Here is a 55448-nt window from a genome sequence, read left to right on the forward strand (position 1 = left end):
TTCGCCTTCACCACCAAGGGTTCGCGGCCGTTTCACGATGCCGCGTTCGTCCCCGGCGATGCGTTCATCTTCGGCCCGGAAAGCCGTGGCCTGCCGCCGGAAGTGCTCGACGCCCTGCCCGGCGAACAGCGCTTGCGCCTGCCGATGCGCGAAGGCTGCCGCAGCCTGAACCTGTCCAATACCGTGGCAGTGGCCGTTTATGAAGCGTGGCGGCAGAACGACTTCAAATAACACCCTTGGATTGATCGTTCCCACGCTCTGCGTGGGAATGCAGCCCGTGACGCTCCGCGTCACTGGACGCGGAGCGTCCCTTGAGGCATTCCCGCGCGGACGGTTCGACGCCTCGACGTGGGAACGATCAGCCAAGAAAAAAGCGCCTGTAACGGCGCTTTTTTCGGTGTTGCATCGACCGCTTACTGAACAGTCGGAGTTTCGCCGGATTCCTGCATGCGCTGCAGCTCTTGCGCGTACAGGGCGTCGAAGTTCACCGGGGCCAGCATCAGGGCCGGGAACGAACCGCGGGTCACCAGGCTGTCCAGGGTTTCGCGCGCGTACGGGAACAGGATGTTCGGGCAGAACGCACCCAGGGTGTGGCTCATGGAAGCCGCGTCCAGATTCTTGATCAGGAAGATACCGGCCTGTTGCACTTCAGCGATGAAGGCCACTTCTTCACCGTTTTTCACGGTGACGGACAGGGTCAGCACGACTTCGTAGAAATCACCTTCCAGGGCTTTCTGGCGGGTGTTCAGATCCAGAGAGACCGCCGGATCCCACTGCTGGCGGAAGATCGCCGGGCTTTTCGGGGCTTCGAAGGACAGGTCGCGTACGTAGATGCGCTGCAAGGAGAATTGCGGTGCGGTTTCTTCTTCGCTGGCTGCAGTGTTCTGTTGGTCAGTCATCTCAGATCCTTTCTGATCTTGGGTCTTTTAGGGTTCTTTACGTGTGCAGCAGGTCAGGCCTTGAGCAGCGCGTCGAGCTTGCCGGCGCGCTCCAGGGCATACAAATCATCACATCCGCCGATGTGGGTGTCGCCGATCCAGATCTGCGGCACGGACGTGCGTCCGGCCTTCTGGGCCATGGCGGCGCGCACCTGCGGCTTGCCATCGACCTTGATCTCTTCGAAGGCCACGCCTTTGTTCGCGAGCAGGTACTTGGCGCGCGAGCAGTAAGGGCAGTAATCGCTGGAGTAGACGATGACGTCGCTCATGTCACTTCACCAACGGCAGGTTGTCGCCTTTCCAGCTGGAAATCCCGCCGGACAGCTTTGCGGCGGTGAAGCCGGCCTTCATCAGCTCGCGGGCATGGGTGCCGGCGGTCTGGCCCAGGGCGTCGACCAGAATGATGGTCTTGGCCTTGTGTTTTTCCAGCTCGCCGATGCGGGCGGCCAGTTTGTCCTGGGGAATGTTCACCGCGCCAACGATGTGACCGGCGGCGTAGTCCTTGCTCGGACGGATGTCCACCACCACGCCGGCTTCCTTGTTGACCAGTGCGGTCAGCTCGCCCGTGCTCAGGCTTTTACCGCCGCCCTGCACCGTATGCGCCAGCAGCAAAGCCAGCAGTACGACGAAGATACCGACAAGAATGTAGTGGTTAGTGGCAAATTCAATCAGGTGAGCAACCATCGAAGGAGGTTCCAGGGCGTTAAAATGTCGGCCAGTATACACAGCCACTATGGTCGGCCAAACCCCGTCCGGCGGTGACGCAGCCGGAACTTCGCTTTAAACTCCAACTCCCTTTTCCATCGCCCTCTTCTTATTAGCCACGAGTGGATTCCATGACTACCACGCCTAAACCTTTGGTCCTGATGATTCTCGACGGCTTCGGTCACAGCGACAGCCCCGAATCCAACGCCGTCTATGCGGCCAAAAAGCCTGTGCTGGATCGCCTGTGGGCCACCGTGCCGAATGGCTTGATCTCGGGCAGCGGCATGGACGTCGGTCTGCCGGACGGCCAGATGGGCAACTCTGAAGTCGGCCACATGAACCTCGGCGCCGGCCGCGTGGTGTATCAGGACTTCACCCGTGTGACCAAAGCGATCCGCGACGGCGAGTTCTTCGAGAACCCGACTATCTGCGCCGCCGTGGACAAGGCCGTGGCCGCCGGCAAGGCCGTGCACTTCATGGGCCTGCTGTCGGATGGCGGCGTTCACAGCCACCAGGATCACCTGATCGCCATGGCCGAACTGGCCTTCAAGCGCGGCGCCGAAAAGATCTACCTGCACGCCTTCCTCGACGGCCGTGACACGCCGCCGAAAAGCGCCGCCTCGTCGATCGAGCTGCTCGATGCGACCTTCCAGGCCCTCGGCAAGGGCCGCATCGCCAGCCTGATCGGCCGCTACTACGCCATGGACCGCGACAACCGCTGGGATCGCGTGGCCCAGGCCTACAATCTGATCGTTGACGGCAAGGGCGAATTCAACGCCGCCACCGCCCAGGAAGGGCTGGAAGCCGCTTACGCCCGTGGCGAGAGCGACGAATTCGTCAAGGCCACCAGCATCGGTGAGCCGGTGAAAGTCGAAGACGGCGATGCCGTGGTGTTCATGAACTTCCGCGCCGACCGCGCCCGCGAGCTGAGCCGCGTGTTTGTCGAAGACGGTTTCCAGGAATTCGAGCGCGCACGCCAGCCAAAAGTGCAGTACGTGGGACTGACCCAGTACGCCGCCAGCATCCCGGCCCCCGCAGCCTTTGCCCCGGGCAGCCTGGAAAACGTGCTCGGCGACTATCTGGCGAAAAACGGCAAGACCCAACTGCGCATCGCCGAAACCGAGAAGTACGCCCACGTGACCTTCTTCTTCTCCGGCGGCCGCGAAGAACCATTCCCGGGCGAAGAGCGCATCCTGATCCCGTCGCCAAAAGTCGCCACGTATGACTTGCAGCCGGAAATGAGCGCTCCGGAAGTCACTGATCGCATCGTCGAGGCCATCGAGAACCAGCGCTACGACGTGATCGTGGTCAACTACGCCAACGGCGACATGGTCGGCCATAGCGGCGTGTTCGAAGCCGCAGTGAAAGCCGTGGAATGCCTGGACACCTGCGTCGGCCGCATCGTCGAAGCCCTGGAAAAAGTCGGCGGCGAAGCGCTGATCACTGCCGACCACGGCAACGTCGAGCAGATGGCCGACGAATCCACCGGGCAAGCGCATACCGCGCACACCACCGAACCGGTGCCGTTCATCTATGTCGGCAAGCGTGACCTGAAAGTCCGCGAAGGCGGCGTGCTGGCGGACGTGGCGCCGACCATGCTGAAACTGTTGGGCCTGGAAAAACCGGCGGAAATGACTGGCACTTCGATTCTGGTGTAATCGCCCGTCAAAAATACCGCAAAACCCTGTGGGAGCTGGCTTGCCAGCGATAGCAATCTGACAGCCAACAACCCTGTTGAATGTTCAGACGCCATCGCTGACAAGCCAGCTCCCACAGTGGTTTATGGAGATTTCGAAATGGAATTCGGCCTGTCGCTTGCCCCAGTTATCACACAGTCCCAATTGGGCGTTTTTTTTGCCGCGTCGGGCGGGCATACTAGGCCGTCCCTTACCCTGGTGCCGCCCGCCTCTATGCTTCGCGTCCTGATCGCCCTCGCTCTGACATGCCTGCTCCAACCGGCCTTCGCGGATGAGCGCGCGCAAACCCAACAGCAACTGGACGCCACGCGCCAGGACATTGCCGAGCTGAAAAAACTGCTGGGCAAGCTCCAGGAGGAAAAATCCGGGGTACAAAAGGAGCTCAAGGGCACCGAAACCGAGATGGGCAAGCTCGAGAAGCAGGTCGAAGCCCTGCAGAAAGAGCTCAAGAAGAGCGAGTCCGAGCTGCAGCGGCTCGATGCGGAGAAAAAAAAACTCCAGAGCGCGCGCACTGAACAGCAGCGACTGATCGCCATCCAGGCCCGCGCCGCCTACCAGAACGGTCGCCAGGAATACCTCAAACTGCTGCTCAACCAGCAGAATCCCGAGAAATTCGCCCGCACCCTCACCTATTACGACTACCTGAGCCAGGCTCGCCTGGAACAGCTGAAGAGCTTCAACGAAACCTTGCGCCAACTGGCCAATGTCGAAAAGGACATCGGCGTGCAGCAGGCGCAGTTGCTGGCGCAGCAAAGCGATCTCGACACTCGGCGCGAAGCGCTCGACAAGGTCCGCAAGGAGCGCCAGCAGGCCCTTGCCAAGCTCAATGACGACGTGAAAGCCCGAGACCAGAAACTGGCCGCCCGCGAGCAGGATCAGGCAGACCTGTCTAAAGTCCTTAAAACCATTGAAGAAACCCTGGCCCGCCAGGCTCGTGAGGCAGAAGAAGCGCGACAGAAAGCGCTCATCGCCCAGCAGGAAGCCGAAAAAAAGCGCTTGCGTGAGGCCGAGGCGGAAAACTCCGACGCCCCACGCAAGCCGTTCAGATCGACACCCGGCGCCCTGGTATCCAGCGGCGGCGAGACCTTCGGTGGCCCTTTTGCATCAAGTCGGGGAAAACTTCCATGGCCGGTTGATGGTCGACTGCTGGCACGCTTCGGCGAAACCCGTGGCGACGATGCCCGCACCAAGTGGGACGGCGTGATGATCAGCGCCTCCGCCGGCAGCCAGGTGCATGCCGTACACGGCGGGCGCGTGGTGTTCGCCGACTGGCTGCGCGGTGCCGGGCTGCTGGTGATCCTCGATCACGGCAACGGTTTTCTGAGTCTTTACGGTCACAACCAGACGCTACTGAAGTCGGCAGGTGACGTGGTAAAAGCCGGTGAGTCCATCTCCACTGTGGGTAACAGTGGCGGCCAGGACACACCAGCGCTGTATTTCGCAATTCGTCAGCAGGGTCACCCGAGTGATCCGGCGCAATGGTGCCGTGCGCAAGGATAAGCACGCCATCTAATTCAGGAGTTCGTTCGACATGCTGCATTTGTCCCGCCTTACCTCGCTGGCCCTGACGATCGCCCTGGTGATCGGCGCGCCTCTGGCGTTTGCCGCTCAACCGGCTCCGGCCGTCGCTCCGGCAGGTACTGCCGCGACTTCCAAGGCGCCGTTGCCGCTGGAAGAGCTGCGCACCTTTGCCGAGGTCATGGACCGGATCAAGGCCGCCTATGTCGAACCGGTGGACGACAAGACCCTGCTGGAAAACGCGATCAAGGGCATGCTCAGCAACCTTGATCCGCACTCCGCCTACCTGGGCCCTGAAGACTTCGCCGAGTTGCAGGAAAGCACCAGCGGTGAGTTCGGTGGTCTGGGCATCGAGGTCGGCGCCGAAGACGGCTTTATCAAGGTTGTGTCGCCAATCGACGACACTCCGGCGTCGAAGGCCGGCATCCAGGCCGGCGACTTCATCGTCAAGATCAACGGCGCACCGACCCGCGGCCAGACCATGACCGAAGCCGTGGACAAGATGCGTGGCAAGATCGGCCAGAAGATCACCCTGACCCTGGTGCGCGACGGCGGCACGCCGTTCGACGTGACCCTGGCCCGCGCGGTGATTCAGGTGAAGAGCGTCAAGGCACAGCTGCTCGAATCCGGCTATGGCCTGATCCGCATCACCCAATTCCAGGTCAAGACCGGCGAAGAGGTTTCCAAGGCCCTGGCCAAGCTGCGCAAGGACAACGGCAAGAAGCTCAACGGCATCATCCTCGACCTGCGCAACAACCCGGGTGGTGTGCTGCAGGCAGCGGTGGAAGTGGTCGATCACTTCATCACCAAAGGCCTGATCGTCTACACCAAGGGCCGAATCGCCAATTCCGAACTGCGCTTCTCCGCCACCGGCAAGGACGAAAGCGAAGCGGTGCCGATGGTCGTGCTGATCAACGGTGGCAGCGCTTCGGCCTCGGAAATCGTCGCCGGCGCCCTGCAGGACCAGAAACGCGCCGTGGTCATGGGCACCACCAGTTTCGGCAAGGGCTCGGTGCAGACCGTGCTGCCGCTGAACAACGACCGCGCGCTGAAGATCACCACGGCGCTGTACTTCACACCGAACGGCCGTTCGATCCAGGCCCAGGGCATCGTCCCGGACATCGAAGTGCGCCGCGCCAAGATCACCAACGAGGCGGACAGCGACTACTTCAAGGAAGCCGATCTGCAAGGTCACCTGGGCAACGGCAATGGCGGCGCGGACAAACCGACCGGCTCCGGCGGCAAGGCCAAGGCGATGCCGCAGGATGACGATTACCAGTTGGCCCAGGCCCTGAGCCTGCTCAAAGGCCTGAGCATCACGTCCGGCCGTTGAGGATGTCTTTGCGTTTCCTCTTCGTCCTGCTGTGCTGTCTGGCGGGTGCTGCTCACGCAGAACCTGCCAGACCCACACCTCAAAAAGCCTACCTGACACTGATCATCGACGACCTGGGGCAGAACCTGCCCCGGGATCGCCGGGTGCTGGCCCTGCCCGGGCCTGTCACCACCGCGATCATGCCCGACACCCCGCACGCCACCGAATTCGCCCGCGAAGCCCATCGCGCCGGCAAGGTCGTGATCCTGCACATGCCGATGGACCCGGCCACCGGCCCGTTCGCCTGGCATCCCGAGCTGCCCATCGAAGAACTCGAAAAACGCCTGAATGCCGCGTTCAAAATGGTCCCCTACACCGCCGGCATCAACAACCACATGGGCAGCCGCATGACTGCGCAGCCGGTGGCCATGGCGTGGTTGATGGGCGAGTTGCAGCGCCGCCACAAGTTCTTCGTCGACAGCCGCACCAGCGCCCGGACCGTGGCTGCGCAGCAGGCGCAGAAGATCGATCTGGCGAGTGTTTCGCGGGATGTGTTTCTCGATGACGAGCGCACAGAAGCGGCGATCCTGACTCAATTGCAGACAGCGATCAGTCTGGCGCACAAACAGGGTTCGGCGGTGATGATCGGGCACCCTTATCCACAGACGCTGGCAGTGCTGGAGCGGGAACTGCCGAAGTTGAAAGCCCAGGGCATCGAGTGGATCGACATCAAGCAGATGATCAGTGTGCGCAGCAATCGCGCCACGGCCGCGCATGGCAAAGACGGGATTTATCGGTAACAAACCGACACACGCCCATAAATAGTTACCGCCTGGCGCCTGCCCTCTTTCCGGATAGTCAGACCTGCCACAGGTCGCAACTCTTTCGAGTTGCCATTCAATTATCAGGATTGACTATGACTACCAACGACAATGCTTCATTGCGAGACAGGCCAATGGAGCCGATCAGGCTCGACAACCTGCTGATCAACTTCACCAGCGAATTCAACCGTATCTGGAACAGCAACGGCACACGGGCCAGGCCCGCCACCTTCTGGCGCCCTGCGCCGGCTCCCGATCTTCTGCCGGGATACTTTCCGCTGGGAGACATCCTCATCCCCAACAACACCTCCATCAACGGCGAAATTGTCGCCGCAGTGGTCTGCGAGGCAACGTTACAAGACCACGGTAACACCAGGGGCAAAGCACTCAGCCGACCCACCGACTTCGAACTTGTCTGGAAAGAATCCGGATCGGGAGCTGCTATGCGCACTTCGATCTGGCGTCCGATTGCGCCGCAAGGCTATGTCGCACTGGGTATGACCTGCTCCAGCGATCACGGCAAACCCTCACTCAACGCCATCCGTTGCGTCAGGGCCGATCTGGTCGTTGCTGCCGACCTCGGCGATCTGCTCTGGGATGACAAAGGCAGTGGTGCAAAGCTGAACTTCAGCGCCTGGAGCATTGATCCCCCGACCGCCGCGGCGGGCGAAATCTGCTTTGCGCCCGGTACCTTTATTGGCGCCCCGAGCCACAACAAACCGACAACCGGCCCTTTCGCGTATGCACTACGGATACCGATTCCGGTTCAAGTCAGCGCACCTGCAGAAGCTCCGGTACTGACTGCACACATCAATCCCGAAAGCGCAGTGGCGAAGGTCACGCAGACTGCCCGCCTGCCGTGGTTTGCAGTCAGCGATCACGCTCAACCCAATGATGGATTTCTCCACTCGCGTTACTACGATCTGAAAAGAACCGACCAATATGTGCTGGTCGGGTACGGCCGAAATACCACGGAGCAGGCTCAGTCGATCAAATGGAAAGCGCCAAGGGCGCAAAATGCAGCGGCCATGCGGCTATTCAATCGCCATACCGCCGTGGAATTCACCAAGGCCTGGCCGGCTGCGATGCCCAGTGATATCCGGGCAACAAAGTTCTCGGCGTGCCTGCCGCGGGATTTCACTCACACCGAAACGTCCTCCAGCGAGTGGAGCGAATCAGGCTCTCGGGTCGTCATCGCCATGGCGGCAAAACTCAAATCGGTCGCGGTGTATCAGATGGAAAGCCACTACGAGCTGGTACGGGAGGATGGCACTGAAGTCACCGTCCCGCTTGGTTACACCGATGACACCCGTCTTGTCATGAGTGAATACCCACCAGAAACCGTCGAGACAGTAACCCCGATGCCTGTCATGGCGGCAAACCCGTCGACGGAAGCCATCACGAGCGGCGCCGACGTTGTTGCGCAATCGTCGCCGGGCTCGTCGACCACTACAGATAGCGCCCCATGATTTCGTCGACCACGCCTTCCTTGCGCATCTGATCGAGCGCGGTTTGAAGCTTGCCAACGGCTTCGTCCGGTACGTCCTTGTTCAGTGCCAGATACAACTCGGCGCTGTTGAAGCGCAGTACGGTTTTCAGCCCGGTCACGCCATCCTGCCGCGCCAGATAGCGCCCGGCCGGGTCGCCGGTGGCCCACAGGTCGATCTGGCCGCTGACCAGTTTTCTGGCGTTGTCCTGATCACGCAGCACCACTGCCGGCTTCAACCCCTGCTTGGTCAGGGTCTCGGCAATCGCATCGCCCTTGTAGGCGCCGATCTTGTATTTGCGCGCGTCGTTGAGGGTTTCGAGAGTGATCTTGCTGTCGGCCTTGGCCAGCATGACCCAGTCGTCCGGGCCTATCGGGCCGACCCATTTGAAGAGTTTTTCGCGGTCCGGCAGTCGCGCCATGACGAACGCACCGTAACCGGGATTCTCCAGTGCCAGCTTGTAGACCCGCTCCCAGGGGAAGCGCAGGGTCAGGCTGTAACTGATGCCGGCACGCTTGAACATCTCGCGCACGATATCCGTGGCGATACCGTTGATGTTTTCGTCCTGGGCGAAATTCTTGCCGTTCTTCGCCATGTTGTACGGCGGGAAGTTTTCGGTGAGGAGCACCAGATCGGTGTCGGGACTTTCTTCGGCGTGGCCGGTGTTGATCAACAACACGGAGGCACTGGCGAGGGCGAGAAGCAGGCGTTTGATCATGTCGGGCTACCGAAATCCATGGCGTGCCCAAGAGTGCCTTGGGTACGCCATGCTGTCTACTGGCGTTATGACTTCATACCGATAAGATCTTCCATACCTGGAAAACCAGGCCTTGGGTAGTACATAACTAACACCGCCCCGCTCTTGATCCCTGGTTTATTGGCGTTACCAGCACCACCGTGGTGTTTTAACCGATAACTCAAGAGCGTTAACGATGTATTCAATCAAATTACTGTTGTTCGCCACATTAGGATTGTTCTGTGCCACCTGCATGGCGACCAATCACGACTACGGCGAAGGCGTTAAACGCCTGTTACCTGCAATCACCCTGGATAACCGCGATGGTTCACGCGATCACTGGCAGGGTATCGGTCGCCTGACGACCGGCTCCACTTGCACCGCTACCTTGCTTGATACACTGGAAAAAACTGGCGTCCAGCGCCCTCCGGCTTATGTTCTGACTGCTGGCCATTGCATCAACTTGTCCAACGGCCAAATCATGCAAAACCAACCCCTACAAGGAACCATGACGTTCAACTACTTTGACGATGTCGAAAAACATAAAACCTACAACCTGAAAAATGTGAAATGGCGCAGCATGCAAGGTGTCGACATCGCCATCGTCCAACTTGACGTCAGCCTGAAAACACTTATGGAAGATGGTATAAAACCTCTAAAACTGGCCACAGGCACACCAGCCCTGAATTCGGAGGTTCTGGTTGTGGGAGCGCCACAGTATCGAACGCTCGAAATGACAGCTTGTACGCTTAAATCCGCTCCGGACATCATTGAAGGAGATTGGGTGTGGCGTAATAACTTCAAGACTCGCTGCAAGAGTATTAAAGGAGGCGTCTCAGGGGCACCGCTGCTTGATCGCTACACCAATGAAGTCATTGGTGTCGTAGGTACAGGTAATGAGTATCCGCCTATATCCCCTTGCGACCTGGATGAACCCTGTATACCAACGAAAAAAGGTTACTCTGCAATCGAAGGTAATCTTTACGGAAGTTTTGTACCCCACCTGAGAAGCTGCTTCCGATCTGGCTTTCTATTTGAAAATTACTGCGAACTCTATCCGACATTCAATGTAGAAACAGACAAGCGAACCTCCGCCAAATACAAGAAAATCAAGATGTCGAAAAGCGGCGCTGCCATAGCACCGACTTGGGATTACCGGTTCTCTATCGACACAGCGTTCTATCGTCACAAGACAGTCCGCGTGGCAAAAAAATGCGAAAGCCCCTTGAACTACTCCGCCGCGATCAGTTCCGAAAACTCCATCATCAATACCAAGATAGGTTCCAGAACCGGGCGTTATTTCCTTTGCATCATTGGCACAAACTCTTCCAGGCCAGAGTTACCGCCAGGACTCTTACGAAATGCCTTGTCGCTGCCTATCGTTCTGATTGAGGACGAAATCGTTCCGCTTCCTGATCTCAACCTGAAAAAAAGACCCACTTATATTTTGGTGACTTCGGAAGGGGCAAGCAAAATGTACTCCTACAAAGTCGGTCCATCCGACAGCATTGACTGTCAAGCCCCCGATGGATTCAGCCCAAAGTCGGAGTATATGGAAGTCTATCTTCACAAAAAGGATTTGCCTGCCACTCTATGCAGTGTTGCGTATGACCGATCAGATGACAGGTCAGAGGTAAGGGTTGACCAGTTCGACACGCTTTAACTCTCCAGACCTGCATCCCCTTTGAAGCGACTACTCCAAAGGGGATGCTTGCTAGCGCATCACGATGCCGCGATGGGCCATGTAGGCCTTGGCTTCCTGCACGGTGTATTCGCCGAAGTGGAAAATACTCGCCGCCAGCACCGCGCTGGCGTGGCCTTCAAGGATGCCGTCAGCCAGATGCTGCAGGTTGCCGACGCCGCCGGAAGCGATCACCGGAATCCCCAGCGCATCGCTGATGGCGCGGGTCACGCCGAGGTCGAAGCCGTTTTTCATGCCGTCCTGATCCATGCTGGTCAGGAGGATTTCACCGGCACCCAGGCCTTCCATTTTCTTCGCCCACTCGACCGCGTCGAGGCCGGTCGGCTTGCGGCCGCCGTGGGTGAAGATCTCCCAGCGCGGGGTTTCGCCCGGGCCCGAAACCTTCTTCGCATCGATGGCGACGACAATGCATTGCGAGCCGAAATGCTGCGCCGCTTCGCCGACAAATTCCGGGTTGAACACGGCAGCGGTGTTGATCGACACCTTGTCCGCACCGGCGTTGAGCAGGTTGCGGATGTCCTGCACGGTACGTACGCCACCGCCGACGGTCAGCGGGATGAACACCTGGCTGGCCATGCGCTCGACGGTGTGCAGCGTGGTGTCACGGCCATCGACACTGGCGGTGATGTCGAGAAAGGTAATCTCGTCGGCACCCTGCTCGTCGTAGCGACGGGCGATTTCCACCGGGTCGCCAGCGTCACGGATGTTCTCGAACTTCACACCTTTGACGACCCGGCCGTTGTCCACGTCCAGGCAAGGGATGATGCGTTTGGCCAGCGCCATGGTCAGTCCTCAGCCTTGGTACGAATCGCAGAAAGCTTGCGCTTCGGCGACATCGAGAGTGCCTTCGTAGATCGCCCGGCCGGTGATGGCGCCGATGATGCCCGGAGCCTTGGCGTCGAGCAGCGACTTGATGTCACCGAGGTTGTGAATGCCGCCGGATGCGATCACCGGGATCCTGGTGGCAGCCGCCAGCGCAGCGGTGAACGGCACGTTGCAGCCCTGCATCATGCCGTCTTTGGCGATGTCGGTATAAACGATCGAGGACACGCCGTCGGCTTCGAACTGTTTGGCCAGGTCGATGACCTGCACGGTGCTGATTTCAGCCCAGCCATCGGTGGCGACAAAACCGTCTTTGGCATCCAGACCAACGATGATCTTGCCCGGGAACGCACGGCAGGCTTCAGCGACGAACGCCGGATCCTTCACCGCTTTGGTGCCGATGATCACGTAGCTGACGCCAGCCTTGACGTAGTGCTCAATGGTTTCCAGCGAACGGATGCCGCCGCCGATCTGGATCGGCAGGGTCGGGTAGCGCTTGGCGATCGCGGTCACCACTTCGCCGTTGACCGGCTGGCCTTCGAAAGCGCCGTTCAGGTCGACCAGATGCAGACGACGGCAGCCGCCCTCCACCCACTTGGCAGCCATGCTCACCGGGTCATCGGAGAACACTGTGGAATCTTCCATGCGGCCCTGGCGCAGACGTACGCAGGCACCGTCTTTGAGATCGATAGCGGGAATAATCAGCATGCTTTTTCCTTCGTCAAAAGAGCTGCAAGCTGCAAGCCATAAGCTGCAAGCGCGCACGCGTGTGTACTTCTTGCAGCTTGCAGCTTGAAGCTTGCCGCTGCCCTAATTCTTCTCGAGCGCCCACAGGTCGCTTTCGATGCTTTCAAACCGCTCCTTGAGGTGGGTCTGCACATCGAAAATCGCCCTGTTGTAATAGTGCGGAGCAATTTCGCGGGTAAACAGCTCAAGAATTTCCGCCGCCTCGAACGAACCCAGGTCCAGTTCGAAACGATCCTCCATGAACCGCTGAATCTTGCGGTTGGCCTCGTTCTCCTGCTCGGGAGTAAGGGTCAGGATCGGCGGTTTGGATTTCTTGACGGCCATTTACCAGCGACCGTCCCACGCCGCGAAGTTCTGCAGCAATTGCAGGCCATGGGTATGGCTCTTCTCCGGGTGGAACTGCACGGCGAAACGCGAACCTTCGGCCAGCGCTGCGGCGAAATCGACGCCGTAATGACCGCTGCCGACCACCTGCCGCGGGTTGCCGGCGGCGATGTAGTAGCTGTGCACGAAGTAGAAACGCGCCAGGTCCGGAATGTTGTGCCACAGCGGGTGATCCACCGCCTGCTTCACTTCGTTCCAGCCCATGTGCGGGACTTTCAGGTGCTCGCCGTCTTCATGCAGGTCCTTGCCGAAGAACTTCACCGCGCCCGGAAACAGGCCGATGCAGTCGACGCCGTCGTTTTCTTCGCTGGAGTCGAGCAAGGCTTGCATGCCGACGCAGATGCCGAGGAACGGACGATCCTGGCTGACTTCACGCACCAGCGAGTCGAAACCGAGGCGACGGATCTCCGCCATGCAATCGCGAATCGCACCGACACCGGGGAACACCACGCGGTCGGCTTCGCGGATCACTGCCGCATCGCTGGTGATCAGCACCTTGCCGGCACCGACGTGCTCAAGGGCCTTGGCCACCGAGTGCAGGTTGCCCATGCCGTAGTCGATAACTGCAACCGTCTGCATTACAGGACGCCCTTGGTCGAAGGCATCTGGCCGGCCATGCGCTCGTCCAACTCGACGGCCATGCGCAGTGCGCGGCCGAAAGCCTTGAACACGGTTTCGATCTGGTGGTGAGTGTTGGTGCCGCGCAGGTTGTCGATGTGCAGGCTGACCAGCGCGTGGTTGACGAAGCCCTGGAAGAATTCCTGGAACAGGTCGACGTCGAAGCCGCCAACGGTGGCGCGGGTGTACGGCACGTGCATCTGCAGGCCTGGGCGGCCGGAGAAGTCGATCACCACGCGCGACAGCGCTTCATCGAGCGGCACGTAGGCGTGGCCGTAGCGACGGATGCCTTTCTTGTCGCCAATGGCTTGCGCGAAGGCCTGGCCGAGGGTGATACCGACGTCTTCCACCGTATGGTGGTCGTCGATATGCAGATCGCCCTTGCATTGGATATCCAGGTCGATCAGCCCGTGACGGGCGATCTGATCCAGCATGTGCTCAAGAAAAGGAACACCGATATCGAATCGGGCCTTTCCGGTGCCATCAAGGTTGATCGAGGCTTTGATCTGGGTTTCCAGAGTGTCGCGCTCGACAGACGCCTTACGTTCGGCCATCACCAGCTCCGCAAAATCATTGGGCGAAAAAGGCAGCCATTATAGGGGCGCGGGGCCGAAACAGAAACACGATAGGTGGAATGACTGACGGATAGAACCCCGCGCTGTCGGGGATAGACATGTCCATACAAGCGTTGAATGGCACTGATCGCTCCCACGCTCTGCGTGGGAGTGCAGCCCCGGACGCTCTGCGTCCACTTCGAATGTGACGCAGAGCGTCACAGGGAGACATTCCCACGCAGAGCGTGGGAACGATCAGGTGTAAACGAACTTAGTGGAACAGAACAGCCGTCTTCTGCAGGGTCACCCACACACCCCACGCCAACGGAATCCCCACCACCAGCCACGCAGCGATCGCCAACGGCTTGCTGCCCGGCGCGGCTTTCCACTCCAGCACGGTGCTGCCGTCAGCACCCTTGTCGTGGCCCAGCGCCTGTTCGGCAGCCAGTTCGGCGTCGGTCATGAAGTACTTGTCGGCCACCGGGCGTACCAGCAGGTTGCACAGGAAACCCAGCACCAGCAGGCCGGCGAGGATGTACAGGGTGATGTCGTAAGCGGCGGCGCGTTCAACGCCGATGCTCAGCTGATACTCACGCAGGTAGTTCACCAGCACCGGACCCAGCACGCCAGCGGCAGCCCAAGCGGTCAGCAGACGACCGTGGATCGCGCCCACCATCTGCGTACCGAACAGGTCGGCCAGATACGCCGGAACGGTGGCGAAACCACCGCCGTACATCGACAGGATGATGCAGAACGCCGCCACGAACAGCGCAACGTTGCCCAGGTGACCGAGGTTCGGGATCAGCGCGTACAGCGCAAAACCCAGTGCGAAGAACACGAAGTAAGTGTTCTTGCGGCCCAGGTAGTCCGAGAACGAGGCCCAGAAGAAACGACCACCGATGTTGAACAGGCTCAGCAGACCGGTGAAACCGGCCGCAATTGCAGCGATGGAAGCCAGTTGACCGGCGTCCAGCTGACCGAACGGCAGATCGTTACCCAGCAGCTTGCCACCGAACACTTCCTGCAACAGTGGCGAAGCCATGCCGAGGATGCCGATACCGGCGGACACGTTCAGGCACAGCACCAGCCACACCAGCCGGAATTGCGGGGTTTTCCACGCCACATTCACGTGAACGTGACGGTGGGTGATCATCGCGTTCGACGCTTTCTTCGCCGGCGCGGTCCAGCCTTCAGGCTTCCAGCCGGTTGGCGGTACGCGGTAGGCCAAGGCGCCACCGATCATGAACACGAAGTAGATCGCCGCCATGGCCACGAAGCTCTGCCACACGCCGACACCGGTTGGCGAAGCGAAGTGACTCATCAGAGCGGTCGCCAGTGGCGCACCGACCATCGCGCCACCGCCAAAGCCCATGATCGCCATGCCGGTCGCCATGCCGCGCTTGTCCGGGAACCACTTGATCAGGGTCGACACTGGCGAGATGTAGCCCAGGCCCAGACCGATACCGCCGATCACGCCGGAGCCGATCCACATCAGCCAGATCTGGTGGGTATAGATACCCAGCGCAGAAATCAGCAGACCGCCGCACCAGCAAAGTGCCGATACGACACCGGCCTTGCGTGGTCCTGCGTGTTCGAGCCAGCCGCCCCAGATCGCTGCCGAGCAGCCGAGGAAGATGAAGAACAGGGTGTAGATCCAGCCGAGCATGGAGATCGGCCAGTCGCATTGCGACGAGAAGACTTGTGCGATGAAGCTCATGTCCGGTGCGCAAGCCACCGGAGCGGTGACGCCCAGCGCCTTGGACAGCGGCAACCAGAACACCGAGAAGCCGTAGGCCATGCCGATGCACAGGTGAATGGCCAGAGCGGCCGGCGGGACCAGCCAACGGTTGAAACCGGGCTTGGCGATGATGCGTTCCTTGGACAGGAACCCGGGCTGATCGGCTTTGAAGCCGTCCGCCGTAATGGTCGTGCTCATTGTGTATCCCCCAATTATTAGTATGGTTCGCCAGCCACTGCCCACCCCGGCCTTTATGCACGCAGGCATGACCGTTTTTTGCGGGTGAAGCTCCTTGAAAGCGCGACGTTAAGTCGCAGATGGGCGGACGAACGGGCGAAGGTTACCATTTGCACGTGACAGAAAAACCAAACTGATATCACCTTTTTCATGTCATCTGATCTCAGGACGCCCGGGAACCCCGATGCCGATCGTTGTCGAAGCGCTGTATATCGCGGTTCTGCAGCCTTGACGTGGCACCGCAACAGCGCGGGTTGATGCAGCGCTATACTCCCCGGCTAAATTACGAATTCGACTACTTACAAGGACTCGCCCATGAAAGCGTTCGGCAAAATCCTGGGTCTGGTACTTCTCGGGCTGTTGCTGATCATTGTGGCGGCGGGCTTCGCCCTGACCCACCTGTTTGATCCCAACGACTACAAGGACGAGATCCGCCAGATTGCCCGCGACAAGGCCCACATCGAGCTGACGCTCAATGGCGACATTGGCTGGAGCCTGTTCCCGTGGCTCGGCCTGGAACTGCACGAGGCCAGCGTCGCGACCCTGGCCAAGCCTGCAGAACCGTTCGCCGACCTGCAGATGCTCGGCCTGTCCGTGCGCGTGCTGCCGCTGCTGCGCCGCGAGGTGCAAATGAGCGACGTGCGCGTCGAAGGCCTGAACCTGCGTCTGAGCCGTGACAAGAATGGCCATGGCAACTGGGAAGACATCGGCAAGGTGCCGCCCAAGGCTGGCAGCACACCAGCGCCGACCACCACAGCCGAAACCGCACCCGAGGCCCCTGCGCAACCGGAAAAACCGGCCCAGCCGATCCGCCTCGACATCGACAGCCTGACCGTCAACAACGCCCGCGTGGAGTACAACGACGAGCTGACCGGCAAGCAATTCAGCGCTGAAAGCATCCAGCTGAGCACCGGCGCGGTTCACGATTCGACCAACATCCCGGTCAAGGCCACCGCGTTTCTCGGCACCAACCAGCCGGTGCTGCGGGTGCGCACCGAGCTCAACGGCGAGCTGCGTTTCGAGCGCGCCCTGCAACGCTACAAGTTCGAAGACCTGAAGCTGTCCGGCGAAGTCGCCGGCGATCCGCTGCAAGGCAAGACCGTGACCTTCGCCGCCCAAGGGCAATTGTTGCTGGACAAAGCCGCCAACGTCGCCGAATGGACCGGCATCAAGCTTTCGGTCAATCAGCTGCGTGCCCTCGGCGAACTGAAGGCCAACGACCTGGACAAGACGCCACAGATCACCGGCGGGATTTCCATCGCCCAGTTCGACCTGGCGAAATTCGTCGACAGCATCGGCCAGACCCCGCCAGCCATGGCCGAAGGCAGCCTGAGCAAGGTTGAACTGGTCAGCCGTGTCGCCGCGACGCCGACCAGCCTGGCGCTGGACAACATCAACCTGAAACTTGACGACAGCAGCTTCAGCGGCCGCATCGCCGTCGAGGATTTCGCCAAGCAATCGCTGCGGGCGGTCCTCAAGGCCGACACCTTCAACGTTGACCGTTATCTGCCGCCGAAATCGGAAAAAGCCAACACCGCTACCCAGGTCCGTCAGGCCGAAGTCGCCAGCACCGAGGCCGATGCCATGGCCGGGGCCGGCAGCACCCCGCTGCCGGAAAAACCGAGCAAAAGCGCCTGGAGCACCGAGCGCCTGTTCCCTGTCGAGCGCCTGAGCAAGCTCGACGTCAACGCTGACCTGACCTTCGGCCAGTTGACCCTCGACAAATTGCCGATCCAGAACGCCGCACTGAAAGCCACCGGCCAGGGCGGCCTGCTGACCCTGGAGAACCTGCGCGGCGAGCTGTACAACGGCGACTTCGAAGCCAAGGGCACGCTGGATGTGCGCCAGACAGCACCGGTGCTGAACCTGCAAACCCGGATCAACCGCGTGCCGGTGGAGAAGATCCTCGAAAGCCAGGGCAAGAATCCGCCGGTCAAGGGGCTGGTCAATCTCACCAGCACCGTTACCGGCAGCGGCAATAGCCAACAGGCGCTGATCGAAACCCTCAACGGTAACGCCAGTTTCGTGATCAACAACGGCGTGCTGCTCAACGCCAACCTTGAGCAGCAACTGTGCAAGGGCATCGCCACCCTCAACCGTAAATCCCTGAGCGGCGAGCCGCGCGGCAAGGACACACCGTTCCAGGAGCTCAAGGGCAACCTGACCTTCCGCAACGGGGTGGCCAGCAACCCGGACCTGAAAGTGCGCATCCCCGGCATGAGCGTCAACGGTGACGGCGATATCGACCTCAAGGTGCTGGGCATGGACTATCGCGTCGGCATCGTCGTCGAAGGCGATACCAGTGCCATGCCGGACCCGGCCTGTCAGGTCGGCGACAAATTCGTCGGCATCGAATGGCCGCTGCGTTGCCGTGGCCCGCTGGAGCTGGGCGCCAAGGCCTGCCGCGTGGACAACGAACGCATGGGCCAGGTCGCGAGCAAACTGGCCGGCGACAAGATCAGCGAAAAAATCGACGAAAAACTGGGTGACAAAGTCAGCCCGGAACTGAAAAACGCATTGAAGGGGCTGTTCAAGCGATGAGAGCGGAGCAGTTTTCCACGGCGGTGCTGGAGTGGTTCGACCGCCACGGCCGCCATGATTTGCCCTGGCAACAGAACATCAACCCGTACCGGGTGTGGGTGTCCGAGATCATGTTGCAGCAGACCCAGGTCAGCACTGTGCTCAATTACTTCGACCGCTTCATGGCCGCCCTGCCGACGGTCGAAGCCCTGGCCGAAGCGCCGGAAGACGAAGTACTGCACCTGTGGACCGGGCTCGGTTACTACACCCGCGCGCGCAATCTGCAGAAGACCGCGAAGATCGTCGTCAGCCATTACGGCGGCGAGTTTCCCCGGGATGTCGAGAAGCTCACCGAGCTACCGGGCATCGGCCTGTCCACTGCTGGCGCGATCGCCAGCATCAGCATGGGCCTGCGCGCGCCGATCCTCGACGGTAACGTCAAACGGGTGCTGGCGCGTTTTACCGCGCAGGAGGGTTACCCCGGCGAGCCGAAGGTCGCCAAGCAACTGTGGGCCAACGCCGAGCGCTTCACGCCGCAGGATCGGGTCAACGCCTACACCCAGGCGATGATGGACCTGGGCGCCACGCTCTGCACCCGCAGCAAACCGAGCTGCCTGCTGTGTCCGCTGAAAAACGGCTGCGAAGCACACATGCTGGGGCTGGAAACGCGCTACCCGATCCCCAAGCCGCGCAAGGCCATCCCGCAGAAACGCACGCTGATGCCGCTGTTGGCCAACGAGGACGGCGCGATTCTGCTTTATCGCCGCCCGTCCAGCGGATTGTGGGGTGGTTTGTGGAGTCTGCCGGAACTCGACGACCTCGACGATCTGCAACACCTCGCCGCGCAGCACTCGCTGGAACTGGGCGAGCAGCAGGCGCTGCCGAGCCTTGTCCACACCTTCAGCCACTTCCAGCTGTCCATAGAACCCTGGCTGGTTCAGGTGCAGGAGGCCGGCGGTCACGTGGCCGAGGCCGACTGGCTCTGGTATAACCTCGCCACCCCGCCGCGCCTGGGCCTCGCCGCCCCGGTCAAGACCTTGCTCGAACGCGCGGCCACCGTCTTGAATGCAGGAGAGTCGACATGACCCGCACCGTAATGTGCCGCAAGTACAAAGAACAACTCGAAGGTCTGGAGCGCCCACCGTACCCGGGCGCCAAGGGCCAGGATATTTTCGAACACGTCTCGGCCAAGGCCTGGGCCGACTGGCAGAAACACCAGACCCTGCTGATCAACGAAAAACGCCTGAACATGATGAACGCCGAAGACCGCAAATTTCTTCAGGGCGAAATGGACAAGTACTTCTCCGGCGAGGAATACGCTCAGGCCGAAGGCTACGTTCCGCCCGCAGAGTAAACCCCGCGAAATCGGGGGTCGGATCGTAAGCGACGGAATTAATTTAAGAAATTTTAAAAAAGTGTTTGACGTAAATCCGAAAAACCCTTTTAATGCGCCCCGTTGCCCAGATAGCTCAGTCGGTAGAGCAGGGGATTGAAAATCCCCGTGTCGGCGGTTCGATTCCGTCTCTGGGCACCAAATACCGAAAACCCTGAATCGCAAGATTCAGGGTTTTTTTATGCCTGCGATTTGATCACGGCCCGATTCCGCCCTTCTCGCAGGCCGGAATTGGCGATACGTTGCACAACCCTTACGGAAGAGGGTCATCCCCGCGATGAACCAGAAAAGAACCCGCGTCCCCCTGCCCCACCCCGCGCCACCCGCGAAGCGCACCGACTGGTTGATGATCGCGCTCGGCCTGTTGCTGATCCTGTGTATCGGCCTGATCGCCTATGAAACCGTGGACGGCTTGATTCAGGGCCGCATCGGCAACATGGCACGCGGCAAACGCTTCGCCGTGTATTCGCTGGCCGCACAACCGGTGAATTTCTGGTTCGCCGTCGCCACGCATTGCTTCCTCGCCCTCTTCCTGTCGGGCGCCGCGTGGTTATTGATCTGGCTGGGCCGCACAGCAACGGTCGCGCCATCCCGGCGCGACCGGCAACGTCCCTAGCTGTTGTCGTTCCAGTGGAACACCAGATTGCGCGCAGCACCGCCGCCTACTTGCGCCACATCCCGACGCGTTTCACCCTTGCGGGTGGCGACGACCGTGTACTTGCCTGGCGGTAACTGAACGTACACCAATGGTCCGGTTTGATTGAGCGTCAGCACGGTTTCACCGGGGGTTTTCTGGATCGCCACGTCGACATCGGCGGTGTATTCGTTTTGCGTACCGACAGCGAAGGTCATGTGCAGGTTGTAACCCGCGGATTGCTGAATGGCTTTCGACTCATCTTCACCAATCCCGCCGGCCAGATAACGAACACCGTTTTGCTCTTGCTGCTGAACCTGCACAGCGGAATTGTTGATCGGCTCCAGACTTTCAGCCTGCGCCATGAGCGGAAACAGTAATATCGCCGCAGCGGCGACGGGCAGCACGAATGAAAGAACGCGTTTCATGAGGACGACTCCCGGGTTCTCGCGGAACCCAATCGTTACCTCTTTTTAGATTTTGTCTTGCGGGGTGGGTTTTAGAACGATTGGGAGTTGCCTTGAATGCGAAAAAGACTACACAAGTCTTTCCCAGCCAATTCATGACGCACTGCGTCACGAATTGGCGACCGCCTAATCGAACCGTCAATCCGGTACGCACTGCATACCAAATCATTGCGCTGCATCCCGCATGAAGTTCATTCTCGACCCGTCCCCGAAAGTCTGGATCGCCATGAACCTACAAAGCGCGACGCTGCCACTCGGTCAGCTGTCAGCAGAAAGCGAGCCCTTCCAAGAGCCCGCCGCCGACGGCTATCTGCTCGGCGGTTTCACCTGGCGTCACGTCTCACCGGATCCACAACGCCCGGTTGTGATCATCAACGCCGCCACATCCGTGCGTTGCCGCCACTACTCGCGCTTCGCGGCGTATCTGTTCGCCAATGGGTTCGACGTGATCATTTACGACTACCGCGGCATTGGTGAATCGCGGCCAAAGTCGATGAGGCATTTGCAGGCTTCGTGGACGGATTGGGGCGCGCTGGATTTCGAAGCGATGCTCACACGCGCACAGAGGGAGTTTCCCGGTCAGCCGGTCGATGTGGTCGGGCACAGCTTCGGCGGCTGCGCAGCAGGCCTGGGGGCGTCCGGGAAGATAATCCGACGACTGGTGACCGTCGGCGCGCAGTTCGCTTACTGGCGCGATTACGCGCCCGAGCATCGCTGGCGGATGTTCGGCAAATGGCATCTGCTGATGCCGCTGGTCACGCTGTTCTGTGGATATTTTCCGGGCAAGCGACTTGGCTGGCTGGAAGACACGCCCGCCGGCGTGGTGCGCGACTGGAGCACACCTGCCGCACGTTATGAGCGGCGTCCGAGCGGTAGAACGATCCGCAACCTGCCCTTCGCCAACGTCCAGGCCAAAGCCCTGGCAATCAGCATCAGCGACGATCCCTACGGCACGATTCCCGCCATCGAACGCCTGCTGGCTTACTTCCACAATGCACAAAAGACCCACCTGCGAATCGAGCCGCAGGACATCGGTGAACAGCAAGTCGGACATTTCGCCTTTTTTCGCAGCGCATACCAAGCCACACTATGGCCCATCGCTCTGACCTGGCTGCAGACCGGCGAACTGGCCTGCGACACACCGGGGCGCGAAATCCCACGCAGCCAAGCCCTTTAACGCACCACGGAACACACACCATGGCTTCCGCCAACAAACAGCAAAAACGCGCCGCCCGGGCCAAGACCAAGGCCAAGCAGAACCGCACTAAACGTGCCGAGGCGCCGGTCGAGCTGGACCCGAACGACGACCGCATCGATTTCGAATCGGTGGACCTGACCGAACTGTTCAAGAAAATGATCGACGCCGAGAAGATCAGTCAGCAGGCCCTGTGCACCGCGTTCCTCGAGGACCCGCTGCTGGAGCTGGTGTACGAGCAGGAAGGCGAAGAAGGCGCGATGGACTTCATCCTCGCCGCGCTGATCGAGTACCGCCAGTGGTCCACCGAGACCGACGAGGCCGGCGCTCTGGCGTGGATCGAATCGCCGGATTTCCAGAAAGACTATGTGGCCGCGTCCGACGCAATCGCCGCACAAACCCAACAGAAAAACTGAGTTCCCATGGCATCCCTGAACAAGCAACAGAAACGCGCCAAACGCGCCAAGGCCAAAGCCAAGCAGATCCGCATGGTCGGTCGCAAACCCCTGGCGCAGGACGATGACCTCGGCCACCTGGCCGAGCCGATCCCGGAATACACCTTGGCGATGTTCAGCAAGATGCGCGACGCCGAAGCCGTCAGCCGCAATGAAATGCTGCTGACGCTGCTGCGTGAACTGGCGTTCATCATCGTCGACCATCCTGAACTGCTGGACATGGAAAACGCCGAGAACGAAGGCATGGCCGCCACTCACCTGGCCGCCGACATGCTGATCGACTACCGCATGTGGGCCGATGGCATGGATCGCGAGACCGCCCAGGCGTGGCTGAGCGAACCGCAGTTCATCAGCGATTTCGGGATTGCGCTGGACACCTACGGCCAGTCGGTGGAAGCGCAGGAAGAGAAGAGCGAATAAACCGCTCGCAGTAACAAAAACGGCCGCTTGTCATCACTGACAGCGGCCGTTTTGCGTTACGCGTTGCGGATCAGTTCAGCACCGCGGCGCCACGCTTTTCCAGATTGCGGCGGCGGGCCACCAGCAGACCGGCCGCGACCACCAGCAGGCTGAGCAGGCCGGTCGCGAGGATTTCCACGCGGTGGGCCTCCTGGAACAGCATGATGGTCAGGGCTGCCACGATGAACACGATCACCGCGTAGGTCAGGCCCGGGAACAACCACATGCTGAAGACGATTTTTTCGCCGCGAGCCATGCGTTGTTTACGCATGCGCAGTTGCGAAATCGCGATCACCAGGTACACCAGCAGCGCGATCGCGCCGGAGCTGGCCAACAGAAACTCGAATACCGCCGCCGGGGCCACGTAGTTGGCGAAAGTGCACAGGAATGCCGCGCCGGTGGACAGCATCACCGCCCAGTAAGGGGTACCGCTTTTGTTGGTGCGGGTCGCCATGGCCGGAGCATCGCCACGCTTGCCGAGGGAGAACAGCATGCGCGAAGAGGTGTACAGCGCCGAGTTCAGGCAGCTGGTCACAGCAACCAGAACCACGATATCAACGATCATCTTGGCGTTCGGGATGCCCATGCGCTCAAGCACAGTCTGGTAGGAACCGACGCTGGCCAGAACCGGGTCATTCCATGGCACCAGGGCCACGACGATGAAGATCGACACGAGGTAGAACAGGCCGATCCGCCAGATCACCGAGTTGGTGGCCTTGGAGATCTGCTTGCCAGGGTTCTTCGATTCCGCGGCCGCAATGGTCACGATCTCGGTACCCATGAAGGAGAACATGGTGGTCAGGATCGCGCCCAGTACCGCGCCCATGCCGTTCGGCAGGAAGCCCTGGGTGTCGAAGATGTGCGACACGCCGCTGACCTGGCTGTTCGGCAGGAAGCCGAAAATGGCCGCAACGCCGAGGATGATGAAACCGATGATCGCCACGACTTTGAGCAGGGCGAACCAGAATTCGAACTCACCGTAATTTTTCACGCTGAACAGGTTGGTCACGGTCAGCAGCATGGTGATGATCAGCGCGAACGCCCAGATATCCACACCCGGGAACCACGCGTGCAGGATGGTTGCGGCGGCGTTGGCTTCCAGCGGAATCACCAAAACCCAGAACCACCAGTACAGCCAGCCGATGGTGAAACCGGCCCAGTGACCGATGGCGCGGTCGGCGTAAGTCGAGAACGAGCCGGTGTCAGGCGAGGCAACCGCCATTTCGCCGAGCATGCGCATCACCAGCACAACCAGCGCGCCAGCAGCGGCGTAAGCCAGCAGAACGGCTGGACCGGCAGCGGCGATGGCGTGGCCGGAGCCGACGAACAGACCTGCACCGATCACCCCGGCGATCGACAGCATGGTCACATGACGCGGTTTGAGCCCCTGTTCGAGGCCATTGGAGCTTTGGGTACTGCTCATTGGAACTACCTTTGCGAGGAAAGCGATTGCGTCCGGCCCGTCTGGCGTTCCTTCTCGTAAAAAGAATCCAACGGGGCGTTCCGGATTCTGCACGCAATAAATGCGCCAAAATGTTTCAAACTCTTCTGCCGTGCGGTTTTCCGCGCGACCGGACAGTCATCGCAAGTCCTTGAGAATAATGGCCTTTCGCCAAAACGTTACCCTGCGACTCACTTTTCAAACGAACGAGCGCACCAGAAACACACTGAAAAAGTGCGGGATGCACAATAAAAGGGCGAATGAGGAACGATCGGCCGGATAGCGCTTCCAACACCCCGCCAAAGGTGGCAACATCGCGCCTTTTTTTACGCGACACCCACGGGAATCAACGTTCAAACACCCGTTCGGTTGTTGATGGGGCGACAGTCTGCTGCGCCGATGCGACAACCTGCCACACGCCATCCGTTTACCGCTCGTAGCGCTGTTGGCTGCCATTGAAACGCTATGCTAGCTTGGCCGCCTCGCCAGGAAGGCCAACCAACAGCAGGAGCGCAACATATATGAGGAACGCACATGGCTGAGGCCACGCCCGCGCTTGAAATCCGCAACTTGCACAAACGCTACGGACAGCTTGAGGTGCTCAAAGGCATCTCGCTGACCGCCCGCGACGGCGATGTGATCTCGATCCTGGGTTCCTCCGGTTCCGGCAAGTCCACGTTCCTGCGTTGCATCAACCTGTTGGAAAACCCGCATCAGGGCCAGATCCTGGTGGCCGGGGAAGAACTCAAGCTCAAGGCCGCCAAGAATGGCGAACTGGTTGCCGCCGACGGCAAGCAGATCAACCGCCTGCGCTCCGAGATTGGTTTTGTGTTTCAAAACTTTAATCTGTGGCCGCACATGAGCGTGCTCGACAACATCATCGAAGCCCCGCGCCGCGTGCTCGGCCAGAGCAAGGCCGAAGCCATCGAAGTCGCCGAAGCGCTGCTGGCCAAGGTCGGCATCGCCGACAAGCGCCACGCCTATCCGGCGCAACTGTCCGGCGGCCAGCAACAGCGCGCGGCGATTGCCCGCACGCTGGCGATGCAGCCCAAGGTGATCCTGTTCGACGAGCCCACCTCCGCCCTTGACCCGGAAATGGTCCAGGAAGTACTTAATGTCATCCGCGCATTGGCCGAAGAAGGCCGCACCATGCTGCTCGTGACCCACGAGATGGGCTTTGCCCGTCAGGTCTCCAGCGAAGTGGTGTTCCTCCACCAGGGCCTGGTAGAAGAGCAAGGATCGCCACAGCAGGTGTTCGAAAACCCGCTTTCGGCGCGCTGCAAACAATTCATGTCCAGCAACCGCTAACGGAGCTACCCGCATGCAGAACTACAAAAAGGTCTTCCTGGCCGCCGCCGTCACCCTCGCGTTCAGCGCCGGTGCCATGGCCGAGACCCTGAAGATGGGCATCGAAGCGGCTTACCCGCCGTTCAACAACAAAGACGCCAGCGGCAACGTCGTCGGCTTCGACAAAGACATCGGCGACGCCCTGTGCGCCAAGATGAAAGTTGAATGCTCCGTCGTCACTTCGGACTGGGACGGCATCATCCCGGCCCTGAACGCCAAGAAGTTCGACTTCCTGATCTCCTCGATGTCGATCACCGACGAGCGCAAGCAAGCGGTGGACTTCACCGACCCGTACTACTCCAACAAGCTGCAATTCATCGCGCCGAAAAACGTCGACTTCAAAACCGACAAGGCTGCGCTGAAAGGCAAGGTGATCGGCGCCCAGCGTGCGACCCTGGCTGGCACCTTCCTGGAAGACAACTTCGGTGACGACATCACCGTCAAGCTGTACGACACCCAGGAAAACGCCTACCTCGACCTGACTTCCGGTCGTCTGGACGGCATCCTCGCCGACAAATACGTCAACTACGAGTGGCTGAAAAGCGACGCCGGCAAAGCCTATGAATTCAAGGGCGACCCGGTAGAAGAAAGCGACAAGATCGGTATCGCTGTACGTAAAGGCGACCCGATCCGCGAGAAGCTGAACGCCGCGCTGAAGGAAATCGTTGCCGACGGCACCTACAAGAAGATCAACGACAAGTACTTCCCGTTCAGCATCTACTGATCCTGACCTGCCGGATCGGCGCCGTTACATGACGGTGCCGATCCCCGGCCTTGCCTGCCGCGATTTGAAAAGAAATCCATGATTATCGACCTCTACGGATTCGGCCCGGCGCTCTTCGCCGGCGCGCTGATGACCGTCAAACTGGCACTCTCGGCCCTGTGCCTGGGGCTGGTGCTCGGTCTGCTCGGCGCCTTGGCCAAGACTTCCCCGTACAAGCCGTTGCAGTGGCTTGGCGGAACCTATTCGACCCTGGTGCGCGGCGTCCCGGAATTGCTCTGGGTGCTGTTGATCTACTTCGGTACGGTCAACGCCATGCGCGCGCTCGGTGAGCTCCTCGGCAATCCCGAACTGGAACTCAGCGCCTTCGCCGCCGGCGTCATTGCGCTGGGCCTGTGCTTCGGCGCCTACGCCACGGAAGTGTTTCGCGGCGCAATCCTCGCCATTCCCAAAGGCCACCGCGAGGCTGGCGTGGCCCTGGGCCTGTCGAAATGGCGGATCTTCACCAAATTGATCATGCCGCAAATGTGGCGCATCGCCCTGCCCGGCCTGGGCAACCTGTTCATGATCCTGATGAAAGACACCGCGCTGGTGTCGGTCATCGGCCTGGAAGAAATCATGCGCCACGCGCAGATCGGCGTGACCGTGTCCAAGCAGCCATTCACCTTCTATATGGTGGCGGCGCTCATGTACCTGTGCCTGACCGTGCTGGCGATGATCGGCATGCACCTGCTGGAAAAACGCGCCGCACGCGGCTTCGCGAGGAGCGCTCAATGAATTGGGAAGTCATCATCAAGTGGCTGCCGAAACTGGCCCAGGGCGCGACGCTGACCCTGGAGCTGGTGGCCATCGCTGTGATCGCCGGTTTGCTGCTGGCAATTCCGCTGGGCATCGCCCGTTCTTCGAAGCTGTGGTACGTGCGCGCTGTGCCCTACGCCTACATCTTCTTTTTCCGTGGCACGCCGTTGCTGGTTCAACTGTTCCTGGTCTACTACGGCCTGGCGCAGTTCGACGCGGTGCGTAACAGCTCGATGTGGCCGTACCTGCGCGATCCGTTCTGGTGCGCTACCGCGACCATGACCCTGCACACGGCCGCGTACATCGCCGAGATCCTGCGCGGGGCGATCCAGGCGATTCCGCCGGGCGAGATCGAAGCGGCGCGGGCGCTGGGCATGTCCCGGCCGAAAGCGCTGTTCTACATCATCCTGCCGCGTGCCGCGCGTATCGGCCTGCCAGCCTACAGCAACGAAGTGATCCTGATGCTCAAGGCCAGTGCCCTGGCCAGCACCGTGACCCTGCTGGAACTGACCGGCATGGCGCGCACGATCATTGCCCGCACTTACCTGCCGGTGGAGATTTTCTTCGCCGCTGGCGTGTTCTATCTGGTGATGGCCTACGTGCTGGTTCGCGGTTTCAAACTGCTGGAACGCTGGCTGCGCGTCGATGCGTGCCAGGGGCGCTGATTCTTCCGACGTGCTGACGGGCGAGGCCCTGCTCGCCCGTTTCACGGCACTGGATACATTTCTCACAGCGCATCAGGCGCTGTGGAAGCCCCGCCCGTTCACTCATCTGCAACTGCCATGGGAAGCGTCCTACCCGGAACTAGCCTCGTGGCTACGCGGGCGGTCGCTGGAAGATGCGGAAAACGCCCACAACCAACCTGCCGAACTCCTGAATGCGCCGGAGCCGTTTGCTTCATTGGCGGCGCTGTCGCTTGAGTTGAGTTCGGTCGGTGAATTGCCTGCGCATTCGCTGGAAGCCGCCGGTCATCGCTTGAATGTGGATGTGCCGGGACGCAAATGGCAGCAGATCGAGGCCTTCGCCAGCCGCTTGTCGTTCGCCGCGCAACCGAAGCACTGGCTGGATTGGTGTTCGGGCAAAGGCCATTTAGGTCGGCGTCTGCTCGGCGCTGGGCAGCAACTCACCTGTCTGGAATACGACCCGGCGCTGGTTGCCAGCGGTCAGGCGCTGAGTCAGCGTTATCACTTGCATGCGCTGCATGTCGAGCAGGATGTGCTTGCGGCGAACACCGCTTTATTGCTGGACGCCGAACACACACCTGTCGCCCTGCACGCTTGTGGCGATCTGCATGTACGTCTGATGCAATTGGCCTCCGCCGCTGGCTGCCGACAACTGGCGATCGCACCGTGCTGCTACAACCGGATCAGTCGCACCGAATATCAGGCGTTGTCCTCCGCAGGTTCACGCTCCGCCCTACAGCTCTCGCTGGAAGATCTGTCCCTGCCGATGAGCGAAACCGTCACCGCCGGTGCCCGCGTCCGACGTCAGCGTGACACCTCCATGGCCCGCCGACTGGCCTTTGATCTGTTGCAACGGCAAGTGCGCGGCGTCGACGAATACTTGCCGACGCCGTCCCTGCCGAGCGCCTGGCTGGACAAACCGTTCGCTGATTACTGCCGCGATCTGGCAGCGTTGAAAGAGTTATCCACAGTTGGCGCGCCAGATTGGGTAGCACTGGAAGCCGCCGGTTGGCAGCGATTGGCCGAAGTTCGCAACCTGGAACTGCTGCGTGGACTGTTCCGACGGCCGCTGGAGCTTTGGCTGAATCTGGATCGGGCACTTTTCCTCACCGAACAGGGATACGTCGTACGTCTCGGCACCTTCTGCGAAGCGCCGCTCACACCGCGCAATTTCCTGTTGCTGGCCGAACGCGTTTAATCTTCCACAGCCTGTGGATAACTCTGTTGATGGAATTATCGTGGATCCAATATCCACGGATGTTTGAGGCTATTAACAGCGCTGGTCATTTTTTGTTCATATGAATAAAAAACCGGCAAAACAGGGATTTGCGATTCAAATGAGAACCCGTCCACAAAATCCCCTCTAAGCCCGTCCTCTTCAAAGCCTGTTGTGCATAAGCCCTCGACCAAAAGGACATAACCGCCGAATCGCGGACGCCGGCAATGGACAATTGCACCGGCCATCTGCCCTTGCTATACAGACCTGTGCCGTGCAGGTAGCGCACGCCCGAACAAGAAAAACCTGACCGACAGGAAGCGACCGTGACGTTCATTTCTTACGCACAGAATTTCGAGGACGTTCGCCTTTGGCGCGCCCTGCAGTATTTTGAAAACGGTTTTTATATCGACGTCGGCGCCAATGACCCGATCCACGACTCGGTCACCAAGGCCTTTTATGATCGCGGCTGGCAAGGCATCAACGTCGAGCCGATGCAGAACTACTACGACGCACTCCGCCAGCATCGCCCCCGCGACACCACGCTGCAATGCGTGGCCAGCGACCAGCCGGGCGAACTGACTTTCTACGGCATTGCCGACACCGGCCTGTCCACCGCTGACCCGGTCGTTGCGCAAGAACGCAAAAGCCTCGGCATGGACGTGCAAAGCTTCACTGTCAACGCACGCACACTGACCTCGATCTGCGAAGAACACGCCGCCGAGCGGCCGATCCACTTCCTGAAAATCGACGTCGAGGGCCACGAAGAAACCGTCCTGCGCGGCATGGACTTCAGCCGCTTCCGCCCCTGGATCATCCTCATCGAAACCCCATGGGAGCGCGACCACACCTGGGAACACCTGGTGACCGACGCCGGCTACACCAACGTCCTGTTCGACGGCCTCAACAGCTTCTTCCTGGCCAACGAACAAATCAACCTCAAACCCGCGTTCGACCTGCCACCGTGCAACCTCGACAACTTCCAGCTGTGCAAAGGCCACAACCTCGCCCACCCGGTAAACCCGGCCCTGGAAACCGCCCTGCAACGCGCCGAACAAGCCGAAGCCCAACTGCGCGCCATGCAAAACAGCCGCGCCTGGCGCGCTGTACAAAAACTGCGCAACGTCCTGCGCCGGGCGTGATTCGCAGAGCGCGCAAAAATAGTCTGAATTCAGGGGTTTACAGAAGCACCCGAGTCGCTATAATCGTCGCCCACACGCCGGTATAGCTCAGATGGTAGAGCAACTGACTTGTAATCAGTAGGTCCCGGGTTCGATTCCTGGTGCCGGCACCATACAAAACGAAGCCTCTGCAGAAATGCAGGGGCTTTGTTGTTTCTGGGATTGGTTTTTTCCACCCCAAATGAAAAGCCCCCGACAGCGATCGCTGTCGGGGGCTTTTCTCCAATCTTAAGCAGCCTCAACCGAAAGTAAAATCCGCCGCCCAAGCTGCTGCAATGCACGCTCGACATTCTCAATCTTGGAGTGATGCAGGAAATCGACTAACCGATCTACCTGAGGTCGTTGCACCCCCAAGCGACGTGCAAGTTCAGCCTTGCTGACCCCAGACTCCAAAAGCGTATTCCAGAGCCCAACCTTTGCCGCGGTCAGTGCAGGCAGACGCAACACCGCGTCACTTTCCTGCTCTCCCGCATCACCTGTCGGAATCAACCGGCGATCATCGACGTAAATCGACAATGCCGTTTCCATCGCATCAATGGCGCCGTCGAGTGCTTCCTCGAGGGTGTCGCCAGCGGCGTGCATCTCTGGAATTTCTGCGCAGGACAACCAGACACTGCTCGGCTCCTCGTGGACTTCCAACGCATATTCGAACATCGCGTTTCCTCTCCTCATGGGGTACAAACTCAGCCTCACCCTTGTGGCCTAGCTGCATCGCCGAAACTCGATGTCGCTTATACGCATCACGCGCTATTTCGGCAGAGCGACCGTGCAACATATTTGTTACCCATGCAACATAAGTGTTGCATGTGAGTATGTCGGCCTCCTCGCCACCACCTGGCCACGATTGCGCCCAACCCTCCCCCACGCTACCGTCAAACCCGTCGCTGCCAATTCAGCGACCGGGCCTGATAACCCGAGTAACATGTAGGCGCTTCAGCGCCCCAATCACGTTTGCCGGCGTTTTTTTATGCCTGCGCATTCGTGCAATGGCGGCTGTGCGTGGGAGACCTTCGGGTCTGCCGGTTTCCTACATTTCCGGTTTATCAGCCTGCGTACAGCTGCCACCCATTCGCCTGATAACGAATGCGGCAGCTTCAATGCAATGTAGGAGTCTGAACATGCCAGCTATCGTAAGATCCACAATTTCGCCCCTCGCTACACCGGTCATCCCTGCCAACCTCCCAGACAACAGTAGGTGAAGCCATGACCAATCCTCAAGATCTGAAAACCCTCGGCCTCACCCATTTCTCCTTCCACTCCAACCACGCCCTCTTTCGCACCAACCCCGGCGTCCCGGTGGTCACCGCCCTCTCCCACGCCTCCCATCTGCTGCACATTTCCAAACTGCTCACATCAGATACCTCTGCCGCCAACGATCCGGAACTCCACGCCTGCGCCTCGCAATATTTGCAGGAGTTGAGCAAGGCGCTGGTCGATGACGCGGTCAAAGTGCTGAGTCCGGATCCGTAAATCGTCGCCCATAAAAAAGCCCTCGCATCGCTGCGAGGGCTTTGTGTTACCGCATCAATCAATGCCCAGCGCTCTGCCCACCATCCACGTGCAGAATCTCGCCAGTCACAAAGTTCGCGTTATCGAGGTACACCACCGCCTGCGCGATATCGTCGATTTCGCCCATGTGCCCAACCGGATGCAGCCCACCCAGCGCCGCGTGGGTTTCCTCGCCGTGCATCGGTGTCTTGATGATGCCCGGCGATACCGCGTTCACCCGGATTCCGCGCTTGGCGTATTCGATGGCCAGGGATTTGGTGGCGGCGTTGAGGCCGCCCTTGGTCAGGGAAGCGAGGACCGAGGGCACGCCGTCGATGGCGTGGTCGACCAGGCTGGTGGTGATGTTGACCACGTGGCCCTTGCCCTGTTTTTCCATCTCGGCGATGGCCAGTTGGGTGATGTAGAAGAAGCCATTGAGGTTGACCGACAGCACTGCGGAGTAGTCTTCCGGGGTGTAGGCGGTGAACGGTTTGGCGACGAAGATGCCGGCGTTGTTGACCAGGGTGTCGATGCGGCCGAAGCGGGCCACGCCTTCGCTGATCACGCGTTGAGCGGTGGCCGGGTCGCCAATGTCGCCGGCGATGGTCAGGATTTGCGGGTCGTTCGACGGTTTGATCGAGCGCGAGGTGGCGACGATGTTGTAGCCCAGTTCGCGGAAGGCCTTGACCATGCCTTCGCCCAGACCTTGGGAGGCGCCAGTGATAACGACGGTTTTTTTCGAGTTGCTCATGATGAAATCCTCAATCAATAAGTAAGTGTTGAATCAGGCCGCAGCCAGTTTTTTCAGCATTTGTTCGTAGTACTCGACCGATTGCGAACCGGACACCAGGTGCTTGCCGTTCAGGATCAGCGCGGGCACCGAGTTGATCCCGTGCTGCCGGTAGAACGCCTGCAGTTGCCGCACTTCGCTGGCGAATTCATCGTTGGCCAGCACCTTGCGGGCCCTCGCGGCATCCAGCCCGGCTTCGGTCGCCAGACGGATCAGCGTCGGGTGATCGTTGGGGTTGTCGCCGTCGCGGAAGTAAGCGCGCAGCAGGATCTTTTTCAGCGCGACCTGCCGCCCTTCCTGCGCTGCCCACATCAACAAGCGATGGGCGTCGAAGGTGTTGTGAAAGTGCGTGCGTTTCTCCAGGTCGAACTCGAAACCGATGGCCTTGCCGCGCTCGATCTGCATCTTCTTGCCGGCAGCGACGTCTTCGGCGGTGCGGCCGTATTTGCGCATCAGGTGCTGCACGGCCGGCTCGCCTTCGGCGGGCATGTCCGGGTTGAGTTCGAAGGGCTTGTAGGTCAGCTCCACCGAAACCTCGCCGGCCAGATTGCCGATCGCCTGCTCCAGCGCTGTCGCCCCGAGTGCGCACCAGGGGCACACCACGTCGGAAATGAAATCGATGGTCACGGTCGGGGTCATGACTGGCCCCGTTCCGCCAGTTGTCGGCGGTACTCGGTGGTGGTGATGCCGGCGTAGCCCCAGTTATCGGTGTCGACTTCTTCGATCACGATGTGGGTCAGGTCCGGGCGTTTGTTGAGGACGCGCTCCAGGGTTTCAGTGATTTCGGCGATCACCTGAGCTTTCTGCTCACGGGTAACACCGTCGCGGGTGATGCGTACGCTGACAAATGGCATGACGACTACTCCAGTGACCTGCCCTCGGGATGATGGTCAGGTGTTGGAGCTCAATGTAGGCGTGTGCCGGGAGGGGAAAAAGTAGGGGTGGGGTACTTCATTTGTGATGCGGTGTAATGAATTGATACACCCATGTCGCTACCGTTTACCCATTGAAGTCGTAGGTTGACACATCTGATTCAGTGGCCGAGAATCGGCCCCAAGAGCGCGAAACCGACTGCCATCAGGTGGCGATAGTCGGCGTTAGGAACCCCGTTGATGACCTGAAAATCAGCGTTCGGGTGAGACCTCTTCTCCCCTGCTTGAGGGAGCACAATATCAAGCAACTTTTTCGTGAAGGGCAGCCTGTTAAGGCTGCCCTTTTTGTTTGGGCCATCGGTAACGTTGAAACAGCAGCTCTCCATGCCGATGCTTGTTCAGTCCCTTTTTGTCACAGTTCATGAAGTTCCAGAGTACGTTGCCGTGATCGATATGGATCACGACCAGCATCTGGTATTTCGTGTTGTAGACACCGATGTATGTCAGTCGGAAAGAGTCGTCATCGTAGGAAATCTTCCAGATCTCTAACGGCTTTTTCAGGGTGTCTTGCGCGAAGTCTGTGAAGCGCTCCCGAGCATTCGGGCGTTTTTCCACAATGTGCAACAAGTGCTCGCGCCTCACCAGAACAGGGCAAATGGGTGTCTCAATCACTGTTGAATTGAGGCCGTCATGAAGTCCGAAGCCTTTGGCAACTTGCTCCCATGCAGCCTCCAGACTCTCGGCACCCGGACATTCTCTGATTGCAGAAGTCAGCAACTCGGAATCAATGTCCCGAATGTCCGGTAAACCAAGATCCTTCCAGTTCTTTTGTTCAGGTAACGCCCTGCTCCCAGGCACGCTCATTGGCATCCTCTCGCTAGCTTCGCGGATGCCGGCATTGCCTGGATATCCAATGGCCTCGGACTGAAAATGTCCCGAAATTAACTGCCTGATATTTCAGCCACTTGTGCTGCGGTAATAAATCAGCCCGTTCTTGTCTTTCAATAGGAGGCTTCCGGCATCAACGCTGAACAGCGCGAAATGGCTGTACGAAACTGTCCCAGCCGCTGTAACCCCACCGCACAAAAAAGTGCCCGACTCCTTCGAGTCGGGCACTTTTTTTGATCCCTATCACCCCCACGTCGCCAAAAACCCCGATCCTGTGTCAGCCTCCAGCCATCGGCGGAGACATCGATTCGCTACTAATTGCGCGACAACTATGCTCAGGTACAGGAATATAGCCGGCAAATGGCGCCGTTCAGGCCGTCACGTACACAACAATACCCAGCCCACTTCAGAGGGCATTACCCATGGATAGCAGAACCTTACGCAACCTCATGCGCATCGTGCAGACCGGCTCGTTGTCGGCAGCAGCCGAGCATTCGTGCCTGACCGTGCAGGCCTTGGCCGCACAGTTGAACAAGGTCGAAGAGCAGTTCGGTTTCCGCTTGTTTAGACGATCCAACAAGGGGCTGACGCTGACGCCGCAAGGCACCGAGCTGACGCCCTATATGGACAGAGTGCTGATTGCCACGCGGCAGATGGAAGAGAAAGTCGAAGCGTTGAAGGTGCCGGGACAGCGCACGTTGAAAGTGGCGTTGAACACCACTCTGGCGCCGGATTTCAACCGGCGACTGATCGGGCGCCTGATCGAGGTGTTTCCCGATTACCAGATGGAATTCAGCTACGCCGAGTCGATGGAAAACCTCAGCAAGCTGAAGAACGAGGACTTTGACCTTGCGGTGCTGATCGGCCCGCAGCGTCCGGGTCTGCCGAGCATTGTCCTGCCGGAAGTGCAGGTGCAGGTGGTCGGCGCGCACTGTGGTCAGGAGAACGATCCGCTGACGTTGCTTGGTAACAAGTTTCAGGTGCGTCCCGCAGAAGATTGTCCGTATTCCCACAGCTTTTTGCGTTTTCTCGACGCCGGGCTGGGCAATCACGAGAACAGTCAGCGCACGATTTATTCCTGCAGCGAAACGCTGACCCTGTCGCTCATCACCCAGATGGATGCGGTCGGCATGGTCTCCCGCGAGGCCGCGCAGAAGAACGGCCTGACGATCTTCCCCGGGTTCGAGGATTTCCTCGAAGTGCGCCTGGCGGTGAACAACCCGGATCTGTCCGGCCAGGCGTTGAACGACGTGGTCGATCTGCCGCTACATGAACGAACCGAGCGCAATGTACGCAGCCGTCCCAACCGCCACACTGAGAAAGAGGTTTTTGCTGAAATACGCACATAACAGCGTCGGAATCGCTGCATAAAATTCCGGGCGATCGAGCTGTATGTGCTGATCCTTGATCAACAAGGGTGTCAGGCTGATCGCAGCGACGATCGCCACCGGCAGGTATTCCAGCGCCCGGGCGACGAAGGGCGGCCAGTGCTCGGTGTTGACCTGCAGCGGCAAGGCCCGTGGCAGGAAGGTCACGGCCATCATCAGCGCGACCACCAGGATCAGGAACGTTTGGTCAGGCATACACCCACTCCGCAGCCCACAAACGTGGCGATGAAAACGTTGAACGGCGAACTGCCCACCAGACTCAGTGCGCCCATGCAGACCACTGCAGCCATAGCGGCGATGAGTTTGTTGCGGGTATTGCAGAGCGAGACAAGCACGTAGAGCATCATCGCGGTCAGCGCGTAATCGAGCTGGTATTTGATCAGGTGCGACGCGTACTGCGCGCAGAGGGCGCCGAGCAATCCGCCGATCACCCAGGAGGTGTGGCAGAACAGGTTGAAGCCGATCAGGTAGCGAACGTTCACCGGTGCCCCGGTGCCCAGTTTGACGCTGTGAAAGGCGAACGACTCATCGGTCAGCCCGCCGGCGTAGCACCAGCGTTCCATGCGGCTCAGGCCCAGTGCCCGCAAGGCTTTCGCCATGTAGACCGACATCAGCATGTGCCGCGCGTTGATCAGAAACGTGGTCAGCACGATGGTGGTCAGTGACGCCCCACTGCTGATCAGCGCCAGCGCCGCAAACTGCGAAGCCCCGGCATACACGAACAGACACATGGCCACCGGCAGCCACAGTGGCAGCCCGGCATTGACCGCCATCAGCCCGAACACGAACGACACGGTGAAGTAACCAGCGACCACCGGGCTGGCTTCGGCAAAGGTGCGCGATGGCTGACGGTCGACCATCAGCGGCGCACTGCCGGATGTTTCATTCATAGATCCCTCTCAAATGTCCGCTCGCCGTGAGGTTCGCAAAAACCCTGGGCCGTCCAGAAACGCTTGCCCGCGAGGTTAGCATCATCGACGAACAGGAACATCCGCAGCACTCCGACCCGTTTCATGTCGGCCGACGCCGCTTCCACCAGCCGCTGGCCCACGCCCTGGCTGCGATAGCGCAGGCTGACCGCCAGATGGTTGATCGTGCCACGGCTGCCGAGCATGCCGCCCAGCACCGCGCCGACGATCTCGCCTTCGACATCGAAGGCCAGATACGCCGTGGTGGTTTTCTGGATCAGCACGCCGCGCAGGCATTTGGCGTCCTGCCATTCACAGAACGACACTTCGTCGAACTGACGGAAGAAACGCTCCATGCGCTGCGCGTCCTTGGCCGTCGCGCGCCGCAGCACCACCGGCGTCGAGCATTCGACGCCGTCGATTGGGGTGATCTGATTAGCGAACAATGTCGAAAGCGGTCCCGGGCCGCGAGAAGGAAATCGCCAGGATCTGCCGGTAAGCCATGGCGTGGGAGTGGGTGTTGCGTGCCGGTGTCACGTAGTGACGCATGTCACGGTCGAGGAAGTAGGTGGTGTCGAGGATTTCCTGGTAAGTGGTCGACGCCAGTTGCTGCTCGTGGATGTCGTACAGACGACTCTCCGCGCCCTCGACGTTATTGCGCCCCCAAAAGTGCACGCCGCTGAACGGATAACCGTCGCAATGAATCCCTTCCGGAGTGATTTCCAGTTGTTTGCCGGGCTTGATCTCGATGCGGATCTGATGGATCTGGCACTGCCAGATTTCATCGTGCAGCTCTTCCGGCAACACGCTTTTGTACACTTCGAAATCGGTGTCGATCAGGCTGCGCATCACCGGCGAGCTGATGACTTCGTCCGAGAAGTCCTGGAAGTGCCGCACAACGCCGCCCACATAGCTGTTGTTGGCCTTGGACTGCACGTACGCGCGATGTTCCAGTTGCTTCAGTTCGCGAGTCTTGGGGTTGTACTCAAAGTCGCTGTAACGACGGTAACGCATGCCGGCTTCGGCCTGACCGTAGTAACTGTCAGGCTCCATGTTTTCCCAACTTTTGGTCAGTCTGACGAAGTCGGCGAAATGACCGTAGAGATTGAAGTCAGCACCCTGCACATTGGCGTACTTGTCGCGCCGTAGCGATTCGCCCACTTCTCTGGTTAAAACGATCATTACCAAATTCTCCGCTGCATTGAGCGGCCTAATCTATTAGGTGGAGAATTTGCGTCCATGAGAAAGAATTTCAGGCATTTAAAGCCCTGTTTGAAACGCGATTTGAAACGGCTTGAAAGTGCATTTCAAATGACAAAAACACGGGTTTTTATGCTGTTTTCGCAAAAAACGTCAAAAAAAAACCCCGAACCAGTCGGGGTTTTTCTGACGCGTTTCGCGGGTTCAACCAAACATCAGAAGACGTTGATCGGGTAATCCACGAACACCCGCAGTTCGTTGCCGCTGACGTTGTATTCGCTGGATTTCTGCGAAACACGCAGGATCGAGCTGCGCAGCTTGATGCTCAGGTCTTTGGCCGGGCCACTTTGCACGACGTACTTGAACTGGTTGAAGATTTCACGCTCGGTGCCGCCTTCGCTGGTGGACGTGGTGATGTTGTCGCCACGCACGTACGCGAAGTTGTAGCTCAGACCCGGTACGCCGAATGCGCTGAAGTCCAGGCCGTAGCCCAACTGCCAGCTGCGCTCGTCTTCAGCGTTGAAGTCGGACCAGTAGGAGTTGGCCAGGTAGATGGTGTTGCCACCGTCACCCACGCGACCCTGACCTTTCTGATAACCGCCGTAGGCGTAACCCAGGTTGCTGTCGCCGGTGGAGCGCTGGTGCGCCACGGTGAACGAGTGCGGGCCGGTGGCGAAGGTCGCTGCCAGGCTCCAGATCTTGTTGTCGTCGCCGGTCACACCGTTTTCGCGGACGTAGGAGTTGTCCAGCTTGGTGCGGTAACCGTTGAAGTCCAGGGTCAGGGACTGATCCTTGTCGATCGGGAACACGTAGTTGGCGTTCACGTATTGCTTCTTCAGCACGTCTTCGACGTCGGAAGCGTACAGCGCTGCCTTGAACTGTTCGGTGAACTGGTAGCTACCGCCCAACACGTTGATCGATTTCAGACCACCGCTGTCACGGCCTTCAGCGCTCTTGCGCGATTCGGCGGTGAAACGGCCGGCGTTCAGTTCCAGGCCCTTGATCTCTTTGGAAGTGATCAAAGTACCGGTGTAGCTTTCCGGCAGCAGACGCACGTTGTCGTAGCTCAGCACCGGCAGGGCCGGCATCTGGTCACCGTAAGTCAGTACGGTGTTGGAGATACGGAATTTGACGGCTGCGCCACCCTTCGACAGGTCGTCAGCCGCGTTGCCGCTGTCACCCTGTTTGAAGAAGTCGATACCACCGGCACCGCTGCGGCCCTTGCCGCCGTCCAGGCGCAGTGCATACAAACCGAAGGCATCCACACCCACACCCACGGTGCCTTGAGTGAAACCGGACGAGAACGTGCCGATGGCCGCTTGGCCCCATTCGGCTTTGTCCTGGTTGCCATCTTTGTAGTCACGATTGATGTAGGCATTGCGCAGCAGCACTTTGAGACTGCTGTCTTCAACAAAACCCTTGGACTCGGCCTGGTCGTTAGCCATGGCCGAAGTGGCACTCAACATCCCCAGTGCGATCAAACTGATTCGCTTGTTCAACATTTTGTTTTCCTTATTACGGGTTGAAACGCGCTGTGTCGAACGGCTGAAACGGCGCTTATTGCACTCTTTTATTCACCCCGAAACAAAAAGACCCGCTCAAGACAATGTCATGGCGGGCCTGCTCCTGATTTTGAGTCATGGCGGTTAGCCACAGGCGTTGGGCCGAATCGTAGCCGCGCCCTCAACAATGTGTCAATTTCAAGAATCGTCTTTAAATAGGCGAAAAACGTCTAAAAAAAGTAAATTTTGCGGTGGCTTCGTGCACGGAATTGCCCGCAGTCAGGGATTTTGATGCGGGATTACACGCAACCATCGAGGTCACAGACTGGCAGGGTTTCGGTCCCTGCCGCAGGCGTAAACGACTCGTTCAACCATTGGGCGAAGGCTTCTGGTTTGCCCAGCCACGGCCCGATATCAACCAGTGTGAATTGACCGTCCTGTTCCAGTGCAAAAGTTGGAAAGCCCTGCCCGCCGAGTTTCGCCAACAGAGCGCGGCTGTTCTTCATATGTTGCTCGGTGTCGACGGACTGCTTGGCGTTCAAGAAAGTAGCGGCGTCGTAACCCTGCTGCACCGCGTATTCCAACAGCACACTTTCGTCGGCAATTCGGCGCCCCTCGACATAGTGCGCCGTCTGCAAACGCCCCAGCAGTTCCAGGCCACGGCCGTCGATTTTTTCCGCTGCCAGCACAGCGGCAATCGGCGGTGCCGAATCAAACACCGCGGTGTGATCGCGCAACAGGCCTTCGAAATAGGCTTCGCCAAACGGCTGACCGGTGTATTCGGCAATCCGTCGGTCATGGGGCAATACGTAATTGCGCAGTTGCGGCGAAACGCTCTGGCGGTTGGCACCCGTCATCATGCCGCCGGCGTGGGCGATCACCGGCAGCACTTGCTGTGCGGCGTGCACCAGCGGTTTGGCGCCATAGCACCAGCCGCACAACGGGTCGTAAATGTAGTGAAGGGTCATCGAAATGCTCCGGCTGGAAGGTGGGGAATGATGTCGGCACATTAGTCCCTCGGTCGTTGCGGAAAAACGCCGGAATGGCTTTCAGTGTGTTTCGGCAATCGGTCAAATCGAGACCGGCAGCCGCCACTTCCAGATCAGGCACACAACCCGGTGGGCATTGACACCTAAAGCTTCTGATATCGCGCCCATAAAAAAAGCGCTGCCATCCCGGCAGCGCTTTTTACAATCCCTGTTTGTTCTTCTTATCCTTCCATCACATCCCAGAGTGCGTCCAGTTCGGCCTCGCTGAACAGGCCAGCGGGGTAACGCTCGATCATCATCCGGCGCGGATCAGGTTCCCTGATCTGACGCGTTCCATTGGATTTCAACCAGTGCGCGACAATCTGGAGCGACTCAGTATTTACAGGCATGGGATGCAACGTCCGCTCGCTGATTACGTTCACTTCGGCGTTCATTTCAGCGCTCTCTCCCCGTTCGTGAGCGGCTAAGTTATCCAAGGTATATGACAGAACTGTTGAAGTTCTCCCCCCTCCCTAGTGCACCATGAGCGATACAAGAGCTATGCCAATGTCTGGCAATTGTCGACCAGCGGACATAAAGAAACCCGCAGTCCTGACGGGCTGCGGGTTTCTCTTCATACGAGGGCAACAAATGACTGCCCGGTCGTTTTTTCAATCAACTCAAGCTGTTACATCCGCACTCACTCTTTGTGCGGCGCGGGTTGCTGTTGGGTAAGGCAGTGAATATTGCCGCCCCCCAGTAACAGTTCGCGACCCGGCACCATCACCACTTCGTGTTGCGGGAACAGGTTCTGCAGGATCTCCCGAGCCGGAGCGTCCATCGGGTCGTCGAAGCTTGGCGCGATGATGCCACCGTTGACGATCAGGAAGTTCACGTAGGAACCGGCCAGGCGCACGCTCGGGTTGCGCTCCTGAGTGCCGTCCACCGGGTCCACGCCAGCGCATTCTTCTTCGGTGGCAAACAGCGGCCCCGGAATCGGCATCTTGTGCACCGTGAACGGGCGGCCCTTGGCGTCAGTGCTGCTTTCCAGCACTTTCATCGCGGCCTGGCAACGCGGGTAGTTCGGATCCTGCGGATCGTCGGTCCACGCCAGCAGCACTTCGCCCGGACGCACGTAGCAGCAGAAGTTATCCACATGGCCGTCGGTTTCGTCGTTGAACAGGCCATCCGGCAGCCAGATGATTTTGTCCACCGACAGGTTTTCACTGAGCACCGCTTCGATTTCTTCGCGACCCAGGTGCGGGTTGCGATTGCGGTTGAGCAGGCATTCTTCGGTGGTGATCAGGGTGCCTTCGCCGTCGACGTGAATCGAGCCGCCTTCGAGCACGAAGCCTTCGGTGCGATAACGCGGGCTGCGCTCGATTTCGAGGATCTTGCCGCCGACCTGGGAGTCGCGATTCCACGGCGAATACAGGCCACCGTCAAAGCCGCCCCAGGCGTTGAAGTCCCAGTTCACGCCGCGCACTTCGCCGCTGTTGTTGATCACGAAAGTCGGTCCGCTATCGCGAACCCAGGCGTCATCGCTGGACATCTCGACCACGCGGATATTCGGCACGTCGAGGCGAGCACGGGCGTTTTCGTACTGGCCGGCGGACACCGCCACGGTGACCGGCTCGAAACGCGCGATGGCCTTGGCCACAGCGGCATGGGCAGCCTGGGCCGGCTTGCCGCCCAGACGCCAGTTGTCCGGACGCTCGGGCCAGATCATCCAGGTCTGGGTTTGCGGTGCCCATTCGGCCGGCATGTAGAAGCCATCGGCGCGTGGTGTGCTTTTCAATGTGGTCATGTCGATCAGACTCCAGGGAACCGTCGAGGGTTTTCAACGCGCCGTACAGGGATGGACGACGGACTATGGCGACTTTATAAACGATAAATATCGGCTTTAGAAGCCAGCAATGAAAAACAATCGGAATTAACCCCTTCAAATACCGATACAAATCGGTATTTGAAGGTTGCGGATCGCCTCAAAGCCCTTCTTCAAGCACCTTCGCCAGCATGTCGACAAAGAAATCCACGCTCTGACGCGAGGTGACCATCGGCGGTTTGATCTTCAGAACGTTCAGGTAATCACCGGTCGGCTGCATGAAGATCCCCAGCTCGCGCAGGCGATCACACAACAGGGTGGTTTCCTCGGTTGCCGGCTCCAGGGTTTCCCGATTGCGGATCAGCTCGACCCCCAGATAGAACCCCGAACCGTGCACTGCGCCGACCAACGGATATTGATCGATCAGCGCTTCCAGCCGCGCCTTGAAATGAGCGCCGACCACCTGGGCGTTTTCCCAGAGCTTTTCTTCTTCCATGACATCGAGCACCGCCATGCCGATCTGGCAGCTCACCGGACTGCCGCCGGCGGACGAGAAGAAATAGCCCTCGGCCTCCAGCGCCTCGGCGATTTCCCGGCGGGTGATCACCGCGCCCAGCGGCTGGCCGTTGCCCATTCCTTTGGCCATGGTGATGATGTCCGGCACTACGCCTTGCTCTTCGAAACCCCAGAAGAAATGGCCCATACGGCCATAACCGACCTGCACCTCATCGGCGATGCACACGCCGCCACGGGCGCGCACCAGTTCATAGACTTTTTTCAAGTAACCCGGCGGTAGCGAAATCCCGCCCGCATTGCCGTAGACCGGCTCGCAGATGAACCCGGCCAGTTGGCGTTTCTGCTCATCAATCTTCGCCAGATGATGCTCGACGCTGCGCACGTAATCCGGCGCCGAATCCGCGCCGCGAAACTCGCCGCGATAGGTGTTCGGAGCGGTCACCGCATGCACCCAGTCCGGGCGACTGCTCAGGGCTTGCGGGTTATCGGCAATCGAGGTCGAGACCGCGTCTGCGCCGACCGTCCAGCCGTGATAGGCCTCCAGCACGCTGATCATGTCGCGGCCACCGCTGGCGGCCCACGCCAGGCGGATCGCCAGGTCATTGGCCTCGCTGCCGCTGTTGACCAGGAACACCCGATCCATGCCCTCCGGCGCCAGCTTCAACAAGCGTTCGGAGAACTCGGCGACGGCTGCATAGTTGAATCGCGAGTTGGTATTGAGCAGCGACCACTGGCGGCCCGCGACCGCCGCCATGCGCGGGTGACCGTGGCCGAGCACCGCGACGTTGTTGAGCATGTCGAGGTAGGAACGGCCCTGCATGTCGATCAGGTGATTGCGCCAGCCGCGCTCGATACGCGGCGGGTCGACGTAATAGTGTTTCTGGGTGCGGGCGAAACTGGCGTCGCGGCGCGCCAGCAGAGTCGCTGCGTCCAGCTCGGGTTCGGCGTCGCAGGCCAGGCCCAGCAGTGCGGCCGGCGAGGGGGACAACGCCTGCCACGCCAACGCGCGTGATGGTGTACAGAACAGCGGCGCTTCCAGCTGTGCGCCGCGAATCAATTGCACGATCAACGGACCGTCCACCGAACCCAGCACCTGACCTTTCACCAGCGCCGCGCCGCCGTGCAACGAAGGTTTCACCCCCCACAGACGCAGGCTCAGTTGCGGGCCGTCGAGTCGCAGTGCGCCGTCGGCCGACAGGTGCAGTATGCCAGCGAACGGCGCCTCCACCGTCGAACCTTGGGGTACATGCAATTCGACGTGCAGCGGGAAAGTCTCTGGCTCATCGGCACTGTCGGGCCGGGTGCGCGACAACCGGTATTGTCCGTATCGACTGGCCGCCAGACCGTGCATGGCAGCGGCCTCGCTCAACAGACGCTGATCAATGCCAGGCTGCTCCCAGTTGCCCGCCTCGAAGTGGGCGCTCAACACACCCAGATCGATCAACGCGAATTCGCGCCCGACCAGATCGGGCAACAACGGCGCAAAACCTTCACTGTCGATGGCCGGCAATGCCTGGCCGACCGCCGTGAGAATCGCCGCCTCCATCAACGCCAGCGGCACCGAGGTAGCGACCCGGAAGATCTCCCATTCATGGGTCAGGTTGTCGCGGCTGTAGGTGTTGCCCGGATCGATACTGACCTGTTGCTCGCCGCTGAGCACCAGCACCGCGGCCCGCGCCACGATCAACGGCCACAGCGCCAGCAGTTCTTCGTGTTGCAGCGGATTGACCACGTGATAGGCCTGCACGGCCGGCAGGATCACGAACGGGTCGCCGGCGGCGTGATGCAGCAATGCGGCGCAGGTGACCGACAGATCGGTGATGCGCCAGGTGCGCACCAGGTCGCCGAAATCGATAACGCCCTGCAACTGCCAGTGCCGTCGGGCGTCACGCTGCCAGACCACATTGTCGTCGGTGATGTCCATGTGGATCGCCTGTACCGGCAGCTTTTCCAGCAGCGGCTGCAAACGAAGCCTGGCCTGTTCGGCAGCCTCGGCGATCAGCGTGCGTTGGCGTTCGTCTTCGATGACCGGCAGCAGGTGCTCGATCAGTGAACTGGCGTGGCGCGCGTCCCATTGCAATGTGCGCTCGAGCCCCGGATGGTCGAACCCGGCCAGGGCCAGATCCATTTCGCCGCAGAGCCGGCCGAACCCGGCAACAACCTCATGGCCAAGATGATCGAGAGCCGTCAGTGGCTGGCCCTCGATGTAATCGAGCAGCCGCACATGCACCGATTCGCCCTCGACGTCCAGGGTCAGCAGGTCTTGGCCGTCCCTGGCCGGGATGACCCGGGGAACGTGGACATCGCAGTGTTCAGCCAGATATTTCAGGCCCGCATGCTGGGCTTGCAGCTCGACCAGCGAATAATCGCCCCGGCAGATCTTCAACACGAACCGCCCACGTTCACTGTCAACCCGGTAATTGAGATCCTGCTGGCTGCCCAGGGCCTGCAACGTGCCGTTCAAGCCGTAATGCTGCGCCAGCAGATGCCGGGCCTGCTCCAGCGAAACCTGAGGGCTGGGCAAACTGGCGCGATGAATCAACGTGGCGAACGACATGGAACGACCCCTGAAATTTTATTAGGCGCCTATATCGCCATTGCTTCGGGCGATAAGCAACCCCCAGACCATCCGTCCCCCGACAGGTTGCGAAGCAGGGGGATTTGCATGCCCCTCTCGCACCCACCGGTACTTTGCGCAAGAATGTCGGCCATTCAAACCTGCCACCGGAATACCCATGAATGTAATCCCCACTGACCTGCCTGGTGTCCTGATCATCGAACCCAAGGTGTTTGGTGATGAGCGCGGGTTCTTTTACGAAAGTTTCAATGCCAAGGCCTTTCAGGACGCCACCGGCCTCGACACGCAGTTTGTGCAGGACAACCATTCGCGCTCGCAGAAAGGCGTGCTGCGCGGGCTGCATTACCAGTTGGAAAATACTCAGGGCAAACTGGTCCGCGTTACCGCTGGCGAAGTCCTCGATGTCGCCGTGGATATCCGTCGCAGCTCGCCGCATTTCGGCAAGTGGGTGGCCGTGCACCTGTCCGCCGACAACCACCGTCAACTGTGGGTACCGGAAGGTTTCGCCCACGGTTTCGTGGTGCTGAGCGAGTTCGCCGAGTTCCTCTACAAGACCACCGACTACTACAACCCGTCGTCCGAGCGCAGCATTCGCTGGGACGATCCGGATCTGGGCATCGACTGGCAGCTGGACGAAGCGCCAAAACTGTCGGCCAAGGATCAGGCAGCCGGCCTACTCAAGGACGCCGACGTCTTTTCCTGAAATCCTGTGTGAATCTTCAGCGCCGCTGCACACCCGGCCACGGGTGCGCAGACTGCGCCTGCAAGCCTAGGCATAATGCGCCTGTACCCACAGGCGCTCGATGCTCATGACTCCGACCCTTCCCCGCCGCCCTCGCTGGCGCAGCCTCGCCCTGCTGGCCCTGTGCCTGGCGCCGTTGCTGTGGCCGCTGGAACACCTGGCCGAGCGCTATTACCGCAGCGAACTGGCCGGTCAGAACCGCCAGACCCTCGACCTCTACGTCGCCAACCTGTTGGGCACGCTGCATCGCTATGAAGTGCTGCCGCAAATCCTCGGCGACCTGCCCGCGCTGCGCGCGGTACTCGGGGCGCCGGACGACGGCGTGACCCAAGGCAACGCCAACCGCCTGTTGAAAAACATCGCCGCGCAGACCGGCGCCGAAGTCATGTACCTGATGGACACCAACGGTCAGACGCTCGCGGCGTCGAACTGGGACAAGCACGACAGTTTTGTCGGCCGCAATTTCTCTTTCCGGCCGTACTTCAGCGAGGCCATGGCCGGCCGCCTCGGGCGCTTCTTCGGTCTGGGCACCACGTCCGCCAAGCGCGGCTATTTCTTCGCCGCAGCGGTGCGCAACGGCGAAAAAATCATCGGCGTGCTGGTGATCAAGGTTGACCTGGACCACACCGAAAGCCTGTGGGGCAAAACCCCGGAACAACTGCTGGTGACCGACCACAACGGCGTGGTCATCCTCACCTCGCGCCCGGAATGGCGTTTTCGCGCGACCCGCACCCTCAGTGATGCCGAGCGCGCGGCGATCACCGCAATCCAGCCCTACCCGACCCGCGAGCCACGCCCCTTGAACCTGAGCCCGACCGCGTGGCTTCCGCAGACCCAGGAGATCGCGGAAACCGGCTGGAGCGTCAGCATCCTCGCCCCGCGTACGTTGATCGACCGACCTGTGCGCACGGTGGTGGCGATCGGCGGCGCCACCTTGCTGGTGGTAATGCTGTTGCTCGGCCTGATGATGCAGCGTCGTCGTCATTACCTGGAACGGATCGCCTTTGAAGCCAAGGCCCGACGGGAACTCGAAGGCCGGGTTGCCGAGCGCACGAGTGATCTCGAAGGCCTCAACCGCCGACTGAAACAGGAAGTGCTTGAACGCGAACAGGCCCAGCAGGAACTGGTGCGGGCCCAGGACGATCTGGTGCAGGCCGGCAAACTGTCGGCGCTGGGGACCATGTCAGCGAGCATCAGCCACGAACTCAACCAGCCGCTGGCCGCGATCCGCAGCTACGCCGAGAACGCCGAAGTGCTGCTCGACCACGAACGCACCGAAGATGCCCGAGGTAACCTCAAGCTGATCAGCGAGCTGACCGGGCGCATGGCCTCGATCATCGCTCACCTGCGCGCCTTCGCCCGCCGCGACCGCCACGCCCCGGAAAGCGTCGCCCTGCAACCGGCGCTGGACGACGCCCTGGCGTTGCTGGCCAAACGTCGCCGGAGCATGGATGTCGAACTGATCCGCGACCTGCCGGCCGCCACCCTGTGGGTCGAGGCCGGGGAAACCCGTCTGCGCCAGGTACTGGGCAACCTGCTGGCCAACGCCCTCGACGCCCTGACCGAAAAAGGCCCGCCGCGCAAATTGTGGCTGAGTGCCGAATCCACCGACGAAGGCGTCAACCTGTACATTCGCGACAATGGCCCGGGTTTCTGCATGGAAGCACTGGGCCGTGCCAGCGAACCGTTTTACACGACCAAGACCCGCACTCAGGGTCTGGGTCTGGGGTTGGCCATTTGCGAAACCCTGATGCGCGCCTTCGGCGGTGAACTGTCGTTCGCCAACCACAAGCAAGGTGGCGCCCTGATCACCCTGCGGCTGCGCGCCGGCGCGCCCGGGGTCAGCCTGCAACCGTCCGAGGATCGAAGCGCATGACCATCGACAACCGCATTCAGGTGGTGCTGATCGACGACGATCCACACCTGCGTCAGGCCCTCGGCCAGACTCTGGATCTGGCCGGCCTGAAAATTCTTCCGCTGTCCGAGGCCAAGGGCCTGGCCGCGCAACTGGAGCGTGACTGGCCGGGCGTCGTGGTCAGCGACATCCGCATGCCCGGCATGGATGGCCTGGAGCTGTTGAGCGAACTGCACGCCCAGGACCCGGAGCTGCCGGTGCTGCTGATCACCGGCCACGGCGATGTGCCGCTGGCCGTACAAGCCATGCGTGCGGGTGCCTATGACTTTCTGGAAAAGCCCTTCGCCAGCGACGCCCTGCTCGACAGCGTGCGCCGCGCCCTGGCTCTGCGCCGTCTGGTGCTGGACAACCGCAGCCTGCGCATGGCCCTGAGTGATCGCAACGAGTTGAGCGCACGGCTGGTCGGTCAGTCTGCACCGATGTCGCGCCTGCGCGAGCAGATCGGCGCGCTGGCGGCGACCAAGGCCGACGTGCTGATCCTCGGCGAAACCGGCGCCGGCAAGGAAGTCGTCGCCCGCGCCCTGCATGATCTTTCGAGTCGGCGTAACGGCCCGTTCGTGGCGATCAACGCCGGGGCGCTGGCCGAGTCGGTGGTCGAAAGCGAATTGTTCGGCCATGAGCCCGGCGCCTTCACCGGCGCGCAAAAGCGCCGGATCGGCAAGTTCGAATTCGCCAATGGCGGCACGCTGTTCCTCGACGAAATCGAGAGCATGAGCATGGACGTGCAGGTCAAACTGCTGCGCATGTTGCAGGAGCGAGTGGTCGAGCGTCTGGGCGGCAATCAGTTGATCCCGCTGGACATCCGCGTCATCGCCGCCACCAAGGAAGACCTGCGTCAGGCTGCCGATCAGGGGCGATTCCGGGCGGACTTGTATTACCGCCTCAACGTGGCACCGCTGCGCATTCCGCCGTTGCGCGAACGAGGCGAAGACGCGTTGATGCTGTTCCAGCATTACGCCGACGAAGCCAGTGCCCGCCACGGACTGCCACCTCACGAACTGCAACCGGCGCAACGGGCGTTGCTGCTGCGGCACTCATGGCCGGGCAACGTGCGGGAATTGCAGAACGCGGCGGAGCGTTTTGCCCTCGGCCTGGAACTGGCCCTGGACAACACGCAGCCCGATGGCAGCCCCGGCACCACCGTCGAGATCACGGCGGGCGGGCTGAGCGAACAAGTGGAAAATTTCGAGAAATCCCTGATCGCCGCCGAACTGACACGCTCTCACAGTTCTGTGCGCAGTCTCGCCGAAGCCCTGGGTATTCCGCGCAAGACCCTGCACGACAAACTGCGCAAGCACGGGCTGAATTTCGCGGGCAGCGGCGGCCATTCGGACGAATCCGAATGAACTTCACTCAATTCACTTTTCTGCCGCAAGAGGTCCGGGCATGAAGCACGACAGTCGTTATCTGGAATCCATTCTTCATCACGACATCCCGCTGACCCGGGACATGGGCCTCAAGGTACTCGACTGGCACGAGCAGCAATTGCGCCTGCACCTGCCGCTGGACGCCAACGTCAATCACAAGAGCACCATGTTCGGCGGCAGCCTGTATTGCGGCGCGGTGCTGGCCGGTTGGGGCTGGCTGCATTTGCGTTTGAAAGAGGAAGGCATCGAAGACGGTCACATCGTGATTCAGGAAGGGCAGATCAGCTATCCACTGCCGGTGACCGGTGATGCCATTGCGATCTGCCCGTCACCGAGCGCAGCGCAGTGGAAGAAATTTCTGACGATGTATCAGCGTTACGGACGGGCGCGACTGACGCTGCACACGCGGGTCGTCAATGCCGGGAGCGATGAGGATGCAGTGACGTTCAGCGGGCAGTACGTCCTGCACCGCTGAAAACTGAACACGCTTACGAGCGGGCAAGTTCGAGCAGCTTTGCCCGCCATGCTGCTTTCGCCGGCAACGCCAGGAAGAAACTGTTCAACAAAGATTCCCGAGCTGGATAACAGAACGCTGCGCCACTCAGGTCGAGCACTTCACCGCCCGCCCCTTCCAGAACGCCCTGCGCCGCCGCCGTGTCCCATTGCGAAGTCGGCGCCAGTCGCGGGTAACAATCCGCCGCACCTTCGGCCAGCAGACAGAACTTCAGCGAACTGCCGATGTTGGCCAGCTGCAACTCGCCAAGACTGGCGCTCAAACCGGCCAGCAAGTGTTCCTGCTCCGGACTCGAATGGCGGCGGCTGGCGACCACGGTGAACGCTTCGCCAGGCCCCGGCACATCACGCACCTGAATCGCCAGCGGCGTACCGCCCGTGTCGCCGCGCCAGGCACCGAGCCCAGCTCCGCCGACGTAGAAGCGTCCGTTGGTCGGCATCGACACCACACCGAACACTACCCGGCCGTTCTCGATCAGCGCGATGTTGACGGTGAATTCTTCGCTGCCGCTGATGAACTCCTTGGTGCCATCCAGCGGGTCCACCAGCCACCAGCGCTGCCAGCCTGCGCGCACGCTTTGCGGGATATTGGCGTCCTCTTCGGACAGCACCGGAATGCTCGGGTCCAGCGCCGTCAGGCCCGCCACGATCACATGGTGAGCGGCCATGTCCGCCGCCGTCACCGGCGAATCATCGGACTTGGCGGTGACGGCCACATCGGCACGCCAGAACGGCAGGATCGCCTCACCGGCCCGCAGGGCAAGTTCAACCACCGGCGCCATCAACGGATGGGGAAAATTCATCGGCATCTCACTCATGACTGGAAAAATCCGCGCTGGGTCAGCAGGTCGCGGGTCAGGTACAACGCCGCCAGGGCGCGTCCCTCACTGAAATTCGGATTCTGCGCCAGTGCCGACAGCTGTCGCAGATTGACTTTGTCTACACGCATCGGCTCGGGTTCGTCGCCTTCGAGACGCTCTTCGTACAGGTCGGTGGCCAGCACCACCTGGATTTTCTGGCTCATGTAACCGGGGGACAACGACAATTCGGTCAGATGCTCCAGCTGTCGCGCGCCATAACCGGCTTCTTCCTTGAGCTCGCGCTCGGCGGCAGCCAGCACATCTTCGCCGGGCTCGATCAGGCCTTTGGGCAGCGACAGTTCATATTCGTCGGTACCGCCGCAGTATTCTTCGACCAGCACCGCGTGCTCGGCATCGAGCATTGCCACGATCATCACCGCGCCATAGCCGGCGCCCTTGCCGACCAGTCGCTCGTAGGTGCGCTCCACGCCGTTGGAGAAGCGCAGCTTCAGCTCTTCGACGCAGAACAGCCGGCTGGTGGCGACGATCTCGCGGGCGAGTACGGTGGGTTTCTGGCGCATGCAAAGCTCCTTGGCGTGAACGCGCTACTATAACGCGGCTTTTCCGATTGTTTGCGTCGGATATCCTTCTACCGCTCGAGACGTTGCCATGCCTTCATTACCGTGGTCCGACATCGATACCGTTCTGCTCGACATGGACGGCACGTTGCTGGACCTGCACTTCGACAATCACTTCTGGCTGGAACACCTGCCGCAGCGCTATGCCGAACTGCATGGCGTGAGCCGGGCCATGGCGGAAATGGAATTGCAGCCGTTGTTCGAGCGCCATGCCGGTCAGCTGCAGTGGTACTGCCTGGACTTTTGGAGCGCCGAACTGAAGCTGTCAGTTCGCGAACTGAAACGGGAAACCGCCCACCTGATCGCCCTGCGCCCGGACGCCGACACCTTTCTGGAGGCCATCAAACGCGCCGGCAAACGCGTGGTAATGATCACCAACGCGCACCGCGATTCACTGTCGTTGAAGCTGGAACGCATCGAACTGGCGCCGTACTTCGAGCGGCTGATCAGCTCCCACGATTACGGTTTTCCCAAGGAGAACCCGCAATTCTGGGACGCGTTGCAGGCCGATATCGGTTTTGACCCGGCACGCAGCCTGTTCATCGACGACACCTTGCCGATCCTGCGCAGTGCACGGAATTTCGGCGTGGCACATCTTCTGGCCGTGAAGGAACCGGACAGCCGAAAAGGGCCGAAGGACACCGGGGAGTTTGCGGCGGTCGAGGATTATCGGGATTTGATTGCCGGGCTCTGATTGCCGGGCTCTGAAGACTGCAGGAGCCGCCAAAGGCTGCTCCCGCAGGCATGTTGTTACTCGGGAATACGCAGCGTCTGCCCCGGATAAATCTTGTCCGGGTGTGACAGCAGTGGCTTGTTGGCCTCGAAGATCTTGTTGTACTGGTTGGCGTTGCCATACACCGCCAGGGAAATTGCGCTGAGGGTGTCGCCCTTCTTCACGACCACAAAACGCGCCGCCGCCACAACCGGCCCGGTCACGGTGATCTGGTCATCGACGCTGCCGACACCGGCAATGTTGCCCACTGCCAGAAGAATCTTCTCTTTCTCTTCCTGGCTCGCCACTTCACCGGTAACGGTCACCTTGTCCCCGTCCACGGTTGCCTGGACATTCGGATTACCCAACCCGACCTTGCTGATGTGTTCCTTCAATTGCTCGCTGGCATTGGCGTTGCCGGGGGTCAGCAGGTCGAGCAGTTTCTCACCCGCTTCTTTCACAAAGCTCAAAAGACTCATGGCGCACACTCCTTGATTTGGGTTCCAGACGCCCAAGCCTAGACCACCCCGGACAAACCCGGTTCCAAGCCGACCAATGACCCTGCCGTCACTCAAGCGGTAGAATCGCCCACCCCTGCCAGCGCCCCGGAGCGAAGATGGACATCAAGCAGCTGAAATTCCTCATCGCCCTCGACGAAACCCGCCATTTCGGCCAGGCCGCCGCCCGCTGCCACATCACCCAGCCGACCCTGTCGATGCGCCTGCGCAGCCTCGAGGAAGAACTCGACCTGCCACTGGTCAACCGTGGCCAGCGCTTCGAAGGGTTCACCGCGCCGGGGGAACGGGTGCTGGCCTGGGCACGCACGGTACTGGCGGCCTACGACGGCTTGCAGGCGGAAGCGGCGGCCTGTCGCGGCAATCTGATCGGCACCCTGCGCCTGGGCGTGGTGCCGTTGTCGAGTTTCGATGCACTGCCGTTGATGCAACGCCTGCACGCACAACATCCAAACCTGCGCTTCGAACTGTCCTCGCTGAGCTCCGAACAGGTTCTGGAGCAACTGGCGAACAACCGCATCGACATTGGCGTGTCTTACCTGGACCGCCTCGACGGCGAGCGGTTTGAATCCCTGGCGTTCAGCGAAACGCAGATGGGTCTGCTCTACGACCAGCGGTTCTTCAACTTTGGTGAGGCACCGTTGAGTTGGGAATCGCTGATCGAACTGCCCCTGGGCATGCTTACCAGCGGCATGCACTTTCGCCAGTCCATCGACCATAACTTCCACAGTCGTGGCCTGACGCCGCAGCCGTTACTGCAAACCGACGCCGTTCACCAATTGTTGCAAGCGGTGCACGGCGGCTTGTGCTGTGCGGTGATGCCACTGGACGGCGGCCTGGAAAACCTGACCGATCATCTGCGCCTGCAACCCATCGAAAACGCCCAGACCCTCGCCCGACTGGGCCTGATCATGCGTCGCGGGGCACCACGATCGGCGCTGGCCGAAGCCTGTTTCGCGCTTTATCAAAAATCACCCACGGACACTTGATCGACGGCATCTATCGAGGGATCGACACTAGCGATTAGACGCGACATCTTGCCGCGCCTAGTCTTAACGTTGATCAATCCGTCGGTGATGCCATGAACGCCAAGCGCCCGGCCTGCGCGGCGCCTGCTCTCGAAACGCCCGCGCCAGCCGCCAGTCAGACCTACAGCTACAGCGATCTCCCCCTCGCGGAATCGGCCAGCACCGCGCTGGCCGAAGAAGTCGCGTTGGCGATTGCCTACAACGGCATCAGTCAGGCCGTGATGCTGGTGACGCCGACCGACCTTGAAGACTTCATCGTCGGTTTCAGCCTCGGCAGCGGCATCATCGAAGACGCCTCGGACATCTACGACCTGCAATTGACCGGCTCGGGCTCGGCGCAATATGCGCAAGTGACCATCGCCAACCGCGCCTTCTGGAACCTCAAGCAGCAGCGGCGGCAACTGGCCGGCACCAGCGGTTGCGGACTGTGCGGCGTGGAAGCGGTGGAGCAGGCGCTGCCTGACCTCAAGGTCTTGCCCGGTGCACCTTTGCCGCCCGCCGAATGGCTCGATGGTTTGCGTCAGCGTATCGGCGCATTCCAACCGCTGGGTCAGCATTGCGGCGCAGTGCACGCGGCGGTGTTCATGAACGCCAGCGGTAAATTGCTGCTGGGCCGCGAAGACATCGGCCGGCACAACGCCCTCGACAAACTGATCGGCGGCCTGATCCGGCAAAAGATATCCACAACCGGCGGCCTGGCAATTGTCACCAGCCGTTGCAGCCTCGAATTGATCCAGAAAGTCCTGCGGGCCGGGATTCAGACCCTGGTCAGCCTGTCCGCGCCTACCGGTCTCGCCGTGCAATGGGCCCGACGCCATAACCTCAATCTCATTCACCTGCCGCAGAAAAACGCGCCGCGGGTGTATAGCCCAGAAATGGAGAAACACCCGTGAGCCAACATCATCAAGCCGACCAGAAACCCGTTCCGCGCTACAAGCCTTACAAGGGCCCGGCCGGTGGCTGGGGCGCCCTGATCAGCGTGGCCCAGGCCTGGCTGACCAGCGACAACGCGCTGAAAAACCTGCGCATGATGCTCAAGACCAACCAGAACGGTGGCTTCGACTGCCCGGGCTGCGCCTGGGGCGACTCGCCGGAAAGCGGCATGGTCAAATTCTGCGAGAACGGCGCCAAAGCGGTGAACTGGGAAGCGACCAAGCGTCGGGTCGATGGCAAGTTCTTCGCCAAACACAGCGTCACCTCGCTGCTGGAACAGAGCGACTACTGGCTTGAATATCAAGGTCGTCTGACCGAACCGCTGGTGTATGACGCCGAAACCGACCGCTACAAACCCATCAGCTGGGACGATGCCTACGCGCTGATCGGCCAACACCTGCAAGCGCTGTCGAGCCCGGATCAGGCCGAGTTCTACACCTCGGGCCGGGCCAGCAACGAAGCGGCGTACCTGTATCAACTGTTCGTGCGCGCCTTCGGCACCAACAACTTCCCCGACTGCTCGAACATGTGCCACGAGGCCAGCGGCGTGGCCCTGGCGCAGAGTGTCGGCGTCGGCAAAGGCACCGTGACCTTCGACGACTTCGAACATGCCGATGCGATTTTCGTCTGGGGCCAGAACCCCGGCACCAACCACCCGCGCATGCTCGAACCGCTGCGTGAAGCGGTGAAACGCGGTGCCCAGGTAGTGTGCGTCAACCCGCTGAAAGAACGCGGCCTGGAACGCTTCCAGCACCCGCAGCATCCGCTGGAAATGCTCACCAACGGCGACAAGCCGACCAACACCGCGTATTTCCGCCCGGCGCTGGGCGGCGACA

The 55448-nt window shown here is 60.4% G+C and carries 59 protein-coding genes and 2 tRNA genes (2 of these 61 cut by a window edge); 32 read left to right on the plus strand and 29 right to left on the minus strand.

Going from position 1 to position 55448, the window contains the following annotated elements:
* Positions 1–231, plus strand: partial view of a tRNA (cytidine(34)-2'-O)-methyltransferase gene (locus CAF80_RS18370; RefSeq protein WP_007952520.1) — the 3' portion only. It extends 225 nt beyond the left edge of the window; only the last 231 of its 456 coding nucleotides appear in the window; its start codon lies beyond the left edge, outside the window; the stop codon is at positions 229–231.
* A gap of 182 nt (positions 232–413) precedes the next feature.
* Here CAF80_RS18370 and secB read toward each other — a convergent pair whose 3' ends face one another.
* Genes secB through CAF80_RS18385 form a run of 3 tightly spaced genes read right to left on the minus strand, consistent with a single transcriptional unit; the run spans position 414 to position 1622 of the window.
* Positions 414–899, minus strand: coding sequence for a protein-export chaperone SecB (gene secB, locus CAF80_RS18375; protein WP_039764689.1), 486 nt, complete (start codon positions 897–899; stop codon positions 414–416).
* 53 nt (positions 900–952) lie between these two features.
* Positions 953–1207, minus strand: coding sequence for a glutaredoxin 3 (gene grxC, locus CAF80_RS18380; protein WP_085667675.1), 255 nt, complete (start codon positions 1205–1207; stop codon positions 953–955).
* Position 1208: 1 nt separating this feature from the next.
* A complete protein-coding gene (locus tag CAF80_RS18385) occupies positions 1209–1622 on the minus strand; it encodes a rhodanese-like domain-containing protein (RefSeq protein WP_007952524.1) in 414 nt (137 codons plus the stop codon).
* Positions 1623–1774: 152 nt separating this feature from the next.
* Here CAF80_RS18385 and gpmI point away from each other — a divergent pair, with 152 nt between their 5' ends.
* The 5 genes from gpmI (at position 1775) to CAF80_RS18410 (ending at position 8460) form a co-directional block, all read left to right on the plus strand.
* A complete protein-coding gene (gene gpmI, locus CAF80_RS18390; RefSeq protein WP_039764684.1) occupies positions 1775–3301 on the plus strand; it encodes a 2,3-bisphosphoglycerate-independent phosphoglycerate mutase in 1527 nt (508 codons plus the stop codon).
* Between the two features lie 252 nt (positions 3302–3553).
* Positions 3554–4840 (plus strand): murein hydrolase activator EnvC, encoded by a 1287-nt coding sequence (locus tag CAF80_RS18395; protein ID WP_085667674.1) that lies wholly within the window; start codon positions 3554–3556, stop codon positions 4838–4840.
* A 31-nt stretch (positions 4841–4871) separates the two neighbouring features.
* A complete protein-coding gene (locus CAF80_RS18400; protein WP_011332024.1) occupies positions 4872–6191 on the plus strand; it encodes a S41 family peptidase in 1320 nt (439 codons plus the stop codon).
* A 2-nt stretch (positions 6192–6193) separates the two neighbouring features.
* Complete coding sequence (locus CAF80_RS18405; RefSeq protein ID WP_039764681.1) at positions 6194–6970, plus strand: divergent polysaccharide deacetylase family protein; 777 nt, start codon at positions 6194–6196, stop codon at positions 6968–6970.
* A gap of 116 nt (positions 6971–7086) precedes the next feature.
* A complete protein-coding gene (locus CAF80_RS18410; RefSeq protein WP_085667673.1) occupies positions 7087–8460 on the plus strand; it encodes a Vps62-related protein in 1374 nt (457 codons plus the stop codon).
* Here the strand turns inward: CAF80_RS18410 and CAF80_RS18415 are convergent.
* Positions 8441–9196: an ABC transporter substrate-binding protein gene (locus CAF80_RS18415; RefSeq protein WP_039764677.1), complete on the minus strand. Its 756-nt coding sequence runs from the start codon at positions 9194–9196 to the stop codon at positions 8441–8443. The genes CAF80_RS18410 and CAF80_RS18415 overlap by 20 nt on opposite strands.
* 214 nt (positions 9197–9410) lie before the next feature.
* Here CAF80_RS18415 and CAF80_RS18420 point away from each other — a divergent pair, with 214 nt between their 5' ends.
* Positions 9411–10877 carry a serine protease gene (locus tag CAF80_RS18420; protein WP_085667672.1) on the plus strand — a complete coding sequence of 489 codons (1467 nt, stop codon included), beginning with the start codon at positions 9411–9413 and terminating at the stop codon, positions 10875–10877.
* Between the two features lie 51 nt (positions 10878–10928).
* Here CAF80_RS18420 and hisF read toward each other — a convergent pair whose 3' ends face one another.
* From hisF to CAF80_RS18450, 6 genes are all read right to left on the minus strand, one after another.
* Positions 10929–11699, minus strand: coding sequence for an imidazole glycerol phosphate synthase subunit HisF (gene hisF, locus CAF80_RS18425; protein ID WP_007897430.1), 771 nt, complete (start codon positions 11697–11699; stop codon positions 10929–10931).
* Between the two features lie 9 nt (positions 11700–11708).
* Positions 11709–12446 carry a 1-(5-phosphoribosyl)-5-[(5-phosphoribosylamino)methylideneamino]imidazole-4-carboxamide isomerase gene (hisA, locus tag CAF80_RS18430; protein ID WP_056787231.1) on the minus strand — a complete coding sequence of 246 codons (738 nt, stop codon included), beginning with the start codon at positions 12444–12446 and terminating at the stop codon, positions 11709–11711.
* 102 nt (positions 12447–12548) lie between these two features.
* A complete protein-coding gene (locus CAF80_RS18435; protein WP_025110933.1) occupies positions 12549–12809 on the minus strand; it encodes a DUF2164 domain-containing protein in 261 nt (86 codons plus the stop codon).
* Positions 12810–13448 (minus strand): imidazole glycerol phosphate synthase subunit HisH, encoded by a 639-nt coding sequence (gene hisH, locus CAF80_RS18440; protein ID WP_007952546.1) that lies wholly within the window; start codon positions 13446–13448, stop codon positions 12810–12812. It abuts the gene before it with no gap.
* A complete protein-coding gene (gene hisB / locus CAF80_RS18445) occupies positions 13448–14041 on the minus strand; it encodes an imidazoleglycerol-phosphate dehydratase HisB (protein WP_039764670.1) in 594 nt (197 codons plus the stop codon). The genes hisH and hisB overlap by 1 nt, the downstream gene beginning before the upstream one ends.
* Positions 14042–14312: 271 nt before the next feature.
* Positions 14313–15977, minus strand: a complete 1665-nt coding sequence (locus CAF80_RS18450; RefSeq protein ID WP_039764668.1) for an OFA family MFS transporter — start codon at positions 15975–15977, stop codon at positions 14313–14315.
* A 354-nt stretch (positions 15978–16331) separates the two neighbouring features.
* Between CAF80_RS18450 and CAF80_RS18455 the strand changes: the two genes are divergently transcribed.
* The 5 genes from CAF80_RS18455 (at position 16332) to CAF80_RS18475 (ending at position 20545) form a co-directional block, all read left to right on the plus strand.
* Complete coding sequence (locus tag CAF80_RS18455) at positions 16332–18557, plus strand: AsmA family protein (RefSeq protein ID WP_085667671.1); 2226 nt, start codon at positions 16332–16334, stop codon at positions 18555–18557.
* Entirely contained in the window at positions 18554–19621 is a 1068-nt protein-coding gene (gene mutY / locus CAF80_RS18460; RefSeq protein ID WP_039764665.1) for an A/G-specific adenine glycosylase, read from the plus strand. Before CAF80_RS18455 ends, mutY begins: the two co-directional genes overlap by 4 nt.
* A complete protein-coding gene (locus CAF80_RS18465; RefSeq protein ID WP_007952551.1) occupies positions 19618–19890 on the plus strand; it encodes an oxidative damage protection protein in 273 nt (90 codons plus the stop codon). The genes mutY and CAF80_RS18465 overlap by 4 nt, the downstream gene beginning before the upstream one ends.
* Positions 19891–19994: 104 nt before the next feature.
* Positions 19995–20070 (plus strand) — tRNA-Phe (locus CAF80_RS18470).
* Between the two features lie 136 nt (positions 20071–20206).
* A complete protein-coding gene (locus CAF80_RS18475) occupies positions 20207–20545 on the plus strand; it encodes a hypothetical protein (RefSeq protein WP_074689503.1) in 339 nt (112 codons plus the stop codon).
* Here CAF80_RS18475 and CAF80_RS18480 read toward each other — a convergent pair.
* Positions 20542–20991, minus strand: a complete 450-nt coding sequence (locus CAF80_RS18480) for a hypothetical protein (RefSeq protein WP_074689501.1) — start codon at positions 20989–20991, stop codon at positions 20542–20544. The two genes, CAF80_RS18475 and CAF80_RS18480, sit on opposite strands and share 4 nt — an antisense overlap.
* Positions 20992–21256: 265 nt before the next feature.
* Here CAF80_RS18480 and CAF80_RS18485 point away from each other — a divergent pair, with 265 nt between their 5' ends.
* From CAF80_RS18485 to CAF80_RS18495, 3 genes are read left to right on the plus strand one after another with little or no spacing between them, the layout of a single operon-like run.
* Complete coding sequence (locus tag CAF80_RS18485) at positions 21257–22207, plus strand: alpha/beta fold hydrolase (protein ID WP_039764750.1); 951 nt, start codon at positions 21257–21259, stop codon at positions 22205–22207.
* 20 nt (positions 22208–22227) lie between these two features.
* Positions 22228–22641, plus strand: a complete 414-nt coding sequence (locus CAF80_RS18490; RefSeq protein ID WP_007952560.1) for a hypothetical protein — start codon at positions 22228–22230, stop codon at positions 22639–22641.
* A 6-nt stretch (positions 22642–22647) separates the two neighbouring features.
* Positions 22648–23100 (plus strand): hypothetical protein, encoded by a 453-nt coding sequence (locus CAF80_RS18495; RefSeq protein WP_039764661.1) that lies wholly within the window; start codon positions 22648–22650, stop codon positions 23098–23100.
* 70 nt (positions 23101–23170) lie between these two features.
* Here the strand turns inward: CAF80_RS18495 and gabP are convergent, their stop codons facing one another.
* A complete protein-coding gene (gene gabP / locus CAF80_RS18500) occupies positions 23171–24562 on the minus strand; it encodes a GABA permease (protein ID WP_074689499.1) in 1392 nt (463 codons plus the stop codon).
* A 552-nt stretch (positions 24563–25114) separates the two neighbouring features.
* On the opposite strand from gabP, the gene CAF80_RS18505 reads away from it, so the two are divergent.
* From CAF80_RS18505 to CAF80_RS18535, 7 genes are all read left to right on the plus strand, one after another.
* Positions 25115–25888 carry an ABC transporter ATP-binding protein gene (locus tag CAF80_RS18505; protein WP_007897462.1) on the plus strand — a complete coding sequence of 258 codons (774 nt, stop codon included), beginning with the start codon at positions 25115–25117 and terminating at the stop codon, positions 25886–25888.
* A gap of 13 nt (positions 25889–25901) precedes the next feature.
* Positions 25902–26651 (plus strand): ABC transporter substrate-binding protein, encoded by a 750-nt coding sequence (locus CAF80_RS18510; protein ID WP_039764659.1) that lies wholly within the window; start codon positions 25902–25904, stop codon positions 26649–26651.
* 78 nt (positions 26652–26729) lie between these two features.
* Complete coding sequence (locus CAF80_RS18515; protein ID WP_039764658.1) at positions 26730–27425, plus strand: ABC transporter permease; 696 nt, start codon at positions 26730–26732, stop codon at positions 27423–27425.
* The gene (locus CAF80_RS18520) at positions 27422–28111 is read left to right on the plus strand and encodes an ABC transporter permease (RefSeq protein ID WP_039764656.1); all 690 of its coding nucleotides are present in this window, start codon (positions 27422–27424) and stop codon (positions 28109–28111) included. The genes CAF80_RS18515 and CAF80_RS18520 overlap by 4 nt, the downstream gene beginning before the upstream one ends.
* Positions 28092–29327, plus strand: coding sequence for a methyltransferase (locus CAF80_RS18525; RefSeq protein ID WP_074689497.1), 1236 nt, complete (start codon positions 28092–28094; stop codon positions 29325–29327). Before CAF80_RS18520 ends, CAF80_RS18525 begins: the two co-directional genes overlap by 20 nt.
* Before the next feature lie 344 nt (positions 29328–29671).
* Positions 29672–30487 carry an FkbM family methyltransferase gene (locus CAF80_RS18530; protein ID WP_085667670.1) on the plus strand — a complete coding sequence of 272 codons (816 nt, stop codon included), beginning with the start codon at positions 29672–29674 and terminating at the stop codon, positions 30485–30487.
* A 76-nt stretch (positions 30488–30563) separates the two neighbouring features.
* A tRNA-Thr gene (locus CAF80_RS18535) sits at positions 30564–30639 on the plus strand.
* Between the two features lie 115 nt (positions 30640–30754).
* Here CAF80_RS18535 and CAF80_RS18540 read toward each other — a convergent pair.
* The gene (locus CAF80_RS18540) at positions 30755–31180 is read right to left on the minus strand and encodes a type II toxin-antitoxin system HicB family antitoxin (RefSeq protein WP_074689493.1); all 426 of its coding nucleotides are present in this window, start codon (positions 31178–31180) and stop codon (positions 30755–30757) included.
* A 549-nt stretch (positions 31181–31729) separates the two neighbouring features.
* Here CAF80_RS18540 and CAF80_RS18545 point away from each other — a divergent pair.
* Positions 31730–31996: a DUF3077 domain-containing protein gene (locus tag CAF80_RS18545; RefSeq protein ID WP_074689491.1), complete on the plus strand. Its 267-nt coding sequence runs from the start codon at positions 31730–31732 to the stop codon at positions 31994–31996.
* A gap of 58 nt (positions 31997–32054) precedes the next feature.
* Here the strand turns inward: CAF80_RS18545 and CAF80_RS18550 are convergent, their stop codons facing one another.
* The 4 genes from CAF80_RS18550 to CAF80_RS28905 form a co-directional block, all read right to left on the minus strand.
* Positions 32055–32765 carry an SDR family NAD(P)-dependent oxidoreductase gene (locus tag CAF80_RS18550; protein ID WP_074689489.1) on the minus strand — a complete coding sequence of 237 codons (711 nt, stop codon included), beginning with the start codon at positions 32763–32765 and terminating at the stop codon, positions 32055–32057.
* 33 nt (positions 32766–32798) lie between these two features.
* Positions 32799–33443, minus strand: a complete 645-nt coding sequence (locus CAF80_RS18555; RefSeq protein ID WP_039764640.1) for a DsbA family oxidoreductase — start codon at positions 33441–33443, stop codon at positions 32799–32801.
* Positions 33440–33658: a 4-oxalocrotonate tautomerase family protein gene (locus tag CAF80_RS18560; protein WP_007952610.1), complete on the minus strand. Its 219-nt coding sequence runs from the start codon at positions 33656–33658 to the stop codon at positions 33440–33442. Before CAF80_RS18560 ends, CAF80_RS18555 begins: the two co-directional genes overlap by 4 nt.
* 348 nt (positions 33659–34006) lie before the next feature.
* Entirely contained in the window at positions 34007–34540 is a 534-nt protein-coding gene (locus CAF80_RS28905) for a PBECR2 nuclease fold domain-containing protein (protein ID WP_170928289.1), read from the minus strand.
* Between the two features lie 446 nt (positions 34541–34986).
* Between CAF80_RS28905 and CAF80_RS18570 the strand changes: the two genes are divergently transcribed.
* The gene (locus CAF80_RS18570) at positions 34987–35913 is read left to right on the plus strand and encodes a LysR family transcriptional regulator (RefSeq protein WP_039764636.1); all 927 of its coding nucleotides are present in this window, start codon (positions 34987–34989) and stop codon (positions 35911–35913) included.
* On the opposite strand, the gene CAF80_RS18575 is transcribed toward CAF80_RS18570, so the two are convergent.
* The 9 genes from CAF80_RS18575 to CAF80_RS18615 form a co-directional block, all read right to left on the minus strand.
* Positions 35830–36147, minus strand: coding sequence for an AzlD domain-containing protein (locus tag CAF80_RS18575; protein ID WP_007952614.1), 318 nt, complete (start codon positions 36145–36147; stop codon positions 35830–35832). The two genes, CAF80_RS18570 and CAF80_RS18575, sit on opposite strands and share 84 nt — an antisense overlap.
* Positions 36126–36842, minus strand: a complete 717-nt coding sequence (locus tag CAF80_RS18580) for an AzlC family ABC transporter permease (RefSeq protein ID WP_074689485.1) — start codon at positions 36840–36842, stop codon at positions 36126–36128. Before CAF80_RS18580 ends, CAF80_RS18575 begins: the two co-directional genes overlap by 22 nt.
* Positions 36839–37216: a GNAT family N-acetyltransferase gene (locus CAF80_RS18585; RefSeq protein WP_007952618.1), complete on the minus strand. Its 378-nt coding sequence runs from the start codon at positions 37214–37216 to the stop codon at positions 36839–36841. Before CAF80_RS18585 ends, CAF80_RS18580 begins: the two co-directional genes overlap by 4 nt.
* Positions 37217–37295: 79 nt before the next feature.
* Positions 37296–38042 carry a 2OG-Fe dioxygenase family protein gene (locus tag CAF80_RS18590; RefSeq protein ID WP_011331995.1) on the minus strand — a complete coding sequence of 249 codons (747 nt, stop codon included), beginning with the start codon at positions 38040–38042 and terminating at the stop codon, positions 37296–37298.
* A gap of 233 nt (positions 38043–38275) precedes the next feature.
* A complete protein-coding gene (locus CAF80_RS18595) occupies positions 38276–39562 on the minus strand; it encodes an OprD family porin (RefSeq protein WP_039764630.1) in 1287 nt (428 codons plus the stop codon).
* 299 nt (positions 39563–39861) lie between these two features.
* Complete coding sequence (locus CAF80_RS18600; protein WP_085667669.1) at positions 39862–40530, minus strand: DsbA family protein; 669 nt, start codon at positions 40528–40530, stop codon at positions 39862–39864.
* 242 nt (positions 40531–40772) lie between these two features.
* Positions 40773–40985: a hypothetical protein gene (locus CAF80_RS18605; protein WP_085647964.1), complete on the minus strand. Its 213-nt coding sequence runs from the start codon at positions 40983–40985 to the stop codon at positions 40773–40775.
* A gap of 245 nt (positions 40986–41230) precedes the next feature.
* Positions 41231–42337: an agmatine deiminase gene (gene aguA / locus CAF80_RS18610; RefSeq protein ID WP_007952634.1), complete on the minus strand. Its 1107-nt coding sequence runs from the start codon at positions 42335–42337 to the stop codon at positions 41231–41233.
* A 178-nt stretch (positions 42338–42515) separates the two neighbouring features.
* Complete coding sequence (locus CAF80_RS18615) at positions 42516–45428, minus strand: aminotransferase (protein WP_085667668.1); 2913 nt, start codon at positions 45426–45428, stop codon at positions 42516–42518.
* Between the two features lie 178 nt (positions 45429–45606).
* Here CAF80_RS18615 and rfbC point away from each other — a divergent pair, with 178 nt between their 5' ends.
* From rfbC to CAF80_RS18635, 4 genes are all read left to right on the plus strand, one after another.
* The gene (gene rfbC / locus CAF80_RS18620; protein WP_085667667.1) at positions 45607–46152 is read left to right on the plus strand and encodes a dTDP-4-dehydrorhamnose 3,5-epimerase; all 546 of its coding nucleotides are present in this window, start codon (positions 45607–45609) and stop codon (positions 46150–46152) included.
* 106 nt (positions 46153–46258) lie between these two features.
* Entirely contained in the window at positions 46259–48067 is a 1809-nt protein-coding gene (locus CAF80_RS18625; RefSeq protein ID WP_039764746.1) for an ATP-binding protein, read from the plus strand.
* Positions 48064–49452 (plus strand): sigma-54 dependent transcriptional regulator, encoded by a 1389-nt coding sequence (locus tag CAF80_RS18630; RefSeq protein WP_085667666.1) that lies wholly within the window; start codon positions 48064–48066, stop codon positions 49450–49452. The genes CAF80_RS18625 and CAF80_RS18630 overlap by 4 nt, the downstream gene beginning before the upstream one ends.
* 40 nt (positions 49453–49492) lie before the next feature.
* Entirely contained in the window at positions 49493–49948 is a 456-nt protein-coding gene (locus CAF80_RS18635) for a thioesterase domain-containing protein (RefSeq protein ID WP_074689473.1), read from the plus strand.
* Positions 49949–49961: 13 nt separating this feature from the next.
* Here the strand turns inward: CAF80_RS18635 and cysQ are convergent, their stop codons facing one another.
* On the minus strand, positions 49962–50795 hold the full coding sequence (gene cysQ / locus CAF80_RS18640) for a 3'(2'),5'-bisphosphate nucleotidase CysQ (RefSeq protein ID WP_085667665.1): 834 nt from the start codon (positions 50793–50795) through the stop codon (positions 49962–49964).
* A gap of 5 nt (positions 50796–50800) precedes the next feature.
* Positions 50801–51367, minus strand: coding sequence for an ADP compounds hydrolase NudE (nudE, locus tag CAF80_RS18645; RefSeq protein WP_085667664.1), 567 nt, complete (start codon positions 51365–51367; stop codon positions 50801–50803).
* Between the two features lie 88 nt (positions 51368–51455).
* On the opposite strand from nudE, the gene yrfG reads away from it, so the two are divergent.
* Positions 51456–52118 carry a GMP/IMP nucleotidase gene (yrfG, locus tag CAF80_RS18650; RefSeq protein ID WP_085647958.1) on the plus strand — a complete coding sequence of 221 codons (663 nt, stop codon included), beginning with the start codon at positions 51456–51458 and terminating at the stop codon, positions 52116–52118.
* A 56-nt stretch (positions 52119–52174) separates the two neighbouring features.
* On the opposite strand, the gene lysM is transcribed toward yrfG, so the two are convergent.
* Entirely contained in the window at positions 52175–52615 is a 441-nt protein-coding gene (gene lysM / locus CAF80_RS18655) for a peptidoglycan-binding protein LysM (RefSeq protein ID WP_039764611.1), read from the minus strand.
* 137 nt (positions 52616–52752) lie between these two features.
* On the opposite strand from lysM, the gene CAF80_RS18660 reads away from it, so the two are divergent.
* The 3 genes from CAF80_RS18660 to CAF80_RS18670 all read left to right on the plus strand — a co-directional run.
* Complete coding sequence (locus CAF80_RS18660) at positions 52753–53640, plus strand: LysR family transcriptional regulator (RefSeq protein ID WP_085611192.1); 888 nt, start codon at positions 52753–52755, stop codon at positions 53638–53640.
* Positions 53641–53732: 92 nt separating this feature from the next.
* Positions 53733–54572 (plus strand): formate dehydrogenase accessory sulfurtransferase FdhD, encoded by an 840-nt coding sequence (gene fdhD, locus CAF80_RS18665; RefSeq protein WP_085667663.1) that lies wholly within the window; start codon positions 53733–53735, stop codon positions 54570–54572.
* On the plus strand, positions 54569–55448 hold the 5' portion of the coding sequence (locus CAF80_RS18670; protein ID WP_085667662.1) for an FdhF/YdeP family oxidoreductase. 1469 nt of this gene lie beyond the right edge of the window; only the first 880 of its 2349 coding nucleotides appear in the window; its start codon is at positions 54569–54571; its stop codon lies off the right edge, out of view. The genes fdhD and CAF80_RS18670 overlap by 4 nt, the downstream gene beginning before the upstream one ends.

It is taken from the genome of Pseudomonas sp. B34(2017) (genome assembly GCF_002112915.1).
GTDB lineage: Bacteria > Pseudomonadota > Gammaproteobacteria > Pseudomonadales > Pseudomonadaceae > Aquipseudomonas > Aquipseudomonas pharyngis.

Coding starts and splice junctions, on each gene's coding strand:
- CAF80_RS18495 (WP_039764661.1), top strand. CDS start 22,648: ATGGCATCCCTGAACAAGCAACAGAAACGCGCCAAACGCGCCAAGGCC.
- hisF (WP_007897430.1), bottom strand. CDS start 11,699: ATGGCGCTGGCCAAACGCATCATCCCTTGCCTGGACGTGGACAACGGC.
- secB (WP_039764689.1), bottom strand. CDS start 899: ATGACTGACCAACAGAACACTGCAGCCAGCGAAGAAGAAACCGCACCG.
- CAF80_RS18550 (WP_074689489.1), bottom strand. CDS start 32,765: ATGAGCAACTCGAAAAAAACCGTCGTTATCACTGGCGCCTCCCAAGGT.
- CAF80_RS28905 (WP_170928289.1), bottom strand. CDS start 34,540: ATGAGCGTGCCTGGGAGCAGGGCGTTACCTGAACAAAAGAACTGGAAG.
- CAF80_RS18420 (WP_085667672.1), top strand. CDS start 9,411: ATGTATTCAATCAAATTACTGTTGTTCGCCACATTAGGATTGTTCTGT.
- yrfG (WP_085647958.1), top strand. CDS start 51,456: ATGCCTTCATTACCGTGGTCCGACATCGATACCGTTCTGCTCGACATG.
- CAF80_RS18480 (WP_074689501.1), bottom strand. CDS start 20,991: ATGAAACGCGTTCTTTCATTCGTGCTGCCCGTCGCCGCTGCGGCGATA.
- CAF80_RS18400 (WP_011332024.1), top strand. CDS start 4,872: ATGCTGCATTTGTCCCGCCTTACCTCGCTGGCCCTGACGATCGCCCTG.
- CAF80_RS18540 (WP_074689493.1), bottom strand. CDS start 31,180: ATGTTCGAATATGCGTTGGAAGTCCACGAGGAGCCGAGCAGTGTCTGG.
- CAF80_RS18410 (WP_085667673.1), top strand. CDS start 7,087: ATGACTACCAACGACAATGCTTCATTGCGAGACAGGCCAATGGAGCCG.
- nudE (WP_085667664.1), bottom strand. CDS start 51,367: ATGCGCCAGAAACCCACCGTACTCGCCCGCGAGATCGTCGCCACCAGC.
- cysQ (WP_085667665.1), bottom strand. CDS start 50,795: ATGCCGATGAATTTTCCCCATCCGTTGATGGCGCCGGTGGTTGAACTT.
- CAF80_RS18485 (WP_039764750.1), top strand. CDS start 21,257: ATGAACCTACAAAGCGCGACGCTGCCACTCGGTCAGCTGTCAGCAGAA.
- grxC (WP_085667675.1), bottom strand. CDS start 1,207: ATGAGCGACGTCATCGTCTACTCCAGCGATTACTGCCCTTACTGCTCG.
- CAF80_RS18560 (WP_007952610.1), bottom strand. CDS start 33,658: ATGCCATTTGTCAGCGTACGCATCACCCGCGACGGTGTTACCCGTGAG.
- CAF80_RS18455 (WP_085667671.1), top strand. CDS start 16,332: ATGAAAGCGTTCGGCAAAATCCTGGGTCTGGTACTTCTCGGGCTGTTG.
- gabP (WP_074689499.1), bottom strand. CDS start 24,562: ATGAGCAGTACCCAAAGCTCCAATGGCCTCGAACAGGGGCTCAAACCG.
- CAF80_RS18450 (WP_039764668.1), bottom strand. CDS start 15,977: ATGAGCACGACCATTACGGCGGACGGCTTCAAAGCCGATCAGCCCGGG.
- CAF80_RS18555 (WP_039764640.1), bottom strand. CDS start 33,443: ATGACCCCGACCGTGACCATCGATTTCATTTCCGACGTGGTGTGCCCC.
- CAF80_RS18415 (WP_039764677.1), bottom strand. CDS start 9,196: ATGATCAAACGCCTGCTTCTCGCCCTCGCCAGTGCCTCCGTGTTGTTG.
- CAF80_RS18490 (WP_007952560.1), top strand. CDS start 22,228: ATGGCTTCCGCCAACAAACAGCAAAAACGCGCCGCCCGGGCCAAGACC.
- mutY (WP_039764665.1), top strand. CDS start 18,554: ATGAGAGCGGAGCAGTTTTCCACGGCGGTGCTGGAGTGGTTCGACCGC.
- CAF80_RS18590 (WP_011331995.1), bottom strand. CDS start 38,042: ATGATCGTTTTAACCAGAGAAGTGGGCGAATCGCTACGGCGCGACAAG.
- hisH (WP_007952546.1), bottom strand. CDS start 13,448: ATGCAGACGGTTGCAGTTATCGACTACGGCATGGGCAACCTGCACTCG.
- CAF80_RS18600 (WP_085667669.1), bottom strand. CDS start 40,530: ATGACCCTTCACTACATTTACGACCCGTTGTGCGGCTGGTGCTATGGC.
- CAF80_RS18515 (WP_039764658.1), top strand. CDS start 26,730: ATGATTATCGACCTCTACGGATTCGGCCCGGCGCTCTTCGCCGGCGCG.
- CAF80_RS18635 (WP_074689473.1), top strand. CDS start 49,493: ATGAAGCACGACAGTCGTTATCTGGAATCCATTCTTCATCACGACATC.
- lysM (WP_039764611.1), bottom strand. CDS start 52,615: ATGAGTCTTTTGAGCTTTGTGAAAGAAGCGGGTGAGAAACTGCTCGAC.
- CAF80_RS18595 (WP_039764630.1), bottom strand. CDS start 39,562: ATGTTGAACAAGCGAATCAGTTTGATCGCACTGGGGATGTTGAGTGCC.
- CAF80_RS18545 (WP_074689491.1), top strand. CDS start 31,730: ATGACCAATCCTCAAGATCTGAAAACCCTCGGCCTCACCCATTTCTCC.
- CAF80_RS18570 (WP_039764636.1), top strand. CDS start 34,987: ATGGATAGCAGAACCTTACGCAACCTCATGCGCATCGTGCAGACCGGC.
- hisB (WP_039764670.1), bottom strand. CDS start 14,041: ATGGCCGAACGTAAGGCGTCTGTCGAGCGCGACACTCTGGAAACCCAG.
- CAF80_RS18525 (WP_074689497.1), top strand. CDS start 28,092: ATGCGTGCCAGGGGCGCTGATTCTTCCGACGTGCTGACGGGCGAGGCC.
- aguA (WP_007952634.1), bottom strand. CDS start 42,337: ATGACCACATTGAAAAGCACACCACGCGCCGATGGCTTCTACATGCCG.
- CAF80_RS18605 (WP_085647964.1), bottom strand. CDS start 40,985: ATGAACGCCGAAGTGAACGTAATCAGCGAGCGGACGTTGCATCCCATG.
- CAF80_RS18465 (WP_007952551.1), top strand. CDS start 19,618: ATGACCCGCACCGTAATGTGCCGCAAGTACAAAGAACAACTCGAAGGT.
- CAF80_RS18405 (WP_039764681.1), top strand. CDS start 6,194: ATGTCTTTGCGTTTCCTCTTCGTCCTGCTGTGCTGTCTGGCGGGTGCT.
- rfbC (WP_085667667.1), top strand. CDS start 45,607: ATGAATGTAATCCCCACTGACCTGCCTGGTGTCCTGATCATCGAACCC.
- CAF80_RS18385 (WP_007952524.1), bottom strand. CDS start 1,622: ATGGTTGCTCACCTGATTGAATTTGCCACTAACCACTACATTCTTGTC.
- gpmI (WP_039764684.1), top strand. CDS start 1,775: ATGACTACCACGCCTAAACCTTTGGTCCTGATGATTCTCGACGGCTTC.
- CAF80_RS18660 (WP_085611192.1), top strand. CDS start 52,753: ATGGACATCAAGCAGCTGAAATTCCTCATCGCCCTCGACGAAACCCGC.
- CAF80_RS18615 (WP_085667668.1), bottom strand. CDS start 45,428: ATGTCGTTCGCCACGTTGATTCATCGCGCCAGTTTGCCCAGCCCTCAG.
- CAF80_RS18630 (WP_085667666.1), top strand. CDS start 48,064: ATGACCATCGACAACCGCATTCAGGTGGTGCTGATCGACGACGATCCA.
- CAF80_RS18505 (WP_007897462.1), top strand. CDS start 25,115: ATGGCTGAGGCCACGCCCGCGCTTGAAATCCGCAACTTGCACAAACGC.
- CAF80_RS18575 (WP_007952614.1), bottom strand. CDS start 36,147: ATGCCTGACCAAACGTTCCTGATCCTGGTGGTCGCGCTGATGATGGCC.
- CAF80_RS18580 (WP_074689485.1), bottom strand. CDS start 36,842: ATGAATGAAACATCCGGCAGTGCGCCGCTGATGGTCGACCGTCAGCCA.
- CAF80_RS18395 (WP_085667674.1), top strand. CDS start 3,554: ATGCTTCGCGTCCTGATCGCCCTCGCTCTGACATGCCTGCTCCAACCG.
- fdhD (WP_085667663.1), top strand. CDS start 53,733: ATGAACGCCAAGCGCCCGGCCTGCGCGGCGCCTGCTCTCGAAACGCCC.
- CAF80_RS18435 (WP_025110933.1), bottom strand. CDS start 12,809: ATGGCCGTCAAGAAATCCAAACCGCCGATCCTGACCCTTACTCCCGAG.
- CAF80_RS18585 (WP_007952618.1), bottom strand. CDS start 37,216: ATGGAGCGTTTCTTCCGTCAGTTCGACGAAGTGTCGTTCTGTGAATGG.
- CAF80_RS18520 (WP_039764656.1), top strand. CDS start 27,422: ATGAATTGGGAAGTCATCATCAAGTGGCTGCCGAAACTGGCCCAGGGC.
- hisA (WP_056787231.1), bottom strand. CDS start 12,446: ATGCTGATTATTCCCGCTATCGATCTCAAAGACGGTGCCTGCGTACGT.
- CAF80_RS18510 (WP_039764659.1), top strand. CDS start 25,902: ATGCAGAACTACAAAAAGGTCTTCCTGGCCGCCGCCGTCACCCTCGCG.
- CAF80_RS18625 (WP_039764746.1), top strand. CDS start 46,259: ATGACTCCGACCCTTCCCCGCCGCCCTCGCTGGCGCAGCCTCGCCCTG.
- CAF80_RS18475 (WP_074689503.1), top strand. CDS start 20,207: ATGAACCAGAAAAGAACCCGCGTCCCCCTGCCCCACCCCGCGCCACCC.